The 57671-nt window shown below is 42.2% G+C and carries 55 protein-coding genes (2 of these 55 running past the window's edge); 45 read left to right on the top strand and 10 right to left on the bottom strand.

All coding sequences use genetic code 11. The features are described 5' to 3' along the window. The 9 genes from IGJ44_RS04105 to IGJ44_RS04145 all read left to right on the top strand — a co-directional run. Window positions 1-30: the 3' portion of a DegV family protein gene (locus IGJ44_RS04105; protein ID WP_005225280.1), read on the top strand. The gene continues 831 nt to the left of window position 1, outside the view; 30 of the gene's 861 nt are visible here — the last part of the coding sequence; its start codon lies off the left edge, out of view; its stop codon occupies window positions 28-30. Between the two features lie 132 nt (window positions 31-162). Then, entirely contained in the window at window positions 163-867 is a 705-nt protein-coding gene (yycF, locus tag IGJ44_RS04110; RefSeq protein ID WP_430606163.1) for a response regulator YycF, read from the top strand. Window positions 868-870: 3 nt separating this feature from the next. After that, entirely contained in the window at window positions 871-2712 is a 1842-nt protein-coding gene (gene walK / locus IGJ44_RS04115; RefSeq protein ID WP_005225283.1) for a cell wall metabolism sensor histidine kinase WalK, read from the top strand. After that, on the top strand, window positions 2709-4019 hold the full coding sequence (locus IGJ44_RS04120) for a YycH family regulatory protein (RefSeq protein WP_167827196.1): 1311 nt from the start codon (window positions 2709-2711) through the stop codon (window positions 4017-4019). The genes walK and IGJ44_RS04120 overlap by 4 nt, the downstream gene beginning before the upstream one ends. Further along, window positions 4020-4874, top strand: a complete 855-nt coding sequence (locus IGJ44_RS04125) for a two-component system regulatory protein YycI (protein WP_167827195.1) — start codon at window positions 4020-4022, stop codon at window positions 4872-4874. Between the two features lie 55 nt (window positions 4875-4929). Further along, window positions 4930-5736, top strand: a complete 807-nt coding sequence (locus IGJ44_RS04130) for an MBL fold metallo-hydrolase (RefSeq protein ID WP_167827194.1) — start codon at window positions 4930-4932, stop codon at window positions 5734-5736. 42 nt (window positions 5737-5778) lie between these two features. Further along, window positions 5779-6516: a MurR/RpiR family transcriptional regulator gene (locus tag IGJ44_RS04135; protein ID WP_010747610.1), complete on the top strand. Its 738-nt coding sequence runs from the start codon at window positions 5779-5781 to the stop codon at window positions 6514-6516. Between the two features lie 155 nt (window positions 6517-6671). Next, the gene (locus IGJ44_RS04140; RefSeq protein ID WP_074536546.1) at window positions 6672-7964 is read left to right on the top strand and encodes a PTS sugar transporter subunit IIC; all 1293 of its coding nucleotides are present in this window, start codon (window positions 6672-6674) and stop codon (window positions 7962-7964) included. Between the two features lie 25 nt (window positions 7965-7989). Further along, window positions 7990-9420: a 6-phospho-beta-glucosidase gene (locus IGJ44_RS04145; RefSeq protein WP_074536545.1), complete on the top strand. Its 1431-nt coding sequence runs from the start codon at window positions 7990-7992 to the stop codon at window positions 9418-9420. Window positions 9421-9462: 42 nt separating this feature from the next. Here the strand turns inward: IGJ44_RS04145 and IGJ44_RS04150 are convergent, their stop codons facing one another. Next, window positions 9463-10107 (bottom strand): CPBP family intramembrane glutamic endopeptidase, encoded by a 645-nt coding sequence (locus IGJ44_RS04150; protein ID WP_074536544.1) that lies wholly within the window; start codon window positions 10105-10107, stop codon window positions 9463-9465. Window positions 10108-10324: 217 nt separating this feature from the next. On the opposite strand from IGJ44_RS04150, the gene groES reads away from it, so the two are divergent. Both groES and groL read left to right on the top strand, forming a co-directional pair. Further along, a complete protein-coding gene (gene groES / locus IGJ44_RS04155; protein ID WP_005225291.1) occupies window positions 10325-10609 on the top strand; it encodes a co-chaperone GroES in 285 nt (94 codons plus the stop codon). 32 nt (window positions 10610-10641) lie between these two features. Then, on the top strand, window positions 10642-12270 hold the full coding sequence (gene groL / locus IGJ44_RS04160; RefSeq protein WP_005237384.1) for a chaperonin GroEL: 1629 nt from the start codon (window positions 10642-10644) through the stop codon (window positions 12268-12270). A 206-nt stretch (window positions 12271-12476) separates the two neighbouring features. On the opposite strand, the gene IGJ44_RS04165 is transcribed toward groL, so the two are convergent. Beyond that, window positions 12477-12674 (bottom strand): hypothetical protein, encoded by a 198-nt coding sequence (locus IGJ44_RS04165; protein ID WP_074536543.1) that lies wholly within the window; start codon window positions 12672-12674, stop codon window positions 12477-12479. Between the two features lie 399 nt (window positions 12675-13073). Between IGJ44_RS04165 and IGJ44_RS04170 the strand changes: the two genes are divergently transcribed. From IGJ44_RS04170 to IGJ44_RS04180, 3 genes are all read left to right on the top strand, one after another. Next, window positions 13074-13820: a YcjF family protein gene (locus tag IGJ44_RS04170; RefSeq protein WP_016610552.1), complete on the top strand. Its 747-nt coding sequence runs from the start codon at window positions 13074-13076 to the stop codon at window positions 13818-13820. Between the two features lie 98 nt (window positions 13821-13918). After that, entirely contained in the window at window positions 13919-14425 is a 507-nt protein-coding gene (locus IGJ44_RS04175) for a hypothetical protein (RefSeq protein WP_074536542.1), read from the top strand. After that, the gene (locus IGJ44_RS04180; protein WP_015509139.1) at window positions 14425-15744 is read left to right on the top strand and encodes a glycosyltransferase family 2 protein; all 1320 of its coding nucleotides are present in this window, start codon (window positions 14425-14427) and stop codon (window positions 15742-15744) included. The genes IGJ44_RS04175 and IGJ44_RS04180 overlap by 1 nt, the downstream gene beginning before the upstream one ends. Window positions 15745-15808: 64 nt before the next feature. Here IGJ44_RS04180 and IGJ44_RS04185 read toward each other — a convergent pair whose 3' ends face one another. After that, window positions 15809-16507, bottom strand: a complete 699-nt coding sequence (locus IGJ44_RS04185) for a GntR family transcriptional regulator (protein ID WP_034858220.1) — start codon at window positions 16505-16507, stop codon at window positions 15809-15811. 199 nt (window positions 16508-16706) lie between these two features. Here IGJ44_RS04185 and IGJ44_RS04190 point away from each other — a divergent pair, with 199 nt between their 5' ends. The 4 genes from IGJ44_RS04190 (at window position 16707) to IGJ44_RS04205 (ending at window position 20393) form a co-directional block, all read left to right on the top strand. After that, window positions 16707-18086 (top strand): glycoside hydrolase family 1 protein, encoded by a 1380-nt coding sequence (locus IGJ44_RS04190; RefSeq protein ID WP_074536541.1) that lies wholly within the window; start codon window positions 16707-16709, stop codon window positions 18084-18086. An 11-nt stretch (window positions 18087-18097) separates the two neighbouring features. Then, entirely contained in the window at window positions 18098-19411 is a 1314-nt protein-coding gene (locus IGJ44_RS04195; RefSeq protein WP_430606170.1) for a PTS sugar transporter subunit IIC, read from the top strand. A 151-nt stretch (window positions 19412-19562) separates the two neighbouring features. Next, window positions 19563-19862: a MazG-like family protein gene (locus IGJ44_RS04200; RefSeq protein ID WP_074536540.1), complete on the top strand. Its 300-nt coding sequence runs from the start codon at window positions 19563-19565 to the stop codon at window positions 19860-19862. A 72-nt stretch (window positions 19863-19934) separates the two neighbouring features. Next, window positions 19935-20393 carry a GNAT family N-acetyltransferase gene (locus tag IGJ44_RS04205; protein WP_074536539.1) on the top strand — a complete coding sequence of 153 codons (459 nt, stop codon included), beginning with the start codon at window positions 19935-19937 and terminating at the stop codon, window positions 20391-20393. A gap of 255 nt (window positions 20394-20648) precedes the next feature. Here IGJ44_RS04205 and IGJ44_RS04210 read toward each other — a convergent pair whose 3' ends face one another. Then, entirely contained in the window at window positions 20649-21488 is an 840-nt protein-coding gene (locus tag IGJ44_RS04210) for an AraC family transcriptional regulator (protein WP_074536538.1), read from the bottom strand. A gap of 114 nt (window positions 21489-21602) precedes the next feature. Between IGJ44_RS04210 and IGJ44_RS04215 the strand changes: the two genes are divergently transcribed. Beyond that, window positions 21603-22481: a DMT family transporter gene (locus IGJ44_RS04215; RefSeq protein WP_074536537.1), complete on the top strand. Its 879-nt coding sequence runs from the start codon at window positions 21603-21605 to the stop codon at window positions 22479-22481. 74 nt (window positions 22482-22555) lie between these two features. Here IGJ44_RS04215 and IGJ44_RS04220 read toward each other — a convergent pair whose 3' ends face one another. Further along, entirely contained in the window at window positions 22556-22696 is a 141-nt protein-coding gene (locus IGJ44_RS04220) for a hypothetical protein (RefSeq protein WP_005237363.1), read from the bottom strand. A 612-nt stretch (window positions 22697-23308) separates the two neighbouring features. Here IGJ44_RS04220 and IGJ44_RS04225 point away from each other — a divergent pair. Both IGJ44_RS04225 and IGJ44_RS04230 read left to right on the top strand, forming a co-directional pair. Next, window positions 23309-24952 (top strand): SH3 domain-containing protein, encoded by a 1644-nt coding sequence (locus IGJ44_RS04225; RefSeq protein ID WP_430606174.1) that lies wholly within the window; start codon window positions 23309-23311, stop codon window positions 24950-24952. A gap of 244 nt (window positions 24953-25196) precedes the next feature. Continuing rightward, complete coding sequence (locus IGJ44_RS04230; RefSeq protein WP_074536535.1) at window positions 25197-26969, top strand: oleate hydratase; 1773 nt, start codon at window positions 25197-25199, stop codon at window positions 26967-26969. An 87-nt stretch (window positions 26970-27056) separates the two neighbouring features. Here the strand turns inward: IGJ44_RS04230 and IGJ44_RS04235 are convergent, their stop codons facing one another. Further along, complete coding sequence (locus IGJ44_RS04235) at window positions 27057-27845, bottom strand: MerR family transcriptional regulator (protein ID WP_074536534.1); 789 nt, start codon at window positions 27843-27845, stop codon at window positions 27057-27059. Window positions 27846-27918: 73 nt separating this feature from the next. Here IGJ44_RS04235 and IGJ44_RS04240 point away from each other — a divergent pair, with 73 nt between their 5' ends. The 4 genes from IGJ44_RS04240 (at window position 27919) to IGJ44_RS04255 (ending at window position 32486) form a co-directional block, all read left to right on the top strand. Next, window positions 27919-28542 (top strand): GNAT family N-acetyltransferase, encoded by a 624-nt coding sequence (locus IGJ44_RS04240; RefSeq protein WP_167827146.1) that lies wholly within the window; start codon window positions 27919-27921, stop codon window positions 28540-28542. A 155-nt stretch (window positions 28543-28697) separates the two neighbouring features. After that, on the top strand, window positions 28698-29537 hold the full coding sequence (locus IGJ44_RS04245; RefSeq protein ID WP_167827236.1) for a Cof-type HAD-IIB family hydrolase: 840 nt from the start codon (window positions 28698-28700) through the stop codon (window positions 29535-29537). A 108-nt stretch (window positions 29538-29645) separates the two neighbouring features. Beyond that, entirely contained in the window at window positions 29646-30593 is a 948-nt protein-coding gene (locus IGJ44_RS04250; RefSeq protein WP_167827145.1) for a hypothetical protein, read from the top strand. Window positions 30594-30821: 228 nt separating this feature from the next. Beyond that, window positions 30822-32486 carry a peptide ABC transporter substrate-binding protein gene (locus tag IGJ44_RS04255; protein WP_167827144.1) on the top strand — a complete coding sequence of 555 codons (1665 nt, stop codon included), beginning with the start codon at window positions 30822-30824 and terminating at the stop codon, window positions 32484-32486. A 192-nt stretch (window positions 32487-32678) separates the two neighbouring features. Here the strand turns inward: IGJ44_RS04255 and IGJ44_RS04260 are convergent, their stop codons facing one another. Both IGJ44_RS04260 and IGJ44_RS04265 read right to left on the bottom strand, forming a co-directional pair. Further along, on the bottom strand, window positions 32679-33263 hold the full coding sequence (locus tag IGJ44_RS04260; RefSeq protein ID WP_010747631.1) for a polymer-forming cytoskeletal protein: 585 nt from the start codon (window positions 33261-33263) through the stop codon (window positions 32679-32681). A gap of 245 nt (window positions 33264-33508) precedes the next feature. Continuing rightward, window positions 33509-34318, bottom strand: coding sequence for a MurR/RpiR family transcriptional regulator (locus IGJ44_RS04265; RefSeq protein ID WP_167827143.1), 810 nt, complete (start codon window positions 34316-34318; stop codon window positions 33509-33511). A 107-nt stretch (window positions 34319-34425) separates the two neighbouring features. On the opposite strand from IGJ44_RS04265, the gene IGJ44_RS04270 reads away from it, so the two are divergent. The 5 genes from IGJ44_RS04270 (at window position 34426) to IGJ44_RS04290 (ending at window position 40557) form a co-directional block, all read left to right on the top strand. Next, window positions 34426-36297, top strand: coding sequence for a beta-glucoside-specific PTS transporter subunit IIABC (locus tag IGJ44_RS04270; protein WP_005225328.1), 1872 nt, complete (start codon window positions 34426-34428; stop codon window positions 36295-36297). Further along, a complete protein-coding gene (locus tag IGJ44_RS04275; RefSeq protein ID WP_167827142.1) occupies window positions 36294-37736 on the top strand; it encodes a glycoside hydrolase family 1 protein in 1443 nt (480 codons plus the stop codon). Before IGJ44_RS04270 ends, IGJ44_RS04275 begins: the two co-directional genes overlap by 4 nt. 1 nt (window position 37737) lies before the next feature. Further along, window positions 37738-39198 (top strand): glycoside hydrolase family 1 protein, encoded by a 1461-nt coding sequence (locus IGJ44_RS04280; protein WP_159161272.1) that lies wholly within the window; start codon window positions 37738-37740, stop codon window positions 39196-39198. Between the two features lie 247 nt (window positions 39199-39445). Next, the gene (locus tag IGJ44_RS04285) at window positions 39446-39646 is read left to right on the top strand and encodes a cold-shock protein (protein WP_005225331.1); all 201 of its coding nucleotides are present in this window, start codon (window positions 39446-39448) and stop codon (window positions 39644-39646) included. A gap of 557 nt (window positions 39647-40203) precedes the next feature. Then, on the top strand, window positions 40204-40557 hold the full coding sequence (locus tag IGJ44_RS04290; protein WP_167827141.1) for a nuclear transport factor 2 family protein: 354 nt from the start codon (window positions 40204-40206) through the stop codon (window positions 40555-40557). Window positions 40558-41009: 452 nt separating this feature from the next. On the opposite strand, the gene IGJ44_RS04295 is transcribed toward IGJ44_RS04290, so the two are convergent. After that, complete coding sequence (locus tag IGJ44_RS04295) at window positions 41010-42410, bottom strand: metallophosphoesterase (protein ID WP_167827140.1); 1401 nt, start codon at window positions 42408-42410, stop codon at window positions 41010-41012. A 391-nt stretch (window positions 42411-42801) separates the two neighbouring features. Between IGJ44_RS04295 and IGJ44_RS04300 the strand changes: the two genes are divergently transcribed. Next, window positions 42802-44178: a CHAP domain-containing protein gene (locus tag IGJ44_RS04300; protein WP_060792881.1), complete on the top strand. Its 1377-nt coding sequence runs from the start codon at window positions 42802-42804 to the stop codon at window positions 44176-44178. A 160-nt stretch (window positions 44179-44338) separates the two neighbouring features. Here the strand turns inward: IGJ44_RS04300 and IGJ44_RS04305 are convergent, their stop codons facing one another. Continuing rightward, window positions 44339-46480 carry a HelD family protein gene (locus tag IGJ44_RS04305; protein ID WP_167827138.1) on the bottom strand — a complete coding sequence of 714 codons (2142 nt, stop codon included), beginning with the start codon at window positions 46478-46480 and terminating at the stop codon, window positions 44339-44341. Between the two features lie 263 nt (window positions 46481-46743). Here IGJ44_RS04305 and IGJ44_RS04310 point away from each other — a divergent pair, with 263 nt between their 5' ends. The 14 genes from IGJ44_RS04310 to IGJ44_RS04375 all read left to right on the top strand — a co-directional run. Next, a complete protein-coding gene (locus IGJ44_RS04310) occupies window positions 46744-47781 on the top strand; it encodes an NADH:flavin oxidoreductase/NADH oxidase (protein WP_167827137.1) in 1038 nt (345 codons plus the stop codon). Window positions 47782-47935: 154 nt separating this feature from the next. Next, window positions 47936-48253 (top strand): helix-turn-helix transcriptional regulator, encoded by a 318-nt coding sequence (locus tag IGJ44_RS04315; protein WP_167827136.1) that lies wholly within the window; start codon window positions 47936-47938, stop codon window positions 48251-48253. A 6-nt stretch (window positions 48254-48259) separates the two neighbouring features. Beyond that, window positions 48260-49093 carry a hypothetical protein gene (locus tag IGJ44_RS04320; RefSeq protein WP_167827135.1) on the top strand — a complete coding sequence of 278 codons (834 nt, stop codon included), beginning with the start codon at window positions 48260-48262 and terminating at the stop codon, window positions 49091-49093. A 118-nt stretch (window positions 49094-49211) separates the two neighbouring features. Beyond that, window positions 49212-50156: a tocopherol cyclase family protein gene (locus tag IGJ44_RS04325; protein ID WP_128488067.1), complete on the top strand. Its 945-nt coding sequence runs from the start codon at window positions 49212-49214 to the stop codon at window positions 50154-50156. A gap of 89 nt (window positions 50157-50245) precedes the next feature. Continuing rightward, window positions 50246-52225 carry a prolyl oligopeptidase family serine peptidase gene (locus tag IGJ44_RS04330; protein WP_430606180.1) on the top strand — a complete coding sequence of 660 codons (1980 nt, stop codon included), beginning with the start codon at window positions 50246-50248 and terminating at the stop codon, window positions 52223-52225. A 300-nt stretch (window positions 52226-52525) separates the two neighbouring features. Continuing rightward, on the top strand, window positions 52526-52678 hold the full coding sequence (gene rpmG, locus IGJ44_RS04335) for a 50S ribosomal protein L33 (RefSeq protein WP_005225339.1): 153 nt from the start codon (window positions 52526-52528) through the stop codon (window positions 52676-52678). A gap of 16 nt (window positions 52679-52694) precedes the next feature. Next, window positions 52695-52964, top strand: a complete 270-nt coding sequence (gene rpsN, locus IGJ44_RS04340) for a 30S ribosomal protein S14 (RefSeq protein ID WP_005225340.1) — start codon at window positions 52695-52697, stop codon at window positions 52962-52964. Window positions 52965-52979: 15 nt separating this feature from the next. After that, the gene (locus IGJ44_RS04345; protein WP_005237325.1) at window positions 52980-53114 is read left to right on the top strand and encodes a putative metal homeostasis protein; all 135 of its coding nucleotides are present in this window, start codon (window positions 52980-52982) and stop codon (window positions 53112-53114) included. 29 nt (window positions 53115-53143) lie between these two features. Then, the gene (rpmF, locus tag IGJ44_RS04350; RefSeq protein WP_005225341.1) at window positions 53144-53314 is read left to right on the top strand and encodes a 50S ribosomal protein L32; all 171 of its coding nucleotides are present in this window, start codon (window positions 53144-53146) and stop codon (window positions 53312-53314) included. A gap of 37 nt (window positions 53315-53351) precedes the next feature. Further along, a complete protein-coding gene (locus IGJ44_RS04355; protein WP_005225342.1) occupies window positions 53352-53747 on the top strand; it encodes a hypothetical protein in 396 nt (131 codons plus the stop codon). 25 nt (window positions 53748-53772) lie between these two features. Further along, window positions 53773-54180 (top strand): NusG domain II-containing protein, encoded by a 408-nt coding sequence (locus tag IGJ44_RS04360; RefSeq protein ID WP_167827133.1) that lies wholly within the window; start codon window positions 53773-53775, stop codon window positions 54178-54180. A 375-nt stretch (window positions 54181-54555) separates the two neighbouring features. Further along, window positions 54556-55263 carry an EAL domain-containing protein gene (locus tag IGJ44_RS04365; RefSeq protein WP_430606183.1) on the top strand — a complete coding sequence of 236 codons (708 nt, stop codon included), beginning with the start codon at window positions 54556-54558 and terminating at the stop codon, window positions 55261-55263. 4 nt (window positions 55264-55267) lie between these two features. Then, window positions 55268-56377, top strand: coding sequence for a GGDEF domain-containing protein (locus IGJ44_RS04370; RefSeq protein ID WP_167827131.1), 1110 nt, complete (start codon window positions 55268-55270; stop codon window positions 56375-56377). A gap of 332 nt (window positions 56378-56709) precedes the next feature. Continuing rightward, window positions 56710-57671, top strand: partial view of a GGDEF domain-containing protein gene (locus IGJ44_RS04375; protein ID WP_005225346.1) — the 5' portion only. Its footprint extends 91 nt past the window's final position; only the first 962 of its 1053 coding nucleotides appear in the window; the start codon lies at window positions 56710-56712; the stop codon falls past the right edge of the window.

The following is a 57671-nucleotide window of genomic DNA, read 5'->3' on the forward strand; positions in this document are numbered from 1 at the left end:
GGGATCGGTATCCAGCTTTTAGAAGAGTAAAAAAGAAAGGCCCCGTGCCTTTCTTTTTTTGTGCTTTCCTTAAGAATGAGGCTGCGGTTTTTGGGAAAGATGAAAAGCCCGTTTAAATAATGTATAATAAGTAAGAAACCAAAAAAAATTGAGGTGACATTTTTGAAAAAGATCCTAGTCGTGGACGATGAGAAACCAATTTCTGATATCGTCAAATTTAATTTAACCAAAGAAGGATATGAAGTATATACCGCCTATGATGGAGAAGAGGCATTAGAAAAAGTAGTCGAGGTCGATCCTGATCTGATTTTGCTTGATTTGATGCTGCCAAAAATGGATGGGTTGGAAGTTGCACGGGAAGTGCGCAAAACCCATGACATGCCGATCATCATGGTCACAGCCAAAGATTCTGAAATCGATAAAGTACTAGGCCTCGAGCTTGGTGCGGACGATTATGTAACCAAACCATTTTCAAACCGGGAATTGGTGGCCCGCGTCAAAGCCAATCTGCGTCGCGGCTCGGCAGCTGCGAAGGAAGCAGACGATAACGCTAACAGCGAATTAACGATTGGTGATTTAACCATTCATCCTGATGCGTACATGGTCACTAAAAATGGTGCAGCCATCGAATTGACGCACCGAGAGTTTGAATTGATGCACTACTTGGCAAAACATCTTGGTCAAGTGATGACCCGAGAGCATTTATTGCAAACGGTTTGGGGCTATGACTACTTTGGTGATGTTCGGACCGTTGACGTGACGGTGCGTCGTTTACGTGAAAAAATCGAAGACAGCCCGAGCCATCCAAATTATTTGGTTACTCGTCGCGGAGTGGGCTATTACTTGCGGAACCCAGAACAGGAATAAGCTATGAAAAATAAAGTTCGCTTTTTTCAATCGGTGAACTTCAAAATCGCCCTGACTTTTATCTTGATCTTATTGATTGCGATCCAGATTATCGGGGCGTATTTTATTCGCGAATTGGAAAGAACAACGGTCGATGCCTTCAAACGCGACATGGAGGCACGTGCCAGCACGTTAGTGGTAACGTTAGGCTCTGAATTGAGTCGAATGGATAATGATGACGGTTTAGATTGGGATTCCATGAATGCTTCCTTGAATCGAATCTTAACGAGTACCAACTCATCGGAAATTTTGGAGATGCGGGTGGTGGATGAGCAAGGGATCATTCGTGCAACCACCAATATCAATGATCGTGGCTCGGTGGGAGAAAAAAATGATTACCGTGATTACGATACGAACCGCAGTGAAGTCCTCTATGATGAATCCAGCGGCCAGCGGGTGTTCAATATCGTGCAGTCGATCCAATCACCGACAGGGGATACCGTTTTAGGAACCCTTTATTTACGGAGCAATCTTGAGTCAAAATACAATGAAGTCAGTACGACTGCGGTCATTTTTGTGACAGCCTCGCTGATTGCGGCAGTGATTTCGATCATTGTGGCACTATTGGTCTCTCGTTCCATCACCCAACCGATCGGAGAGATGCGCGAACAAGCGATTCGCATCGCCAAAGGAGATTATAGCCGCAAGGTCGCGATTCATGGAAAAGATGAATTGGGGCAACTGGCGGAGACCTTTAATCAACTAGGAGAACGAATCGAAGAGACTCAAGAGGCGATGGAATCTGAGCGAAACCGCTTGGACAGCGTCTTGTCTCACATGACAGACGGCGTTGTTGCCACCGACCGACGAGGCAAAGTCATTACCATCAATGAGATGGCGATGTCCTTGTTAAATGTCAGCAACGAAGAAGCGATCGGGCAGTCGATTTTGACGTTATTGGAAATCGATGAAGAATACACGTTACGAAAGCTTTTGGAAAATCCTGAAGACATGCTGTTGGAGCGTCCTAGCAATGATTTGACGGGAACAAATATGATTTTGCGCATCGATTTCTCCATGATTCGTCGGGAGTCTGGCTTTATTTCTGGGTTAGTTGCGGTGATGCACGATGTTACAGAGCAAGAAAAAAATGAACAGGAACGGCGAGAGTTCGTTTCCAACGTTTCTCATGAGTTACGGACACCATTAACGAGTATGCGCAGCTACATCGAAGCGTTGAGTGAGGGTGCTTGGAAAGACCCAGAAATTGCGCCGAACTTTTTGAAAGTGACCTTGGATGAAACGGATCGAATGATTCGGATGATCAATGACTTGTTGAGTCTGTCGCGGATGGATAGCGGCAATTCGCAACTGCAGTTGGAATACATCAACTTCAATGAAATGGTCAATTTCGTGTTGGATCGTTTTGACATGATGGTGACGAATGAAAGCAAAAAATACTTGATTCGTCGGGAGTTCACTAAACGAGAATTATGGGTGGAAGTCGATACCGATAAAATGATCCAAGTGATCGATAACATCATGAATAATGCCATCAAATATTCGCCAGATGGCGGGATCATTACGGTGAAATTGATGGAGACCCATAACAACATCGTACTTAGCATCAATGACCAAGGACTAGGGATTCCGAAAAAAGATCTCACGAAGATCTTTGATCGTTTTTACCGAGTCGACAAAGCTCGTGCCCGTCAGCAAGGAGGTACTGGCTTAGGATTGGCGATCTCACGAGAAGTCATCAAAGCTCATGGCGGTGCGATTTGGGCGGAAAGTCGAGAAAATCGCGGGTCAACATTTTACATCATGTTGCCGTATGAACCGTATGAGGAGGATTGGTGGGTATGAGAATCTCAGAAAAAATCATTCGAGCAGGTTTGATCGTGATGATCGCCTTGAGTTTTTATTTCTCCTATATGATTTGGCTAAATCCGACCGGGTTCAACAATGCCAGCACCGAAACAGATACTGGCGTCAATCCTTCGGTTCAAACGTACAAACAAAAAAGCGATTTGTTTTTGCCCCTATATCTAACATGGAATGATGAAGAGGATATCAAAGAAACCAACTCTGAAGCGGTGATTCGAGAGATCCAAGAGGTGATCAACGAGGCAACGATCAGTGATTTGACCCTGCGAACCTATGGTGAAGAACAGGCTTTTTCGAAAGCCCAAGAGGTCGATCAAGGAATATCCTTAAACTACTATACGACATTTTACTTGAAAGATTACGAGAAAACCTTTGATAAAGAACTGTCCTTAGAGGACGAAAGTGAAACAGAGGATTTTCCGTTTTCTCGCATCCAGTTTGATCTTGAAGAAAACACGATCCAATTTGTTGATTTTACCCATCAACGAGTGGTGCGAGGCAAAATCGACTGGGACAAAAGCCAAGTAAAACACTTACTAGCAGACAACCCTCGGGAATGGACGACAATGGTGGCAGATGAAGAACGATCCAGCAAGCAATATTATACGCAGGATTCGATCAAGCTGAAAAAATACAGCTACTATTCTTCGACCCAATCTCAGAGCTTATTTCGAGAAGCTTTTTTCAGCAATCCTAAAAACGTCAAGATCAATGATGAAAGTGTCGATACCTACTATTATGAAGGTGGGCAAAACATGACGGTCTTGCAAGATCAGCAGCAAGTCAAGTTTGAAACTACCACAGACAGTTCCGATGAAACGGATCTGGCGATGTTGAGTGCGGATTATATTATTCGTTTAGGCAACAATTTTGGGACGATCCGCTATTTTGATCAACAAGACAAGCACTTGGATTATCGGGTTTTCGTTGAAGGCTATCCAGTCTTTAGTACTGGTGGTCAAGGGGTGATCAGTGTGGCTTTTTCAGAAAGTGGTCAGACCGGCAGTCGGGAAATGACGATTTCTGCCAGTTTGAACGCGATTCAAGTGCCGATTCCTTCTGAAACCGAGATTGAATTGCCCTCTAGTTTGTCAGTCAAAAATGAGCTGATTGCGGCAGGGGCTGATCCTGAATTATTACAACAGATCATCGTTGGCTATCAATGGGGGGAGATCAAAGATGCACCACTCGTTGATTTGACGCCTGCTTGGTATGTCAATTATGACTCGTCTTGGATCAGTTATGATGCATTAATGACAAAATTAGCAGAAACGGAGGAGAATTAATTGGATTTTAAACGAATCGAATGGATTTTTTTCCTCGCTTTTCTTGGTCTGAACGTCTTTTTATTCAATGTTTACAGTGAGGCTCGCAGCGAGCATCAGATGGTTTCACAATCAAACCAAACGATTCCTATCGAACAACGTCTCGAGTCTGAGGACATTCGGTATTCTGGCGAATTATCAGCTGAGGTCTTGAGTGGCTATTATTTGAGCGGTGAACAGACGGATTTTGATGTGGAGCTACGAAATCCGCAACTCAATACGCAGTTCAAAAGAGGGTCGACGGTCAAAGGGCAGCAGTTGATCCATGTCTCAACCAATGGCTTTTACATCAGTGATGATTCCCAAACGGAAGAAACCGTCAATGGTTTTTTGCAACGAAAAGATCAAGTCCTGTTTGGGGATGAATATGACTATTTGGAAAACCTCTCTGTCTTGAACGCCAATCATCCGACCGTGGTGGCGGTTCAATCCTATGAAGGCATTCCTTTCAATGACAGCTCAAGTCGAATCGATATCACCTTAGAACAAACGGATGATCTATTGCAGATTGCTCGTTACACGCAAACACATATCTCCAATATTACGCCTCTAAGGGAAAAGATGACGGTCTATTCAGAAAAAGAAGCAGTAAATACGCTTTATCTAAACAACAAGCTGCCGAGTCACTCGAAAATTCTCTGGACGGAATTAGCCTATACGATGATTTTGAAGGTTAGGGAAAAAAATGTGTACATTCCTGCATGGTTTATTGCGTTCCAATTAGATGGCGATGACACCATCCAAATCGAAACGGTCAATGCCTTTAGCAATCGGATCATCACGAATAATGCCGTTCAAAAGGTAGAAAATCCATAAAAAAGCGGGTATAATGGAACTCGTTGAAACAACCAGAGAGGACGTCACGTAAACCATGATGAAGGAAAATGCCTTTCAAGTAAGTATTCTAGCCAGCGGAAGCTCAGGAAATTCGCTCTATATCGAAAGCAATAAAAAGCGGATCTTAGTGGATGCCGGTTTGAGCGGCAAGAAGATCACTTCATTATTGGATGAAGTAGGGCGTAAACCAGAAGATTTGGACGCCATTCTTGTGACCCACGAACATCGAGATCATATCCACGGTGTCGGAGTAATGGCGCGAAAATACAAACTTGATGTCTATGCGAATACAAAAACATGGCAAGCGATGGATCCAATGATCGGTAACGTCGCTGTCGAACAAAAACATATCTTTGAAATGGGAAAAGTGCTGACCTTGGGTGACTTGGACATTGAGAGCTTTGGCGTCTCTCACGATGCTGCAGCGCCGCAATTTTATCGTTTCCATAAAGACGGCAAATCATTCGTGATGTTGACGGACACCGGTTATTGCAGCGATCATGTGCGAGGCATTATCAAAGGCGCCGATGCGTACCTTGTGGAAAGCAACCATGACCTAGAAATGCTGCGAATGGGCCCTTACCCATGGAGCCTCAAACAGCGAATTCTTGGAGATCGTGGTCACTTATCGAATGAAGATGGCGCTCTGGTCATGACGGATATCTTGACCGACAATACCAAACGGGTCTATCTTGGTCATTTAAGTAAAGAAAACAACTTGAAAGAGTTGGCGCACTTAACGATGGTCAACACCATGAAAGAACATGATCTAGGTGTTGGAGAAACATTTGAAGTCTATGATACCGATCCTGACAAAGCGACGGAGTTATTTGCAATCTAATCGATCAACAAAGGATAAAATTGTCGGGTGGAGGCAGCAGGTATGTTTGATGAAGAAAAAATCAAGCGTCTGAACGAGCTTGAAATGGCTGTTTATAAGTACATTGTCCAGCATTTTGAAGAGATCGATCAACTGACGATCCGCGAATTGTCAGCTGCATGCCATGTCTCGACCTCGACGATTTTACGATGTATCACGAAATTAGGCTATCGCGGGTATTCAGAGTTAAAGTATGCGATCTGTCAAAAAAAGGAACAAGATGCACGAGCGTTTGATCTTTTCTATGATGCAACGATCCAAGTCAATACATTCTTAAAAAAAGTCAATAATGAAGATTACCGTAAGTTTATCCAGCCAGCGGTAGAACTGATTCTTTCCGCACGCCATGTGGCGTTTTCAGGTATCGGCACAAGTGGCATTCTTGGCACCTATGGCAGCCGCTATTTTGCTAATTTAGGCATCAATGCCTATAGCATCGTCGATCCCTTTTTGCCAGTACCGCCTCGTGGGATGGAAAATACGTTAGCGATCATTTTATCAGTTTCGGGGGAAACCATTCAAATGATCAAGCAAACGGAGGACTTCAAACGGTATGGGGCAAAAGTACTCAGCATCACCAATGATGAAAAATCGACGATCGCCCAAATGGCAGATTACAATATTTCCTACTATATGCCCGTCGTCAGTGGGGGAAAAGAAGTCGATTTGAACCTGACGACGCAAGTCCCAGTGATTACACTGATCGAACTTTTAGCCCATCAAGTCTACAAGCAAATCTAAGTGATCGTAAAAAAACAGCTTCGGCTGTTTTTTTTGTTGGAACATGTTTCATAACTTAGAAAAGCTATAGGCAAGGGGAATATTATCCATTAAGATTTATTTGTAAGCGAATTCACTGGCCAGTGGATGGAATTTTATTTTAGGAGTGATGTGAGATGAACGAATGGATCAATGAGAAATTATTACCTCCAATATTAAAATTTGTCAATACGAAAGCAATCACTGCATTAAGAAACGGTATGCTCTATACGATGCCCTTTTCAATCGTAGGATCGATTTTCCTGCTATTAGCAAACTTTCCCGTCCAGTCGATTGCGGATTGGGTAACGAATAGCGGCTTAGGTGAATACTTCAACCAAGCCTATGGCGCCTCTTTTGCAATTATGGCCTTTTTCGCCGTAATGGGCATCGCCTATTCATATGTAAAAGCAGAAGGTTACGAAGGACTCCCTGCAGGAATGATTGGTTTAGTTATTTTCTTATTAACTATGGAGTCAAGTGTGACGGATGCTGAAGCAAATGTGACCATCGCAAATGTCATTGATAAGACGTGGACCGGTGGACAAGGAATGATCAGTGCCATCTTAGTGGGACTTTTTGTGGGTTGGGGCTATACATGGTTCTTGAAACGCGACATCCGAATCAAACTGCCAGAGCAAGTACCCACCAATGTCGCAAACTCATTTACAGCATTGATTCCAGCCGCTGTTTTGACGACCATCGCATTAGGCATTTATATTTTCTTTGATAAAGTTTTTCAAACAACCGTGGTCGAATGGATCTACACCGTGATTCAAAGTCCAATGCAAGGGGTGACGGATTCCCTTGGTGGTGCAATGATGCTAGGCTTCTTAGTGCCATTCTTGTGGTTCTTTGGGGTTCACGGTTCGACGATCGTGGGCGGGATCATGGGACCAATTTTACAAGCCAATTCACTAGCCAATACGGCTATTCTTGAATCTGGTAAAGCATTGACATTAGAAAATGGCGGACACATCGTGACCCAGCAGTTTTTGGATCAATTTATGACGGTAACTGGCGCAGGAATGACGATTGGGATCGTGCTATACATGGTGGCTTTTGCCCGTTCGGCGCAGTTCAAACAATTAGGACGTCTTTCCTTGATCCCGGCATTCTTTAATATCAATGAACCAATTATTTTTGCGACACCGATCGTCATGAACCCAATCATGTTATTACCATTTATTTTGACACCGATGGTTTCAGGCGTGATCACGTATTTTGCACTTTATACCGGTATCGTACCGCTATTTACTGCTGTGCAAGTTCCCTGGACGACTCCGCCGATCATTTCAGGTTTTCTAGTAGGTGGCATTCGGACTGCTATCTTACAATTTGTTGTTTTAGCAATCGGCTTCTTTATTTACTATCCTTTCATTCGTAAGGTCGATAGTTTGAACTATAAACAAGAAACAGAGATCGTTTAATACCAAGGAAGCAGGTTGAATAGAAATGAATAAACTAAGAAGCGATTTTTTATGGGGTGGCGCAGTCGCTGCTCACCAATTGGAAGGCGGCTATCGTGCGGGTGGAAAAGGCGTGAGTGTCGCTGATGTCATGACTGTCGGAGGCAACGGAATTCCTCGCCGAATCACGGAAGGGATCCAACCGGGCGAAAGCTATCCCAATCATGAAGCGATCGATTTTTATCATCGGTATCCTGAAGACATCAAGCTTTTTGCCGAATTAGGGTTGAAGTGCTTCCGAACATCGATTGCCTGGACCCGTATTTTTCCAAAGGGGGATGAGCGCGAGCTGAATGAGGAAGGCCTGGCCTTTTATGATCAATTATTCGATGAGTGTTTACGCTATGGCATTGAGCCAGTCATTACCCTGTCTCACTTTGAAATGCCTTATCATTTAGTGACCGAATACGGAGGTTGGCGTAACCGTAAGTTGATCGATTTGTTTGTCCGCTTTGCAGAAGTTTGTTTTACGCGCTATCAAAAGAAAGTGAAGTATTGGATGACCTTCAATGAAATCAATAATCAAGCAAACTATAAAGAAGATTTTGCGCCATTTACCAATTCTGGTCTGTTCTTTACGGAAGGAGAAGACCGAGAAAAAGTCATGTACCAAGCAGCTCATTACGAGCTCGTTGCCAGTGCAAAAGCGGTGGCGCTAGGACATGCAATCAATCCTGCGTTTCAAATCGGATCGATGATCGCGATGTGCCCAATCTATCCGTATTCTTGCGATCCCAAAGACATGATGGCAGCTACGGTGGCCATGCAACGGCGCTATTGGTTTTCAGATGTTCATGCCCGTGGGCACTATCCGAGTTATATGCGCAGCTATTTTGAAAGAAAACAATTTGACTTAGATATCACCCCTGAAGATGAAGCAGCTTTGGCAAAAGGTTGTGTTGACTACATTGGTTTTAGCTACTATATGTCTTTTGCGATCAAAGGCAAGGAGAATGATCCAACCTATGACTATGATGAGAGCCAAGATCTGGTGGACAATCCTTATGTCGATGCTTCTGAATGGGGCTGGCAGATTGATCCCGTAGGCTTGCGCTATGCCCTGAACTGGTTTAACGAACGCTACGAATTGCCGCTTTTCATTGTAGAAAATGGCTTTGGTGCGGTGGATACGGTGGAAGAGGATGGACAGATCCACGATGACTACCGTATTGACTACCTAAAAGCCCATATCGAAATGATGAAAGAAGCAGTAGCTTATGATGGCGTTGACTTATTAGGTTATACACCGTGGGGCATCATTGACTTGGTTTCTGCGGGGACAGGGGAAATGAAGAAACGCTATGGTGTGATCTATGTGGACAAAGACAATGAAGGAAATGGAACCCTTGCTCGTCAGAAGAAAGATTCATTTGCATGGTATCAGCAAGTGATTGCGTCCAATGGCACGAAGGTCTAAAGAAAAAAACGTTACGCAAAATTTCTGCGTAGCGTTTTTTCTTTAGGGCATTTGGATATAGCCGTAATGAAGCAATAACTGAATAATAATAACTAAAGTGTTCATTCCCACATGGGTGATCATGGAAGTCCAAATACTGCCGGTCAAAGCATAAAGCCCAGAAAAGAACAGTCCTAAGAAAATATAGACTAAGAGATGATTGTCATTGTGGGCAAAGGCAAAGGCTACGGCGCTGACAACTACACCAACCCAAACATTGCTGTATTTCCCAATGATGCCAACTAAGGCTCTGCGGAAGACAAATTCCTCCATAATTGGCCCACCGACCATTGCTGCGAGAGCAAAGAGTGGGTTTTGCACCACGATGGCAATGATGTTTTCGGTATTTTGCGAAGCGCTGACTTCTCCGAAAAAGGATTCGATAAAGATGGCTAGATTTTGCAACAAAATCGCTGCGACAATGCCGGTTAGCCCGTAAATAAGAATCGCTGAGACTTTGGTTTTTTTGTGTTCAAACGATAGCGGTTCTGTTTGTCTGAAATACAAGAAAAACATGATCGCTGCACCAGCTAAGTAACCGATCGTTGTTGCTGCTACTTGATGTCCGCTAGGGACGAAGGCGATCGGTAGAAAAAAGACGATGCCGTAAGTAAGAATCGTGGACAAAGAATATTTTGATAAAGACATAGTTGTTTCCTCACACTCCTTTGCTTCATTATAGACTAGGTTGCTTCTAGAAACAAAAAATCCTACTATATTTATCAATCAATTAGAAATGCAAAAAAAATTTAGCAAAAGGCTTGCAAAAATTTGGGAAAATGAGTAATATTGAAACTGTAAGTTAGCACTCGATACAAGAGAGTGCTAATGCTAAATTCTATAACATTCATTGGAGGGATTTATCGTGTTAAGACCATTAGGTGATCGTGTGATTATCGAAGTCGCAAAAGAAGAAGAAAAAACTGTAGGCGGAATCGTGCTTGCATCAGCAGCAAAAGAAAAACCACAAACGGGTACCGTTATTGCAGTCGGCGAAGGACGCACGCTCGAAAACGGTGAAAAAGCTCCTGTTGCTGTCAACGTTGGCGAACAAGTAATGTTCGAAAAATACGCTGGCACAGAAGTGAAATATGAAGGAACAGAATATTTGATCGTTGCTGCAAAAGATATCATTGCAGTAGTAGAATAAGAAAAATAAAAAATACTTGAGGTGATGAAATCATGGCAAAAGAAATCAAATTTGCAGAAGACGCACGCGCAGCAATGCTTCGTGGGGTAGATAAATTAGCAGATACAGTAAAAGTAACCTTAGGCCCTAAAGGTCGTAACGTGGTTTTAGAAAAATCTTACGGTTCACCATTGATCACAAATGACGGTGTAACGATCGCTAAAGAAATCGAATTAGAAGATCATTTTGAAAACATGGGCGCAAAACTTGTTTCTGAAGTCGCTTCAAAAACAAACGATATCGCTGGTGACGGAACAACGACTGCTACGTTATTGACACAAGCAATCGTTCGTGAAGGATTGAAAAATGTCACCGCTGGTGCGAACCCATTAGGTATTCGTCGTGGGATCGAAATGGCAACAAAAGTGGCTGTAGAAGAGCTACACAACATTTCATCAATCGTTGATTCAAAAGAAGCAATCGCACAAGTTGGTGCTGTTTCTTCTGGTAGTGAAAAAGTTGGTCAATACATCGCTGATGCAATGGAAAAAGTCGGCAATGACGGTGTTATCACTATTGAAGAATCAAAAGGGATCGAAACAGAATTAGATGTTGTGGAAGGAATGCAATTTGATCGTGGTTACTTATCACAATACATGGTAACTGACAACGATAAAATGGAAGCAGCGTTAGAAAATCCATACATCTTGATCACTGACAAAAAAATCTCTAACATCCAAGATATCTTGCCATTGTTAGAACAAATCTTACAACAATCAAAACCATTATTGATCATCGCTGATGACGTTGATGGCGAAGCATTACCAACACTTGTATTGAACAAAATCCGTGGAACATTCAATGTTGTTGCAGTGAAAGCACCAGGATTTGGTGACCGTCGTAAAGCAATGCTAGAAGACATTGCGATCTTAACTGGTGGTACAGTGATCACTGAAGACTTAGGTCTTGAGCTGAAAGATGCAACCATCGATAACTTAGGTCAAGCAAGCAAAGTGGTTGTGGATAAAGACAACACAACAATCGTTGAAGGTGCTGGTGAAAAAGAAGCAATTGACGCACGCGTTCAATTGATCAAAAACCAAATCGCTGATACAACTTCTGACTTTGACCGTGAAAAACTACAAGAACGCTTAGCAAAACTTGCTGGTGGGGTTGCTGTGATCAAAGTTGGGGCACCAACTGAAACTGAATTGAAAGAATTGAAATTACGTATTGAAGATGCATTGAATGCAACACGTGCCGCTGTTGAAGAAGGCATGGTCTCAGGTGGGGGAACTGCCTTAGTGAATGTCATCAACAAAGTTGCAGAAATCGAAACAGATGGCGATGCAGCAACAGGTGTCAAAATCGTTTTACGTGCCTTAGAAGAACCAGTTCGTCAAATTGCTGAAAATGCAGGCTACGAAGGTTCAGTCATCATCGACAAATTGAAAAACGCTGACTTAGGCGTTGGTTTCAATGCAGCAACTGGCGAATGGGTAAACATGCTAGAAGCTGGGATCGTTGACCCAACAAAAGTGACGCGTTCTGCATTACAAAACGCAGCTTCTGTTGCCGCATTATTGTTAACAACTGAAGCAGTCGTTGCCGACAAACCAGAACCAGCAGCGCCAGCAGCTCCTGCAATGGACCCATCAATGGGTATGGGCGGCATGATGTAAGCAAGCCTTGAGAACTCCTCTTTTGAGGGGTTCTTTTTTTGTGCGATCTAAAAATACTTCAACACAGAAAAAGACAAAAAACCTTTCTTCTTAGTATTCTAAGCACCAAAGAATTGGTTCATTGCTTGAATAAAAGGAGAAAGGATTGGTAGATATAAGCTATCTATTTGTCTTGTAAAGGCAGCGAGTTTTGTAAGGAACGTCAATTACAACCGTTCCCAAAATCCCTGTGCAAAACCAGTAATAAATTCGTAGAGAGCCGGCAGTATCACCGAAATACATAAAACGACAAAGACCATTTTCTGAACAGCGGTTAATTGTTTGAGGAAATGTTTTTTTGTGAACAATAAATACGCGATACAGATAACGGCAAGCAGCTGCAATAGATCAAATAAAATGGACAAGAAAATCACCTTTTCTGATTAGATTGAATGGACGATAGAATGATGGATTCTCTCAACATAGAGCAAAGAGTTGAATGATATGGTTCTGAGAAAATGTGAAGATCAACGTTTATAAAGAAACGGTATTTCGACGCCAAAGAATGCGAAGATCCCGCTTAAAAGAAAGTAAGTCAATAAGCCTAGATAAAAAAGGACTTTCCAATTCAATTTCTTTTTCATTCGATCCACTCCTTTTGTGTATCATAGCATAAAAAAACGATAATATAAATAAATAATCTAAAGATGCAAATTTGCATTTTTCAGCAAGTGTAAGCTCTCTCAAGCTACATTTTCGCTATCTTGAAAAACCTGAGCTAAAATAGAAAGAGGAACAAAATCATGGCTCACTTTGATTTTTAAATGAACAACGAGTCGAAAGAAGGAGACATTTCTTTGAAAAAACCATGGATAAAACGCAAAAAGAAGCAAAACGAAAATGAATTATTAACGGAACAGTCCGTTCAAGTCGAGCAAAGTCAAACGAGAGAAGAGCTGCAAGAAGAAGCGGAGTTTACTTCTTTTTTTGCGGATGTCATGAAGCGAATGCCGAAAAAATCGGCTTCCCTGGTGATGAAAGGCTATGACGGATCAAAAGCCCAGGCGGAAAAAGTGTTAGCGAAAAGCAAGGATCAATTTGATCAGGTGTTTGAGGAGTTTTTGGTTGGCGTAGATGATGAAACGCGGAAAAAAGCCCACCGCACGATCCATGCGGCTTCTTTGACGGCGGCGATCATCGGCTGTTCACCGATTCCCTTTTCAGATGCAGTGTTACTTGTGCCAGTTCAGATGACAATGATGGCCCGTTTGTATCGTATTTTTGGGCGAACATGGCGTGAAGGGTTAGCGAAAAGTATTTCGAAAGAGCTAGTCGTTGTGAGTTTTGGTCGCAGTGCCGTTGGCAATATCTTGAAATTTGTCCCAGCAGTCGGCACCGTTGCTGGAGCTGCAATCAATGCCAGTGTGGCTAGTGGTATCACCGAAGCATTAGGCTGGGTGACTGTCAAGATGCTGAATGATGGGGAAGATGTGTTTGAGCAAGTGATGTCCTTTAAAGGCCAATTTCACACGCTGTTCAATGCGTTGAAAGTTGGCAAGAAATCCAAGTGAGACAAACAGAAGAAGAACGAAGCAGGTCCAGAGGACTTGCTTTTGTTGCTTCTTTTTCTTCACAGCAAATAAATAGTTATTTTAAAGGAGTGAGTAAAATGAAACAACGAGTGACACGGGAAGAAGTCAAAGAACGGTTGGTCACCGATGCGTATTTTCAAAAAGGTCGTTCTGCTTTGAAGACCCGCCAAACGATTTTGACGATTCTTGCTTGGCTGATGGTCTTGGTTCCCTTTGTCTGGCTGGCCATCCCGCTGACTTTACCGAATCTGGCGGATCGGATTGCCTTTCGGACATATCTGGAAGAAGCAGTGACTTTTGATTTTTTGGCGTTGTTCTTAGGAATTTCTTTTTTGGTCTTGGTTCTGACGTTTACTTTGTTGACCTTGAGGAACAACCGCCGCTTCAAACGATTGCTGCAAAAGCAGTCGATGCATGATGAAGCTGCCTTGGAAAAGCGCAAAGAGTTGCTAGAAGCATTTTATGAAGAACGCTTCGGGACGAAAGAAGAACGCCATGGGGCAAAATACTATGCGGTTGCACCGGAGCAAAACATCGGAGAAACGGAGATCCAAGAACTTTTCCGTAGAAATGGGGTGGGCTGATGGTTGTCAATTTTGATACTGGGTTCCCATGGTTGGATACATTTTTAACAGTCGTTTTAATGATTCTCTTTACGTATCCGATTTTAGGCGGCTTTGCTTGGTTCATCGGGGTGATCTGCAATCGTTTTTTGTTCCGTTATCGTCAATTAGAGTGGATACCGATCCCCGAAGAGATCGAGCCGATGATCACGATTATGGTACCAGCTCACAATGAAGAAATCGTTATTGAAGACACGATTCATTATTTAATGAACAATCTGAACTACAGCAATTATGAGGTGTTGGTGACTGATGATGGCTCAACGGATCAAACCCCTGTGATATTAGACCGATTGATGGAACAGTACCCAAATCTAAGAGTGTTGCGCATCGAAAAAAACCAAGGAAAGGCCCATGCCTTTAATATTGGGGTAGGGTTTGCCAAAGGGGAATTGATCTTGAGCAACGACGCAGATACGGTTCCTGAACCTGATGCGTTATGGAAATATGTCAATTATTTCATCCGCCAAGACTCCATCAATATCTCTGCCATTACGGCGAATATGGACGTTCAAAACCGCACAACGATCGTAGGAAAATCACAAACTGTTGAGTTTTCAAGTATCGTAGGAATTATCAAACGGACACAGCAAGCCGTTTTCGGCGTCATCTATGCCTATAGCGGTGCCAATACGATGTATCGCCGCGCGGCATTGATGGACGTGGGTCTGTTTCGACAAAATCGAGCCACAGAAGACATCAGTATTGCCTGGGACCACCAATTCCGAGGTTGGCTGTCTTTATTTGCTTCACGAGTGATGTTTTTCATGGAGGTGCCAGAAACACTCAAGATGCTCTACCGACAACGGAAACGCTGGGCGAAGGGCGGTACAGAAGTATGGCTGACCAACTTTAAAAAGGTCTTTTTGCATCCTTTTGAAAACATTGGTCGAACCGCTATGTTTGTCGATCAAACATTAAGTATCATCTGGTCATTCTTTTTCTGGCTTTCATCTGCCTTGTTTGTCTTCTATCTGATCTATTATGGTGCAACTGGGAATTACGAACGGATCTATCATATGTTTACGATGGCCTTTCTCTTCGTTTGTTTCGAGATGATTGCGGGGGTCATGCAGCTATTTACCAGCCTCTTGGCGGATGATAACCGCAGCAAGCTGAAGTATTTCCGCTTTGCCCCTTTTTACATGCTGTTTTACTGGATGATTAATGCCATAACGATCGTCACTACCTTTATTCCAGCCGTCAAGACCATACTTGGCTACGGCAGCGGCGTTTGGGTCAGCCCTGAGCGAACGGCGAAAAAAACCGAAGAATCTTAACGAATTCACCTTCCCTGGACAATAAAAACAAGTCTGAGTTTTCTTCAGACTTGTTTTTTTGCCATTATGGTTCAGAAAGATAGTAAATCTCACGATTTTGGTAAGGATAACGAGTTTGCGAAAATTCGAAGGGTCGTCCGTCGGAGAGACGAGCAACTTGTTCTAATTCTAAGATCGGATCATTGGGATCGACTTCTAAATATTTGATATCATAGGAATCCGCTTTGTCGGCACGGATTTTACGTATGGCGGGACCTATTTTGAGATGTAAGGAATCAGTGATATATCGATAGATCGAGTGTTCAAGGATCGCCATATCAATATCGGGAATGGTTTTGATGGGCATGATCGTGTACTCCAATTCAAATGGTTCGTTATCAACATAGCGCAGTCGTACGATATCATAAACCGGTTCGTTTTCTCGCAAAGACAAGTAATCCATTTCGTTGGCTTCTGGAAAACGTACATTGAAACTAATGATTTTACTTTGCACTTTATGCCGTCCGCCATATCGGTTGACTAAACCGATATACTCATTGATCTGTCCTTGGTAGGTCGCTGAATTGACATAGGTGCCATGACCTCTTTTGGTAGAAATCAGGCCTTCTTGCTTCAATTGATTTAGCGCTTTTTGGATCGTCATTCGCGAGGTTTGAAATCGTTTGGCTAACGCCGTTTGTTCCGGTAGTTTTGATAAAGCAGGAAAAACTCCTTCATAAATATCCGTCCGCAACTGATCAACGATCTCTTTGTATTTTGTCATAGTCATCACTCCTTATGTAAAGAAATTCATGGACTTGAGTTTTGTTTGAAGGGGATAAAAACAAGGTCTATCACTAAAGAATCCGCTGAAATTCACATGTATAGAAAAAGCTTTACATATGTTTTTGAAAAATTTACATGCCAGTTTCACCTAATTATAATAGGTTTTGTAAGCGAATACAAATAATGGAGGAATCAATATGAAAAAATTTTACTGGGGAAACAGTGTCAGCAGTATGCAGACAGAAGGTGGTTGGAATGAAGGCGGTAAAAGCTTATCCGTTTATGATATACGGGAAGCTTCGGAACAGGCTAGCGATTGGCATGTAGCAAATGATAACTATCATGCGTATACAGAAGATTTTGATTATATGCAAGATTTGGGGATGAACATGTATCGTTTCCAAATTTCTTGGTCAAGGGTCGTTCACGATGGAGATGGTGCCTTTAATGAAGAAGGGATCGCCTATTACGATCGTTTTATTGATGATCTGTTAGCTCGAGGGATCGAACCTATGATTTGTTTGTACCATTTTGATATGCCCCTGCATCTAGCGAAAACCTATAACGGTTTCATCAGTAAAGAAGTGAAGGACGCATTCATTCGCTTTGGAAAAGAAATGGTGGATCGTTTTGCGGATAAAGTCCATTATTGGTTAACCTTTAACGAACAAAATCTTTTCCACCAAGACCATGGTTTTAAGATCAGCGGCTATTTAGAAGGGGAAGAAACAACAGAAGAATTGTATCAAATTTTCCACAATGTCATGGTTTGCCATGCAGAGATCTGTAACTATCTTCATGAAACAACAAATGCGAAGATTGGCGGCATGCTGGCGTATTCTGAAGTGTATCCAGCGACTTGTCGTCCACAAGACATCAAAGCAGCAAGAGAGTTTGATGAATTTGCGAATTTTACTTTATTAGATTGCTATGCGCACGGCAAGTATTCGGCAGCACAAGACCGATACGTGAAAAATCATCAACTCAATATGAATATTTTACCTGGGGAATTAGAAGCGATCGCAGCGCAGAAAAATGATTACATTGCCTTTAGCTATTATGCTTCTTCTACCTTGAACGCTGAAAAAATCCCTGAAGGAACGCCGCCAAATCGGTACATGACTTTTGGAAAACAAGACAATCCGTATATTGAAACGACGGAATGGAATTGGCAAATTGATCCGCTCGGCTTCCGTGATGTCTTAAATAAAGTCTATCAGCGGTACCGGTTGCCAGTGTTTCCGATTGAAAACGGAATTGGTGTCAGAGAGCATTGGAATGGCAACGAACCGATTCAAGATGATTACCGGATTGCCTACCATCAAGAGCATATTCGAGCGATGTTTGCAGCGATGGTGGAAGATGGAGTGGTCTGTCTTGGGTATCTTGGCTGGGGACTGATCGACATTTTGAGCTCTCAAGGTGATATGGAGAAACGATACGGACTTGTGTATGTCAATCGTGGCAATCATGAGTTGCGAGATATGAAACGTGTGCCAAAAAAATCGTATGAATGGTTCAAAGAAGTGATCAAAACGAATGGTAGTACGATCTATACAAACCCATATGCAGAATAGGAGGAACAAAAATGGCAGCAGAAAAGCGCACGTTTTTAGATAAATTTACAGAGTTTTCGGTCCGTCTCGGCAATCAGGTTCATCTCAAAAGTCTTCGTGATGCGTTTGCGACCTTAATGCCTGCCTTTATTGTCGCAGGGATCGCTGTGTTGTTTAATAATGTCTTCTTTCCATGGTTTTTAGAAGGGGCTGCCTTGGCGCGAATGCAAGTGTTTGGCAATTCCATCACCAATGGAACATTGAATATCGCCGGTCTGCTGATCGCCCCGATGATCGCTTATTTTCTTTGCCGCAACAAAAACAATCCGAGCGCCATCAATGCAACCTTTGTGGCAACGACTTGCTTAGTGGTCATGTTGGCGATGGCTCATGCCGTGATGCCAGAAGGCGCTCAAGCAGAAGTGACCATCAGTGGTGTGATGCTATTTGACGATGTCGGGACCAAAGGGATGTTTTCTGGAATCATTTGTGGGTTAGTTGCCACGGAATTATTTATTCGACTGTCAGAAAACAAGCACTTAAAAATCAATTTAGGGGATCAAGTTCCTCCTGCCGTCAGCAAATCCTTCAGCACGTTGATCCCTGCTATTTTGGTGATTTCCTTCTTTGCCGTAGTTGCGACCGTGCTAGCAGCCTTTGATACCGACCTGATTCAAATCATTTCAACAGTGATCCAAGAACCACTGCGTTTATTGAACACATCGATTTTTGGGTTCTTGATCATCTATTCAACGGGCAATTTTCTGTTTACTTTAGGCATTCACCAAACCGTCATCAATGGCACCTTGTTAGATCCATTGCTGTTAGTCAATATGAATGAAAACATGCAAGCCGTGCAAGAAGGCGCTACGCCACCCAATATCTTAAATTCAGCATTCGTGACGGTTTTCGCACAACTAGGCGGGACTGGATTTACGATCAGCTTGATCATTGCAGTGCTCTTATTCGTCCGCAATTACCAACCTTTTCGGGATGTCGTCAATCTATCCCTAGCTCCGGGTATTTTTAATATCAACGAGCCAATCATCTTTGGTTTACCGATCGTCTTCAATTTACCCATGATCATTCCCTTCGTTGCAAGTCCAATTGTTGCAACGTTGATTGGCTACTTTGCTACCGCAGTAGGATTCATTGAACCGCTTTCTGTGATGGTTCCTTGGACGACACCACCAATTCTTAGTGCATTGTTGGCATCAAAAGGGGATTTCAAAGTTGTTTTGGTTCAAGTGATCATCATCGTCGTCTGTGTAGCAATCTATTTTCCATTTCTAAAAATCGCTCAACGGGTTGCAATCAAATCTGCTGAATTGGAGCGTGCAGAATAAACAAAACAGGATGAATCCTATACTAGAGTGACCTACAAAAGTTAGAACAAAATTCTAACGTTTTGGGGGTCACTATTTTTTGAGGTGATTTTTTACTAAGTTTCTATTTTGAATTTTAATTAAATGGTATACTATCCCAAAAGGAGCGACTATGAAACTTTCAGAAATGCAAAAAGCGATTTATCAAAACAAAATCGATCACCAATTCAATGTCACAAATATTGAAAAAGAGTTTTTGGCTTTATATGGTGAAGTAGGGGAAGCCTTTGACGCGTATCGGAAGCAACAAGAGGTAGGAGAAGAATTGGCGGATGTGGCGATTTATCTTCTTGGGTTAGCAGAAATCCTTTCCATCGATCTTGAAGCTGAGATTCATAAAAAAATGGCCGTCAACCAAAAGCGTCGTTATACGAGTTATGGCAATGGCTATGCCAAACGAATCGATAGTTGATACACGCACAAAAACTAGTGGATTCCTCGAGTATAGGCCCTTACCGAAATAGAAATGGAAGCAGGAGATAGGATGGAAAAGAACGTAAGCATGCGTGAATTGACCACGGCAGATTTAGCAGAAGTCGTGGACCACTATATTGCCGTATTTTCAGCAGAACCATGGAATGACCAATTGACAGTGCCGCAAATCACCGACTATGTATCATCAATGATGGCAATGAATACTTTTAATGGTTATCGACTAACAGACCGAACATCGAATGAATTGATTGGTCTTTCATTAGGCTTTATCAAGCCCTGGTATCAAGGAAAAGAGTATGTGATCGATACCTTTTTAATTACTGGCACGCACCAAGGAAAAGGCCTGGGTTCCACTTTTTTAGAAAGGATCAAAGAGGATCTGCTCAAGAAAGAGATTCCAACGATTTTGTTAGATACCGAAGAAAGTATGCCAGCAGCGGATTTTTACAAAAAGAATGGCTTTAAACCGCTACCAGATAATGTAAGCTATTATTTATCTCTAGAATAATAATAACTTGTCAATAAATAAAAAAGTCTGCGAAAAAATCGCAGGCTTTTTAGTTATGCACAGTTTCAACAGGTTTATCCACAATATGTTGTAGGAACATGTTTTCGCCTACTAAATATTGGGTGTGTGGTTTTTAGAAAAGGATTTCAAAGAGACTCTTATGGACCAATGAGCGTAAAAGTGAAAAAAGTACTGAAACGCTTATAGAATATAGCAAAATTTATCTAGATGAGAGGCTCTGTTGGTACCGATCAGCTAATTTCTATCATCTTCGCGATAGGTCTTGCGATACTGTAGCGGCGTTAAACCAAATTTACGCTGAAATCTTTTGCTAAAGTAGCTCAAGTGATTGAAGCCAACGTGGTAGCAGATGGTTGAGATCGGCTCATCCGTTTCGATCAATAGGTTTTTGGCTTGAGACAATCGATAATCAATCAGATAGTTGATTGGGGTCAATGTCGTGTATTGCCGAAAAAGGGCGGTACAAGTACGTGTATTGATGGCAGCAGCTTTAGCGATCGCAGGAACCGTTAATGGTTCTTGATAATGCTCATGGACAAATGCCAGCATTAAGTAGATAGTTTCTTTCTTTGGTGAAGCAGGTCTTGCAGCCATTAGCTGTGAAAGGGCAGCTAAAAACAATTCATAGAGAGTAAATCGTTGTTCAATAAGCAGAGGCAGACGCACGGTTTGAACAAATGCTTGATGTTGGGCGGTTAAGGTTAAGCGCCGATAGCTGCGGGTGCGATCGTGGACTAATTGTTCAATCGCTTCTTTAAAAGCAGGGTCAGCAATAAAGCCTGAAGAAAAATCAAAGCAGCAATATCGGACGTTTTCTGAAGCTAAAACAGCACCATGGAGTACACGGCTATTAATAATGATCGCCTCATTCTTGCTTAGCAAAATTTGCTCGTCGTCTATCGTATACACGAAGCTACCTTCTTCGACCCATACAATTTGCAGCTCGTCGTGCCAATGCAGAGGCAATTGGTCGCCACGCTTTTGTTGCAAGCAACGTTGATAAATTGCGAAGGAGCGATTTGTAGTTGTATGTTTGGTCGTTTCTTCGTTTTCTTCTGTGCGTTCAAAGTACATACCGCACCACCTTTTTACAGAATAGTGTTAAAAACAATCAGGATATTGACAAAAGTTCTCTATCTGATTCGGTATAATACTAACAAAGTAAAGTGAAAGACAAAAGGTGTTTTTATGAAAAAAACAGTTGGGATTGTTTATGCTTGTTCAGCAGCAGCTTTGTGGGCAGTTTCTGGCATCGCTGGACAAATTTTATTTACGAAATATAGTATTTCAGCAAATTGGCTCGTTTCAACACGATTGGTTCTTTCAGGGTGTTTGTTGCTAAGCATTGGGTTAAAGGATCGCGCTCGATTGATTTCCCCATTTCGGGAGAAAAAGGACTTCATTCAGCTGCTCTTGTTTTCTTTCTTAGGCATGTTTCTCGTTCAATTTACCTACTTTAAAACGATTGAGCAAAGCAATGCTTCGTTTGCAACGATTATTCAATATACAGGACCTTTCTTTGTTTTACTCTATGCCGCGATAGCCAAAAGGCAGCTCCCCTCTTTAAAGACATGTTTCTGGTTATTGGTAACCTTACTTGGTGTGACGGCTGTGACATCAAAAGGACAGATTGAGCAATTAGCGACTTCCCAATCTGCACTAGGCTGGGGGTTAGCATCAGCGATATCACTAGCTTTTTATTCTATACAGCCGCGTAAACTCTTGCAAAAATATGGGAGTTTACCAATTGTCGGCTGGGGGATGTTGATTGGTGGAGGCTTGGGGAATGTGGTTCATCCAATGTGGCAGATCGATAGTCAACTGAACGTTCAAGTAATTCTTTATTTGCTGGTGGTCATTTTATTTGGAACAGCACTAGCGTACTTGATTTTTTTAACAAGTTTACGCTATTTATCCTCAACACTTGCAACAGTTTTAACAGCAGTTGAGCCACTGCTGGCTGCTTTCTTATCGATCATTGTTTTTCATGATCACTTCACAGTGGTGGAGCTAGTAGGATTTATGGCAGTTATAGGGAGCATCATGTGTTTACAAAAAAAATTGTGAAAAAGACGAGATTCGCCAAAATCGGTGAAGTCTCGTCTTTTTTATAAATCACCAGAAAAAGAAAACGCAGGAGTCTACGCTTTCTTTTTCTGTTCTTCTTTTTTCTTGTCTGTGGTCGGTACGGAATCTAGGGCTTTTTTGAAAATCTCTTCTTTTTTCGTTTTATAGTTATGTTGTCGTTCAGCATACACTTTTTCTTTCGTTTTTGTTTTCATACTCGGTCACCTCTTCCTTTTTTTTAAGTATAGCATGATTTCACAAACTTATGCAAATTCTTGGTTTTCTCCTTGGTGTTATAATCTTTCTTGTAAAATACATTGTGAAAATATTTCTTTTGGCAGAGATGAGGGACTTCTCTATCAAGAAATTCGCATCCGGTTGGAAGCGATGTAACAGGATTTCATCTAAGCGTCGATCACACAGGTGAAAGCAGCGTTCTTTTTGAAACAATTTTTTCACAGAATCCCTCGTGTAAAAAAGGAATGATAAATGGGTGGTTTTAGTATCGATTTTTGAAAAAGGGGATCAGGAAAGAAATGTTATTCAAATAACAGTCTTGTTTTTCAAAAAGTGGGTTTGTTTGCAAAAAAAATCCTGTTTTTATTCGCGAATTAAAATAACGTTGAATGAAATAGTGTTTTTCTGTAGTTTATAGAAATCTTTGTAAATAGAGTGCCATTGAGCAACACCAAAGAGAAAGTGATCAAAAAGAATAACGCAGGAAAATAAATGACACGTTTTATTAAACGTAAATTAAAAAAATACAAAACGAAAACAATATCAAAAAATATTAATTTTTGTTAAAATGGGGTACAGGGGGTGTTTTATTGGAATCTCGGAAAATCAAACGTAAGCGTTTAGTGAAACAAAAACGGTCCCTTTTCGTACAAAAAGGATTGGGTATCACAGCAGCGTTAGCATCGACTTCAGGTGTCTTTACGTCTCTTGCTCATGCGACCGAAACGACGAACGCTTCGTCATCAACCAACACAACTGCTACTCTTGCCAGATCGTCAGCTGAAACGGCGATCAATCGACAATTTAAAACAACAGCTTCACTGAATGTTCGTTCAAATGCTTCAACGAGTGCCTCTATCGTAAGTGGTGTAGGAGCAAATACAACAATCACTGCGGTGGCTCAAAAGAACGGTACCTCAGTGAATGGCAATACAACATGGTATAAGCTATCAACAGGCGGATGGATCTCAGGGGCTTATGTGAAAAGCACCTCAGGCTCTTCTTCTGCCAATACAGGCTCGTCCAATTCGTCGTCTTCTTCATCGGAAAAAACGATTTCGAAATCAGTGAAAACGACTACTGCATTGAACGTCCGTTCAAATGCAACGACCAGTTCTAGTGTCGTACGCGGTTTGAGCAGTAATGCGACAGTACAAGTCGTTGCACAAAAGAGTGGAACATCGGTGAATGGCACGACCACTTGGTACAAATTGTCCACAGGCGGTTGGATCACGGCAGCCTATGTCAAAGATGTTTCCAGTAGCTCGACAGGCAATAGTTCTTCTGGCGGCAACACAAGTGTTTCTGCAGAGACGGCTATCAGCAAGAACGTGAAAACAACAGCGGCATTGAATGTTCGTTCGAGTGCCTCAACAAGCGGCAGTGTCGTTGGCAGCCTAAGCAGCAGCACGACGGTGAAGGTCGTTGCCCAGAAAAATGGCACATCCGTTGGCGGCACCAATGTATGGTACAAAGTATCGACTGGTGGCTGGATCACAGCGGCATATGTGCGTGACGTCACGTCTAGTTCTGGAAATACAAGTAATAACAATAATTCAAACACAGGTTCAAGCAACACTGGTTCATCAAACGGCTCAAGCAATGCGAGTGAGCAAGCCATCAATAAGACGTTCCAAACAACCACTGGGATGAATGTGCGCTCAAATGCATCGACTTCTGCAAGTGTGGTCAGCAGTTTGGGCAGTAATGCGACCTTCAAAGCAGTGGCTCAAAAACAAGGCGCGTCAGTCAATGGCAATACCACTTGGTATAAGTTATCAACTGGTGGCTGGGTATCTGCAGCATATGTCAAAGAAGTCAGTGCGACGACTCCTGGCAACAATAACAACGCAGGCAATACCAATGTTCCAATGAGCGTGAACGGAGCAGCGATCGTTGCAGAAGCTAGAAAACATATCGGCACTCCTTATCAATGGGGAGGCAAAGGACCAGATGTCTTCGACTGTTCTGGGTTTACACGCTACGTCTTCTTAAAAGTGACGGGCAAAAACATCGGTGATTGGACAGTCCCACAAGAAAGCGCAGGGACGATCATTCCTGTCTCGCAAGCACAAGCTGGCGACTTGCTGTTCTGGGGTCAAAAAGGGAATACCTACCACGTAGCGATCGCTACCAGTAATACAAGCTATATCCATGCGCCAAGCAAGGGTTATACAGTCACCGAAGCACAATCAGGCTTTTCGACTGCTAGCTTCGCTCTACGCGTGAAATAAATATTTTATTGAAAAGGCAAAGGGTTTGTCCTTTGTTAGAAACGCCCCTAAGAAAGCTGCCATCAGTTTTCTTAGGGGCGCTTTTTGGGTTGGGCGCAGATCTTTTTAAAAGGTGGGGCTTTGCCCTGTTTTTTTGACAAAAAGGCCGATTTGTCAAAATCACTTGTTTTTACTAGTACAAATTTTTGTCAAAAAAAATAGTTACTGATACCATAAAAACGTACCAATATTAGGAGGGATCTACATGAGATATACGAACGGAAATTACGAAGCTTTTGCAAGAAGCAGAAAACCGAAAGATGTCGAAAAGAAAGAAGCCTATATTGTTGGTGGGGGATTAGCAGGACTTGCTGCGGCAGTCTTCTTGATCCGTGACGGCCATATGGCGGGTGAGAAAATCCACGTCCTTGAAGAACTTTCTTTATCAGGCGGTTCATTGGACGGAAAATTCATTCCCCATGATGGATTTGTGACCCGCGGCGGTCGAGAAATGGAAAATCATTTTGAATGTCTGTGGGATCTATTTCGCTCGATTCCATCTTTGGAGGTGGAAGATGCTTCGGTGTTAGATGAGTTTTACTGGTTGGACCACGATGATCCAAATTCGTCTAACTGTCGGATCATTCACAATCGCGGCCAACGAGCAGCAGATGATGGAGAATTTACCTTGTCTGCGACAGCACAAAAAGAATTAACCCAATTATTTATGACTTCAGAAGATCAATTGATCGGGAAAAAAATCGAAGATGTTTTTGGCGATGAATTCTTTGAATCCAATTTTTGGCTATACTGGTGTACGATGTTCGCCTTTGAAAAATGGCATTCGGCGATTGAAATGCGCCGCTATGTGTTGCGTTTTGTGCACCATATCGATGGCTTGCCTGATTTTACTGCGTTAAAATTTACCCGTTACAACCAATATGAGTCATTGGTCAAACCACTACTTGCTTATTTGGAAGAACAAGGAGTTGACTTCCAATATGAATGCACCGTCAGCAATATTGATGTTCGGATCGTGGGCGAGGAAAAAGTTGCTCAAAAACTTGTGCTAGAAAAAGCGGGGGCAATCGAAGAAATTCCTTTATCAGAAGATGACTTGGTCTTTGTTACCAACGGATCGATCACTGAAAGTTCCACGCAAGGGGACCATTATACTCCAGCGCCTATCTCAAAAGCACCTGGTGGCAGTTGGCGTTTATGGAAAAACTTGGCGGCGCAATCGCCTGAGTTTGGTCATCCAGAAGTCTTTTATGAAAACTTACCTGAAGAAAGCTGGTTTGTTTCGGCAACCGTGACTTGGCAGAATTTTGATGTGGAACCTTATTTAGAAAAATTGACCCATCGCAAGTTACGAACAGGCAGAATCGTCACTGGCGGGATCATCACCATCAAAGATTCCAATTGGATGATGAGCTTTGCGACCCATCGCCAACCGCACTTTAAAGAACAAAAAGACCAACAAACGATCACATGGGTGTATGGCTTGTTGTCAAATACACCAGGAAACTACATCAAAAAACCAATTGAACAATGTTCTGGACAAGAAATCGTGCAAGAACTGCTTTACCATTTAGGCGTGCCAGAAGCAGAAATCCAACGCATTTCAAAAGAATCAAGTGTGGCAGTTCCAGTCTACATGCCGTTTATCACTTCTTACTTCATGCTGCGTGAACCAGGGGATCGGCCATTGGTTATTCCAAATGGCTCCAAAAACTTAGCTTTTATCGGTAATTTCGCAGAGACTGAACGAGACACTGTTTTTACAACAGAATATTCCGTTCGGACTGCAATGGAGGCTGTTTATCAGCTATTAGCTGTGGAACGTGGGGTACCAGAAGTGTTTGCTTCCGCTTATGATCTACGTACTTTGGCCAAAGCTGTCTATTATCTGACCGATAAGAAAAAAATTACGGAAATGGAGCTGCCATTTATCGAACGGAAACTATTGGAAGGCTTCGTTAAGAAAACCGAACATACCTACATTGGCGATCTGTTGAAAGAAAACCATTTGATTTAAATCAAACGCAACGACAACGAGGCGATAGAAACTGCTCGTTGTCGTTGCGTCTTTTATTTATGTGTCCAACGCTGTTTGAAGGAATCCTTATTCCTCAGATAAAATCCGAACTTGGATCTCTGTCAAATAAGCTTGCTCGTTGCTAAGGGTCGTTTCGTGAATCGATCGTTCATAGAAGTAGTCATCGATTTGCCATTGGTGCGCTGCAATCAGCTGCTTGAGTTTTTGATAGAACTGCTTCAATCCTTCGTCATCCCCCTGATAAATGGTGGTTAAATAGCAACCTGCCGGTTTCACAAAGGAAGCTCGTTGTGGTTCTTCTTGCCGCACATAAACGTAGTCGATGTCCTGCGTATTGTCTTTGTTCGTCCGAATCATAAAACCGTACTCGTTATTCGAGAAAAGATAAGGCTGTGCCATCAAAAGATCGTAGGCTTGGGTGATCATCTCTGGGATGGAGCTGCCGTTTAATCTAGGACTGAGGGAGAAATATTCCTCTGGCTGTTCCTTCAAGGTGAAGGGGGAAGTTTTTTCTGCAGCCAGGCGCAAATCCGCCGCTTTTCGTTCGATGATTTTTTTGATGTTGGTCAACTGCTGAATTTTTTCATCGATGGTTTGCCGCTTGGCTTCCAATAAGTTTCTCATGGTCTCGGCATCCCCCTGCAGCGCTGTTTGGATCTCTTTTAAGGGCATCGATAATTCTTTCAATGACAGGATCAATCCGAGATCCAAAAGTTGATCAAGGGAATAATACCGATACCCGTTCTCGTCTTTACTGTTTGGTTGAAATAGCCCAATCTCGTCATAATAGTGGAGTGTCCGAGGATTGATCCGCGCTAAGCGTGCCATTTCCGATACTTTTAATTTGGTTTTCATGGGGCTCCTCCTTGACTTTACAGTTACTGTAAACTTTATATTAAAGATAGTCAACTACTGGGAGGAAGATAGAATGAATAAACAAGTAACATATCGACCATTTAAACGAGAAGATCTGCCTGCGCTTGTGCAAGTAATTATTGATAGCTGGAACTACGACAAGCAATTTGACAAGAAGACCGCCAAGCACTTTGCTCATGTCTTTTTGTGTTATGAACTTGCCCGTGCGACCTATTCGCGGGTGGCTCTTTTAAATGGTGAAGCTGTCGGCATCTTATTAGCAGACAGTAAAAGAGGGCAGAAGCTTCATCCAATGCGCTATTGGGGGAAAACGATGTGGCATGCTGGCTGCTTACTGCTTACGAAAGAAGGGAGAAATACGCTGCTGCATTATGCCAAAGAGGTGGCTGAGTTAAATCAAGCGATGTTGAAAGACTTACAAACTCCTTTTCAGACCGAAGTTGGTTTGTTTGCCGTTAGTCCTAAAACACAAGGATTGGGTGTAGGCAAGCAGCTCTTTACTTCCTTTTTAGCGATGGTCCAGCAGGAAAAAACGGCTCCGTTTTTCCTTTATACCGATACCACTTGTAATTACGGTTTTTATGAGCATATGGGCTTGAAGCGGGCAGCTGCTGTGAAACGCTGGATCAAAAAACCGATTAAGAAGGAAATCGAGTTTTATATCTATACTTCCTAAGAGTGCAGCGATGCACTCTTTTTTCATGGGCTAGTATGGTAAACTGGAAGCAAAGAAGGTCAAGGAAGCTGTTTTTTTTTATGGAAACGGCGCTTATTTTGGTCGAAAGCGATGGCCCAATCCGCTTTCGTAAAAAGGATGGGGAATGGGAAAGGATGGTTTATTTGGAAAAAAAGCAGATAGGGTTTATTTTAAGTGATATTGATGGGACGATCTTGGATCATAAGCATCAAATCGATCTGGATTTGATTGAAGAAATCAAACGATTGAAGCAGCAAGCGATTCCTTTTATTTTGGCTTCCGCTCGCTCCCCGAAAGGAATGCTACCGATAGCTCAAGAATTAGGGATAGAAGACTGGCCCTTGGCTTGTTACAACGGTGCCCTGATTGGAGGGTACGATCAAAAGGGCACACTGGTACCGATTTTCAGTCATGAGGTCGAAAAAGCAGAAGCAAAAACTTTGGTTGCGCGCATCAAAGCTGATTTTCCTGGTGTTTCCATCAATGTCTACTCTGGTGATCAGTGGTATTGCGAAAGAGTGGACCAATGGGCACGAGCAGAAGCGGCGATCACCAAAGAGACTCCTGTAGAAACTTCATTAGAACAACTGTTGGCACAAGAAGCTTTTGAGGTTCATAAGTTTCTTTTGATCGGCACAACGGCAGAAATCCAAGCGCTTCATGCTGCCTGCCAGAACGCTGGATTTTTAGAAAGCGCCTTTTACTTATCCAAAGAGAATTATTTGGAAGTCACTCATCAAGCTGTGGGAAAAGATAAGGCGCTAAATGAATTGGCGGCCTATTTTCAAGTGCCGCTGGCGCAAACCTTAGCGATCGGCGATAATTTTAACGACCTGCCAATGATTGCTTCAGCTGGTATTGGTGTTGCGATGGAGAATGCGCCCGAATTGGTCAAAGCAAAAGCTGATTTTGTGACGACTAGCAATACAGACCATGGGGTTGCTGATGCGTTGCGGCGATTTGTCACAGAATAGATAAAAAAACTAGGTTTTTTGAACAAATTGATTGACTTTCATTTCTACTCTCCTTAAACTTTTAGCTATACCTAAAAAGGTAAGTGTTTGTTGGAAAGAAGGAGAAAAATGAATAAGAAGATCGAGAAGACATTGACCAAATTTGCCGAGCCGTTGGGGCTCTCCGTTGATACTTCCACTGGGGTGATTTATGGAACGTATCATAGTTATAAACTTTTTTTAGTTCAAGAGAATAACAATAGTTATTCTCTAGTGGCTCATTTTTCACTTAGCAAAGATGGCGAACTTCCCAACCAAGAAGAAGTCAAAGAAGTTTTAAGTGAGTCAAAAGAGATCACCGACTGTGTGATCCAAGGATATCAAGTTGCCTATACATTACGCGGAGCGATGACTGCAGGGAAAACTGTGGACAAGATCCGTACTGCGTTGGACCAATTGACGAATTTCTTGAAGACGAAAGGTTACCAAAATGCTTGTACCTTCTGCGGAACAATCACTGAGCCGGTTTCGCTGTATGCTATTAGCGGCACTCCCGTCATTGCGTGTGAAGCTTGCTTTAAGAAACAACAAGAAGCGGTCCTTGCACAAGAACGGGAAAAAGGGCAGAAAAAAGAAAATTGGCTAGCTGGAACAGTGGGCGCGTTTCTTGGTTCACTGATTGGTGCCGGCGCAATTATTTTATTAGGACAACTGGGATATGTAGCTGCATTGTCTGGAATCGCAATGGCGATCTGTGCCATCAAAGGGTATGAATTATTAGGTGGAAAACTCAGTACAAAAGGTATTATTAGTAGTATCATCGTCATGATCATTATGGTCTATGTCGGGAATCGTATCGACTGGTCGATCAGTGTAGCGAATTATTACACAGACGTTGATGTCTTCTATGCCTTCCGTATTTTACCTGATTTGATTCGTGAAGGATATTTGGAAGCGAGTCAATATTACGGGAACTTAGGTCTGGTCTATCTCTTTACGGCGATTGGGGCTGTGCCAACTATTATCGCTACGGTACGAGAGGGGAAAGTGACGCGTCAAAGCTATAAAATGGAGTAATCCACGTTTCTATCCAAAGATAAAAAAACGCAAAGCGCGATCTCTTTCGCTTTGTGTTTTTTGTTTTTGTGTCATAAATAATAACATGCAGTGTTAACATAAAAAATAAATAATAATAAAATGAGAAAAATAGCTTGCTTTTATAATTAATATTTATTAAAATCTTATTTACATTCAGAGTTTTGTAATAATTCTGAAAATTTTGGATTTTCATAAGGGGTAGGTAAGATGAAGAAAAAATGGGGATATGGTGTCATCGCTGTTTGTGGAATCGTATTAGCAGGTTGCTCAACAGGAGGGACATCAAGTACAGGTGAAAGTTCAAGTGGTAGTGGGACAGCAGCTGCCGAACAAATTTTTAATGTTGTGGTTCAACAAGAAATGCCTAGTGCCGATCTATCCTTAGCCACCGATACGATCAGTTTCAGTGCTTTAAATAATGTGTATGAAGGGTTGTACCGCTTAGATGCTGATAGTAAGCCCGAACCAGCAGGTGCCGCCGAATTAGCGGAAGTCAGTGAAGATGGTCTGACCTATAAATTGAAATTACGTGAAGATGCCAAATGGTCAAATGGAGAACCAGTAACAGCAGCGGATTATGTCTTTGGCTGGCAACGCACCGTAAGTGCGGAAACAGGTTCTGAATATGCGTACTTATTTGCGCCCGTAACCAATGCCGAAGCGATAACAGCAGGTGAAAAAGATGCCTCAGAATTGGGGATCAAAGCAGTCAGCGACTATGAATTAGAAATCACGCTGACGACACCTACGCCATACTTCCAATACTTATTGGCATTTCCATCCTTCTTCCCACAAAGCCAAGCAGTCGTAGAAGACAACGGCGATCAATATGCTTCAACAAGCGACAATGCCGTTTACAATGGACCCTTTGTGTTAGCTGGCTTTGATGGTCCAGGAACCGATACAGAATGGTCATATGAAAAGAACGACCAATATTGGGATAAAGATACGGTGAAACTTGATACGATCAATGTCAGTGTCGTAAAAGAATCATCGACCTCCTTGAATCTATTCCAGGATGGGCAAGCGGACGACGTCATCTTAACAGGAGAATTGGCGCAGCAAATGGCCAATGATGAAGCGTTTGTGTCAGAACCATTAGCCCGTACTTCCTATATCGAGTTGAATCAGCGAGAAGAAGATTCGCCATTTCGCAATGAGGATCTGCGTAAAGCAATCTCTTATGCCATCGATCGTGATGCATTAGTGACATCGATTTTAGGTGATGGTTCATTGGCTTCCACAGGATTGATACCAAAAGGAATGACCTTTAACCCAACTGATAATACTGATTTTGTCGATGAAGCGGAAAGTGTCATTGAATACGATCAAGAAAAAGCCAAAGAACATTGGGAAAAAGCCAAAGAGGCTTTGGGAATCGATTCTTTAAGTTTTGAAATTTTGGCCTCTGACACAGACTCAACCAAAAAAGCCATTGAATATATTCAAAGTGCGATTCAAGATACGCTTGATGGGGTGAAAGTTAGCCTAAGTCCAGTACCTTTCTCCGTTCGCCTTGATCGTTCAAACTCAGGTGATTTTGATGTCGTTATGGGTGGCTGGGGTGCTGACTATGCGGATGCCAGCAGTTTTACAGATCTATTTGTAACCGATAATTCATACAACCGAGGTCGTTGGACAAGTGAGGAGTACGATGCAGCAGTGAAATCATCTGCCACGACAAATGCTGGCAATCCAGATGCCCGCTGGCAAGATTTGTTGGATGCAGAGAAAATCATTATGGATCAACAAGGGGTTATCCCTGTGTACCAAAACGTTGAAGCTCATTTACGTGCACCAAAAGTAAAAGGGGTCGTATCACACGGTGCTGGTGCGCAATATGACTACAAGTGGGCAGTTATTGAAGAATAAGCGCCTAAAGAAGAAACTGGTTTGCGTAAGCAAGCCAGTTTTTTTCTTGGGCTTTGTTCTTACTTACACAATGTTAGTAATGAGAGCGGATGCAATTGTTTATAAAAAAACAAAAAAAGTTGGCAAGGGATCAACGATCGACTTGCCAACCTCGTTTTTTGTTCATCTATTTCACAGAAATCCAGTGAAAGATTATTCGCTAACCGTTACGTCACCTGTTACAGAAGCGCCATCTTCGTCAAGTGTTGCTGAATCTTGGAATTCTTTTGAAGTGAATGTTACGTTACCTTCAACTTTTGCACCGTTCAATACAAAGCCGTTAGCATTCACTTCAACGTCACCTTTGATTACACCGTGAACGATGTTGAAGTTTTCTGAGTTAACGATCAATTTAGGAACAGTTACTGTGTATTCAGCTGTTACGTTGCGGTCTTCATCTTGTGAGTACAATGCAAATTTACGGTAGATATCAGCAGAGTCGTCACCTTTGTCGTGGAATTCGCCATCAACGGTTACATCGTTATCAAATGTCATGTCGCCAGTTACAGCAACGATCCAGTTACCATCTGCGCTCAATGCTTTTTCGATCACTGAAGTTTGGTCACTGATAGAAGCAGTTGAAACAACGTCATCTGATGATTCAGTTGATGCAGCAGTTGAAGCTGCTGTTGATGATGATGAGCTTGCAGCTGTATCGTTATCTGAACTACATGCAGCTAAAAGAGTGCCTCCCATAAGCAATGATGCAGCGATTAAAGTGATTTTAGTTTTTTTCATGTTTCCTTCTCCTTTGTATTCCCATAGTTTTCTTAAAAACAAAATGATTATACCATACCGAAGTGAAGTTTGTGAAACAAAAAACATAAATGAGGAGAAATTTAATAAATAGCAGCCTAGGATTAAAAAAATTTCAAAGAAACTAGGAATAAATGCGTGACGCTTACGAATGAATGAGACATCTCATTCACAAAGAACCCTCCATTATGGAAGAAATGCCCTTCTTCTATAATGGAGGGTCATTACTACATGCGCTTTCGATCCGTCAACTGCTTGAACTTCGATACGATCAAATCCATGATGAACTGATACATAAAAGCATGGGTTTGAAAATGGGTTTGATGAGGGAAGATGATTGCTTCTTGGACAAAGGGCAGTTCCGAGATCTGTGGATTAGCGGTGATCACGATGATTTTGGCTTTACTCCGATCGAAGAAATCTTTCCGGGGTTGTCCAATTCGAATTTGCTGTTTCGTTAAGTAGTCACCGGAGTTGGTAAAAATGATAAACAGCGATTCTTCATCAGCGGTCTTGATGATTTCTTCCTGTACGAGATCGTCTTGGAAGGTCCGAATGAACTTGCCGTTGTAAGCTAGTTTGATCTGGAAATCAATAGCAGCCGATTCTGAGAATAAAATTCCAAAAGCAAAGACATTTTTATGCGAAACAATTGCTTGTGCGACCCGTTCGATGGCTGGCAGATCAAGATGATGCCGCAGATAATCGATGTCTTGTACAACTGCGTCAAAATAGGAGTCTACGCCTTCTTGCTCCAAAGCAGACAAAATATTCGAGCGATAATTTAGCGGATTGTTGAAGCGGTTCTCGATGAAAGCTGCGTTGTCTTTTAAATCACCATAGTCATCAAAGCCTAAGGTACGGGCGAATTTTGAAACGGTTGACTTTGACACATGGCAAAGAGCAGCGAATTCACCAATGCTTAGAGTTTGGATCTGATCGTAATGATTGATCATGGTCAAACCGATATAGTAGTTGGTGGAATCAGTGGGTGCATTATTTAAAAGATTCAATAAACGAATGATTAAGAGGCCCATTTTCTTTCCTTTCTTGTAAGCAGTTTCCAAATTGCGAACTTTCGCAGGTGAGAGAAAAAAATCTGCTATAGTAACGCCATAAAGCGCTTTATAAATCAAACACGGGAGTGAGTCATTTGGCAAAAGATTATTCAAAACTTGCTAGTGAAATTATAGCACAGGTCGGTGGGGAACAAAATATCGTTAGCCTGTATCATTGCATCACTAGATTGCGTTTTAAGTTGAAAGATGTCGAGTTGGCACGAAAAAATAAGGATAAGATTCAGCAGCTTGATGGGGTATTGTCTGTCATTGAAGGAAATGGCCAGTTTCAAGTCGTGATCGGTAATCATGTAGCGGATGTTTTTCAAACGATCATGAGTAAGTATTCGATCCAAAATGCTTTGGAAAGTGATGGGGATGCCGAAGAATCAACAGAAAAACAAGGCAATGTATTTATCCGATTCTTCAATGTATTGTCTGCGATCTTTAATCCAATCATTGTTGCTCTTGCAGGGGCAGGGATGTTGAAAGCTTTGCTAGTTGTTTTTACAACCTATCATTTGATGGATGCGGAAGGAAGCACCTATAAAATATTAGCTGCTGCTGGCAATAGTGTCTTTTATTTCTTGCCTTTATTTTTAGCGATCAGTGCAGCGCGGATTTTCAAAGTCAATATGTTTATTGCTTTAGCAATCGTTGGGGCGTTGCTGGAGCCGAATTTTACAGCAATGGTGACGGAAAACGGTGTGACGGTCGATTTCTTTGGCATCCCAGCTGTGTTGATGGGGTATTCGGGTACCGTGATTCCAGCGATCGTTTCGATCTATATCTACTCGCACTTGGAACGACTACTCAAACGGATCATTCCTAAGAGTATCGAGATTTTTGCTCTATCACTAGTAGCTCTTTTGATCATGGTGCCTTTGACCGTTTTGATCATTGGACCGGTCGGTGTAATGCTTGGGGACGGTTTAGGCAATGCCATGAACTTTATCAGCGACAAGAGCGGGCTGTTGGCTGGCTTGTTGATCGGTGGCGGTTGGACATTCTTAGTAATGATCGGGATCCATTGGGGAGTTGTACCGATTATGGTCAATAACCTAGCGGTATATGGCTATGATACGCTGCGCCCGATGATCGCAGCAGCAACATTTGCGAGTGCTGGGGTTGCTTTAGGTGTGTTTTTACGCTCTCGCAGAAAAGAAACCAAAGGCCTGGCGCTATCTTCTTTGCTTCCAGCATTGCTTGGAGGAATTACAGAGCCAATCGTCTATGGACTTTCGGTAAAATTTAAAAAGCCGTTGATTGCTCAAACCATCGTTGGTGCCCTTGCTGGTGCGTTTATGGGAATGATGCAAACCAAGGCCATCGTCTATGTTTTCCCAGCATTGACGACATTGCCAGCTTTCTTTGGGGACACCTTTGTGTACTATTTGATCGGCATTGCCTTTGCGTTCTTCGGTACTGCTATTTTGACCTATGTATTAGGATTTGAAGAAACGGTAGAACCTGTTTTAGAAGAAGGTGCAGGGCTGCAAGTGATGACACCAGTTGCTGGTGAAGCGATCACGCTTGATGATGTCAAAGATGAAGTATTTTCTTCTCGAGCAATGGGGGATGGATTAGCCGTTTATCCATCAGCCGGCGATATTTATGCGCCACTTACTGGTACGGTTGTGACAGTTTTTCCAACTGGACATGCTTTTGGGATCCAATCAGCTGCTGGGACGGAAGTGTTGGTTCATATCGGCTTAGACACGGTTGATTTAGCAAAAGGCGTGTTTGAGATTTCGGTGAAACAAGGGGATCAAGTCGTGAAGGGGCAAAAAATTGGCACCTTTGACTTAGCAAAAATTATTGAAAAAGGATATGATCCGACAACCATGTTGGTCTTTACCAGTGTGATCAAAGAAGATGCATTGACAGTTGTGGATCAAGCGAAAAAAGACGTTACCGCTTTGGTAGCAAATGATTTATTAAAAGGAGCGATTTCATGAGTGTATTTCCAAAAAATTTCCTATGGGGTGGCGCGATCGCCGCAAATCAAGCCGAAGGAGCTTATTTGGAAGGAGGAAAAGGATTAAGTGTAGCAGATATTTTACCAGTTGGTGAAAAACGTATTGAGCAAGTTTCACTGCAGCTTGAAGAGGACAACTTTTATCCGAGCCATGAAGCCATCGACTTTTATCATCGGTACCCAGAAGACATTGAATTGTTTGCGGAAATGGGCTTGAAGTGTTTGCGTACCTCAATTGCTTGGAGTCGCATTTTTCCGAATGGGGATGAGACGGAACCCAATGAAGCAGGTTTACAATTTTATGATGATTTATTTGATGCCTTGAATGAAAAAGGGATCCAACCAGTTGTTACATTAGCTCATTTTGAGACGCCACTGCATTTGGTGACGAAATATGGTGGTTGGCAAAATCGTGCACTGATCGATTTTTTTGATCGGTATACAAAAGTGGTTTTTGCACGCTACAAAGGGAAAGTGAAATATTGGATGACTTTCAATGAAATCAACCATACCCATACGATCCCGTTACTCGCAGCAGGTATCGATGTGTTTTCTTTCGAGACTGAAGAAGAAAAATTACAGGCACTTTATCAAGCGAGTCATAATATGTTTGTTGCAAGTGCCAAAGCAGTTTTGAATGGGAAGGCAGTAGATGAAAACAATCAGATTGGCTGTATGCTGTCACTGAGTCCGATTTACCCGGCAACGTGCAACCCGCAAGATGTTTTTGAATCGTATCAACTGCGCCGTCGTTCCTTGTTCTATAGTGATGTGCAATTGCGAGGAGCCTATCCGGAATACTTCGACCGCATCGTGAAGGATAATCATCTGTTGCTGGACATTACAGAAGAAGATCTAGCGATCATTAAAGCGGGGACCTGCGATTATTTAGGCTTTAGTTTTTACCGCAGCTCATTGCATGAAGCAGGCATGAAAATTTTAGGCAATACTGGCGGATTACTAGGGAAAAAGAATCCTTACCTAAAAGAAACTGCTTGGGGATGGCCGATCGATCCGCTGGCATTACGCTATGTTTGCAGCGAATTGACTGATCGCTATCAAAAACCATTATTTATCGTTGAAAATGGAATTGGTTTAAAGGATGTTGTCAATGAAGATGGATCGATCGTCGATGAAGAACGGATGGCCTATTTGAAAGACCATGTAGAAGCAATGGCGGAATCGATCAAAGATGGCGCAACGATTCTAGGCTATACATGGTGGGGACCGATCGATATCGTTTCTGCGGGGACAGGAGAGATGGAAAAACGATACGGCTTTATCTATGTCGATAAGCAAAATGATGGTAGCGGAGATCTTTCCCGCCAGAAAAAAGCTAGTTTTGCGTATTATAAGCAAGTGATCGCCACGAATGGGGAAGCGTTGGCGTACGAATCATTTTTGAAAGGCGGCAAGTAAAATGAAAAGTTATTTTCCAAAAGATTTCCTCTGGGGGGGAGCAACAGCTGCCAACCAAGTTGAAGGAGGTTCTGGAATCGATGGAAAAGGCTTGTCGGTTTCTGATGTCTATCTATTCGATTCCTCAATGCCGAAAGAACGATGGACGGACCAATGGCATATGATGACTCATCAGCAAGTTGCAGAAGCACAGGATCCAAACAGCACGAAATACTATCCGAAAAGACAGGGAATCGATTTTTATCATCACTTTAAAGAAGATATTCGTTTATTTGCTGAGATGGGCTTCAAAGCCTATCGGATGTCAATTGCCTGGACACGGATCTTTCCAAAGGGGGATGAGGTAGAGCCAAACGAAGCTGGATTGGCATTTTACGACGCAGTCTTTGATGAGTGTTTGAAGTATGGGATCGAACCAGTGGTATCACTTTCCCATTATGAGATGCCTTTGTATTTAGTGACTGAGTATGGAGGATGGCCAAACCGGCAAGTGATCGACTTTTATGTCCGTTTTGCCAAGACGGTGATTGAGCGATACCAAAAGAAAGTCAAATACTGGGTAACTTTTAATGAAATCAACTGTGTTAAACACCATCCATATGTTAGTGTCGGGATCATTGAAGAAGGTCATCCTAATATTGAACAAGACAAGTACCAAGGGGCGCACCATCAATTTGTCGCCAGCGCAATCGTGACTGACTATTGCCATCGATTGATTCCCGATGCCAAGGTCGGCTGTATGATCAGCTATCAATTATTAACGCCGTACAGCTGTGATCCGGACGATGTCCAAAAAACAGTCGAAAGTCAACGAACCTCACTCTTTTTCAGTGATGTGCAGGCAAGAGGCTATTATCCAGCATATGCCAACCGCATGTTTGAAGAAAAAGGAGTGGAATTGGTGATCGAACCAGGAGACTTAGAAGTCATCCGAGAAAACCCGGTTGATTTTGTTTCCTTTAGTTACTATATGTCCAGTGCAGTCAGCGCGCATCCAGAACGCTTGGAAAGTGCTGTCGGGAATCTGATCACTGGTGGGATTAAAAATCCTTATTTGCCAAGCAGTAAATGGGGCTGGCAGATCGATCCCAAAGGGTTGCGAACAGCATTGAATCAACTCTATGACCGCTACCAAAAACCTTTGTTTATTGCCGAAAACGGTTTGGGAGCAGAAGATGTCGTAAACGAAGATGGTACCATCGATGATTTTTATCGAATCGACTATCTGCGTCAGCATATTGAACAAATCAATGAAGCGTTGCATGATGGCGTCGACGTCTTTGGCTATACGGCATGGGGCTGTATCGATATCATTAGTGCCTCAACCTCACAAATGTCGAAACGTTATGGCTTTATCTATGTTGACCAAGACGATGAAGGCAATGGCACAAAGAAACGCATCAAGAAAGCGTCATTTGATTGGTACAAAAAAGTAATTGCTTCAAACGGCGCAACTCTTTGATTTTTGATTCTTCCAGATAAAGCAATTGCTAGGCTTAATCATAAGGTTTCTTAACAATTTACTTTTTTATCAAGAAAAAAAGCCAACTTTATTTGCTATTTTATTTTAACCATGCTATGATGAATAGGTAAAGTTCTGATATGTTAATACTTGTTTATCTTTTCTATTGATACACACTTCAATTACACATCATTTTCTATTACAAACAAATAAACACAGTCGATGTGTAATATGGAGGTATACGTTTATGAATAACGGTACAGTAAAATGGTTTAATGCAGATAAAGGTTTTGGATTTATTACAGGTGAAGACGGCAATGATGTATTTGCTCACTTCTCAGCTATCCAAGGCGACGGCTTCAAAACTTTAGAAGAAGGTCAAGCAGTGACTTTCGACGTTGAAGAAGGCCAACGTGGCTTACAAGCAACAAACATCGTTAAAGGTTAATTGACGTTAACAAGCGAGAATCCATTGGGTTCTCGCTTTTTTTGTTTTATTTTATATAAATATTGAAATGGATCGGGTGTTGATGATCTGCTACAAGAGAATAGTTGCAGGTTTTGAGGACCTGACATGGTAAATAGTACATCTTTGATTTCACTATTCAACTAGCCCTAAGCGTCGCGGTTTACTTACCTATGATTTCTCATTCGATGATAAGCGTATAAAAAGAAAGAGGGGCTGTATACCGTATTCAATAAATTAATAAAGTGGTTGAATAGGTTTAGTGGCGTTGCTACCATTAAAAGCAATGATTACTAGTGATTCAAATGGCATGACTCATGTGAATGGAATAAAGAAACAGGTAAAGCAAAACATGCTACGATTCAATATATGGTACCCCGTACTTATACAAGAGTAATCGATGTGAAAGATCGATATTTCTTATTCGTTTCATCGATATTGTCTTGAATGAATTGTAAAAGTAGAATATATTGGTACAAATTAGCTACTTTTTTTATTGCGATTGGAACACAGATGATTACATTTCGAGGGGGATTTATATGGAGCCAAAAGAAATACTTTGCCAATGGGTTGATGCGTTTAATCAGGCAGATGTTGAAATTATTTCAGAATTATATGATGAGAATGCAATAAACCACCAGGTTGCCAATGAGCCAGTTGTTGGGAAACAAGCGATCAAGCAGATGTTTGAGCAAGATTTTTCTAACGCAAAAATGGTTTGTATCGTTGAGAACATTTTCGAAGATGGACAATGGGCAATTTTAGAGTGGCGTGACCCCTTAGGTTTGAGAGGTTGCGGTTTTTTTCAAATAGTAAATGATAAAATTTTATTTCAAAGAGGCTACTGGGACAAATTATCTTTCTTAAAACAGCACGACTTGCCTATTGAATAAAAGGAATTCCCTTATAGGAATGGTTAGCAGATATGCATGACTGGAAGGTTGATCGCTTCACGTAGAATTCTTAAAGGAGCAACACTGTTTGAAAACAATACCTTTTGTTTTAAGTAATGATTAAGAATAAGCTACTTTACTTCCGTCGGCGCCTAGTTGCGTGGTATAGTTATTGATAAGCGACAAATATTTTTGTACCACACGTTACTTGTTTTGAAGAAATTTATTCAAACCTGGCGTAACTTCAGAGTTACAAGGATACAATAGAGGTTAGGGATTGTATCGTTTAAATGAGAAATAAATAATAGTAGTAATAGTATGCTGCACTTTCAAAGAATAAATATTGACTCGTCAGATAGCCTTCTCGTTTACCCAAACGAGAGGGCTATCGTTCATTAGAAAAGAAAAAAGTGTCTTTTTCCTAAAAGAAAGGAAGAAGACACTTTTTAGCTTTATTCTGTTGTGAGGGGGATCGTCAGCTTGCGATCATCGGTTTGATCGTCCAGCATTGAATCGATATATTGCTTCAAAAAGTAAGAATAGGTCGCTAACCACTGATACTCCTCGGAGTCTTTGATAGCAGCTTTTTCTTCGGCTGAGTAAGTATCATTGCCAGTAAAAAGGGCAGTGTTCAACTTCGTGACAAACGTGCAAAGTTTTGTCATCTGGGCATCTGACAGTTCAGACACTGCGGACAATTGGTCACGGACCAGTTGGTCGGTGTCTTTTTCAAAAATACTTTTCTGGTAGTTTTGATAGTTCAGCAACTGTTCATCAGTTTGCTTCGTTTCAGCCGCCCAAGCATCGAGATCAATCTGCCGAGCTTCATAGTTGATTTCCTTGTCAGAAAGAGAAAGGACGCCGTAGCCTAATTCTGCCGTTGAATAAGACCCAGTGACTGCTTCATAAAGCGAATCATTCCCTTCGTTAATGTCTTGGATGTGGATATGACCAGAGAAAACGGCTGGCACGTTGAAGCGTTCCAACAAAGCGACAGTCTCAGAGGCGTTGTCGAGAACATAACCGTCTTGTAAGAGCTCATTATGACCAAACAAGTTATGGTGCAAAAAGACCAGTGGTACTTGCTCCGCTTCTTTCGTCAGGGTTAATTGCTCCTCCAACCAAGTTAGAGTAGCCGGTTTCAACTCACCATTCGTAGTAGGATCATCCCAATTAACCTCAGAATCGTAGATACATGAATCTAGTAGAAAGAGGCGATACTTGTCATTTAACTGAATGCTGTAGCTAAGGGAAGACTTGTCGATACTGTTGGCTTTTTCGTAACCTTCAGCAAAAATCGTTTGGAAATCCTCAGGACTGATTTGATCTGCGTAGTATTCCTTTTCACCTTTGAATGCTCGCGCCCAACCATTGTAAATCTCGTGATTGCCAGGTAATGCTAAAACCATGATGTCAGCTTCTTGCAATGGTTCAAGCAATCTTGCCAACTCTTGAGCACTTGCTTTCTCGCCATTGAGCGTCATATCACCGGTCAAAATAATTCCCGTGGGTTTCTCTTTTAAGGCTTGAGCGGTGAAGGCCTCGATCGATTGTTCTTGATACGTCATCTCTTTGCCAGCAGCTCCCTTTGTGAAGGTCTGAAAGGCTGCGCCGTTATCATGGAGCGTGGAGGAAAGAAAATGAATATCACTTAAGAGCCAAAACTCACTGTTGCTCGCCTGTTGCAATGGAGTATCGGCTTCATGCACCTTACGAAATTGAAAGAATAACAGGAAACAGGTGACAAAAAGTGTAAGTAGTGCCAATGGCCAAAACCATTTTTTGTGTGTACGAATCGCGATTCCCTCCTCGCTTGTTTTATTTATTATAGAAAGGAATAGGGATCTTGTCACATAAATGGTCTTTTTTTGAATGAATTCTTGTTTTCATAGTTTTTCTTATTAAAATAAGTGTGATCAAGTTATAAACCTTGAAGAATTAGCCTTACTTTCGATAAAGATAACATGAATTGATTTTATTTTAGATGATGAAAATGAAAAGAAAACGCGGTAATTTATTCAGAAACGTTGATTTAACGGTCTTTAATTGTCTTGTTATTTATCGTTGAGATAAAGGGAGTGTTAGATTGAAACATTTTTGTAACATTTCCTTTATCTGTGTGTCATATCATTATGGTAGAATTCATTTGTCGTTAAATCGAACATTAAACTTTCTTAGACAAAATTAAGTTTTTATAAAGGCAGTTCATCTGTCAAATCAACCAGCTAGTCGGAGGAAAAACGAGTGAAGAATAGTTTGTTATCAGCATTAATGGTGTGTTCACTAACATTAACAGCAGTTGCAGCACCTGCATTAGCATTTGCAGATTCCATTGATGATCAAATCGAGCAGCAAGACCAAAAAATCAATTCTCTTAAAGGTCAGCAAGCTGACGCCCAATCACAGATCGATTCTCTAGAAGCAGAAATTGAAACAGTGAGTGCAAAAGTTGCTTCATTAGAAGCGAAACAAGTTGAGTTAGGTCAAGAAGCTGAGAAATTGCAAGACAAAATCGCAACATTGAAATTGCGTATTGCCAAACGTGAAGAAGCAATCCAAAAGCAAGCCCGTGATGTACAAGTTAACGGTCAAAGCACCAATTTCATTGATGCTGTTTTAGAAGCAGATTCTTTAACGGATGTTATCGGTCGCGTACAAGCGATGACAACGATCGTCAATGCAAACAATGATTTAGTTGAACAACAAAAACAAGACAAACAAGATGTTGAAGACAAAGTCAAAGAAAATGAAAGCAAAATCCAAGAAGTTGCTGCGAACCAAGCAGAACTTAGCCAACAAAGAGATGCCATTGCAGCAAAACAAGCTGATTTAAATGTCTTGAAAGCAAACTTAGCAGCAGAACAAGCGACTGCTGAAAAAGACAAAGATGCTTTGAACAAGAAAAAACAAGAAGCGGAAGCTGAAAAAGCCCGTATCTTGAAAGAACAACAAGAAGCTGCTGCTGCTCAAAAAGCAGAAGAAGAAAGACAAGCTGCTGCTTTGAAAGAAGCACAACAAGAAGCTGCTGCTCAATCAACTGAAAGCACGACAGAGAATACAACAGCTTCTACTGAAACAGCAACAAGTAGTTCTTCAAGCAACACAAGCTCAAGCAATACCAGCAGTTCTAACAGCTCAAGTTCATCGAACGCAGGCTCTTCAAACACTGGTTCAAGCAATTCAAGCTCAAGTAACTCAGATTCAAACTCTTCATCAAACAATAATTCTACCGGAAGTATTTCTACTGGCGGCGGAAAAGATCATTCAAGCTCAGGTAACATGTATGCTTGGGGTCAATGTACTTGGTACGTGAAAAACCGCGCTCCTTGGGTAGGTACTTACTGGGGTAATGGTGCACAATGGGGTGCGTCAGCTGCAGCTGATGGATACACTGTCAATGGTACACCTGCAGCCGGTGCCGTTGTAGTCTTTGCCGCTGGTCAATCAGTTGGTGGCGAATGGACTGCTGATCCAACTTATGGACACGTAGCCTATGTTGAATCATACAACCCATCAAACAATACCATCACAATCTCTCAAGGCGGAATGGGCTTTGACAGTCCTGGTGGACCAAACACTGCAACAATGAGCGCATCTGGATATACTTACATCCATCGCTAATCAAATCAAAAGCAAAGCATCAACGCAATCGCGTTGATGCTTTTTTATTTGATCGATAGCTTTCTAAATCAGTCAGATAAGAGAACTATCTAGAGAAGCAAGACAGGATTCTTTCAAATCTTATCAAGATTCTATAGAAAATAGGAGGTTTCTCGTTCTACTAGCAAGGAGTGAGAAATGGCGAAAAGGTTCCTTTTGAAGTTACCACCAGTTCTTCCATTGCACGAGAAATCGCCGTATAGAGAATCCGCCGATCTTGATCGGTATGATAATTTTCTTCTGAGACATCATATAAAAGAACCTGCTTAAATTCCAATCCTTTGGCAAGATGAATCGGTAATACCGTTCCATGAAATGACACGGCCTGTTTATCGAAGAACTGTTTGAGCTCCTCACTGGATCGACTATCTTTTGTGATGATCGTTACTGGTTGCTTAAGTTCCTTTACTATGTCTACTAACGCAACGTCAGGCAGATTGGCATAAAACTGTGGCAACTTTCCTTCTGGTCGAACGGCAGAGATGTTTAAATTGGTTTTTTTTGGTAGCATTTGGGCAAATAACCGCGTGATTGCACCGCTAGAACGATAACTCGTAGTCAGCTGATACGTTTCGAGGAATTTCGCCTGTTGTTGAAATAACGTTTGGATTTCTGATACGGTGATGGCACTTGTAAAGATCGCCTGTTGCTGATCCCCCACGAGGGTAAAAGCGGTCATAGGAAAAAGACATAATAGAAACTGAATTTGTGCTGGCGTATAATCTTGGACTTCATCGATAAACAGATAGCGTAACGCAGGGACAGGTTGTTTTTCGGCGAGCAAATGACGAATCAGCAATAGACAAACGGTATAATCCAAACTATCTGTTGTTTGCGTCAAAGTGATCTGTCCTTGAGTAAAATAGTCGGCACTGTCTGCTAACAATCGTTTCGTATCAAACCAAGTAAGGTCGTTGATTTGTTTGGAAACCGTTGCGTATTTTTTCTTCAGGAGGCGAATGGCTGCTTTCTGAATTGTTTTTTCTGAATCATCCTTTAAAACTGTCCCTAATAGGGAGCGCTGTTCGTCTTCAGTCAAAGAACGAACTTGGTCGTGAACATTTGTTGCTAAGGCATTTTTTTGCAGTCGTTCCTCCCAAGCGTAAGCCAATTTCTTTTTGACTGCTTGGATGCGATCGCGCAAAGATGCCTGTTTCGGTGTCTCTTGGAAGAAAGTATCGATCGTTTCTTCAGAAAAAAGGACGACGTTTTTTCTTTTGATTGGTTTAAACTGAAGCACAAGTTCTTCTGGCAGCTGTTTGCTCAAGGATTGAAGAAAGTGGCTGAAGTCCGCACTGCGCAAAAGGTCGATTGCTTCATTGGGTGTTTGCTGGATGCGGTCAAAATACGCCGCTTCCGATTCTAAGTCAACGCTAGGAAATGCTTGGCAAAACTGCCGCATGGTCAGCGTCAATGGATTTTTTTCACCGAGGGAAGGCAGCACTTGCGAAATATAATCAATAAACCGAGAGTTCGGGGATAGGATCAAGACATTCTCAGCGGTCATCTCTTCACGAAAATGGTACAGCAAAAAGGCGATCCGCTGCATGACAGCAGACGTTTTTCCGCTTCCAGCAACACCGTTGACCAGTAGGTTTTTATGCGCTAAGTCACGGATGATGATGTTTTGTTCGTGTTGGATCGAAGCAGTGATATCTTGCATTTTTTGGCTATTATTGGCCTCAAGGGCGGCCAGTAACACTTCATCTTGAATCGCGACTGAGGTATCAAAGGCTTGCTTCAAGTGATCTTTTTCGATAATAAATTGTCGGCGATGTTCAAGAGCGGCAGAAATCGTCTGATTGTTCACTTGATAAGAGACCGGGCCCAAGCGTTTGGCATAGAACAATTCGGCAATAGGGGAGCGCCAATCATAGATCAGCCCTTCCTTATTTTCATTAACAAAACCATTGATCCCAATGTAAAAATCTTCTATTGTTTCCTCATCTTCAAACTGTAGGGAGATTTTACCAAAGTAGGGACTATCCAGTAGACGGTCGATGGCAGCTAATTCACGTTCAGCAGATTGAAGAGCGGCGTTCATTTGGTCGATCTCACGGTTCTTACTTTCGATGGCAGCAAAAGTATCTAAACGGTCAGCAAAATTATCAAAGTTTAAGCGAATCTCTTCGCCGATGCTTTGCATCGCAAGGCGATCTTTTTTTCTGCCTTCAGTCAAGAAACTGTTCAGCCCTGTCTTTCGCGTCAGCAATTGCTGGTACGTGTCTGCGAGATGCTTCTTTTCAGCCTTTAGGTCGTTCATTCAGACTCACATCCATTCTCCAAAGTATCTCAATTATACGAGCATCCACCAAAAATACTAGTCTATTTTTTTGACTCTGGATGCGGTATAATAATAGTGGGAAGAGGCAGCTGATTGTTCCAATGTCATGGGAGCAAGCAGAATGCGTCTATTTTTTTGTTTTAAAAATGGGAAAAAGGGTCATTGCTTGTGTTTTTGAAGGGGCTGTTTATACTGAATATAGAGAAAAATACAAAGCGAAAAATCGTTGAGGGAGTGTCAGCATGTCCAAATTATTGTCACCAGTGAAGCTAGCGAGTTTAGCATTGGCCAACCGCGTCGTTATGTCGCCGATGTGTATGTATGAAGTAAAAAAAGAAGACGGTGTTGCGGAACCCTTTCATTTTGTTCACTACGGGGCACGAGCATTAAGCAAAGTCGGCTTGATCATTATTGAAGCGACTGCCGTTGAACCAGACGGACGAATCACAAACAATGATCTAGGGTTATGGAATGAAGAGCAGCAAACAGAGCTGACGAAATTGGTGGAACTGCTGCATGGGTTCGATGCGCAAGTAGGCATCCAACTAAGCCATGCAGGACGAAAAGCAGTTGATGCCACCAATCCTTTGGCACCAAGTACCGTTGCCTTTAACGAACGCTACCCGTTACCCTCAGAAATGACCCTGTCGGAAATCAAACGGGTGCAAGATAGTTTTGTTCAGGCTGCCCAACGAGCAGCCAAAGCGGGTGTCACGATGATCGAACTTCATGGGGCTCATGGCTACTTGATGGATCAATTTCTTTCGCCTCTCGTCAATCAACGCACCGACCTGTATGGTGGTTCCTTAGAGAATCGGTATCGCTTTGTAAAAGAAACGGTACAAGCAGTTCGAGCAGTCTTTTCTGGGTCATTGTGGATGCGCTTGTCACTGACAGACTATGAAGAACCAGGACGCCAAAATTCGTTGGAAGATTGGCAGCAAGTAGCCCAATGGCTTCAAGCAGATGGCATTGATTGTCTTGACTGTTCCACAGGCGGTGTGGTGGATAAAAAGCCTAATATTCCGATCTATGATGGCTACCAAGTGCCCTTTGCTGCAGCTATCAAGCAAGTGGTCGATATTCCCGTAGCAGCAGTCGGTTTATTGGATAATCCTGATCTTTGCGAATATCTTTTGCAAACCAATCAAGTGGATTTGGTTTTACAAGGCCGCGCATTGATCAGAAATGTCAACTGGTTGGCAGATGCAGCGGCGAAACTTCACGATAAGTCCTTTCAAGCGTACAATGATTCCTATCAACGCGGGGTGAAGCGTTGATTCATTTGAAAAAAAATTCTCCTAGAAGAAAATTCTTCTTAGGAGATTTTTTTATTCTACTAGTATGCTTTACAAACTAGTGACGAACACGTATACTAGGTACAACACTAGTTTGTATAACAAATTAGATAAAGGGAACCAAAGGAGGGAAATCGTGAAAGAGACGCAATTGCTAAAAGGGGTTTTGGAAGGGTGTGTTTTGCAAGTGATTGCTCAAAAAGAGATTTATGGTTATGAACTGGTACAGGAACTGAAGCAAAGAGGCTTTGAAACGATCGTTGGCGGCACGATCTATCCTTTGCTGCAGAAGTTGGAAAAACAAGAACTTATTACCTCTGAGATGAAAAAATCACCTGAAGGACCTGATCGCAAGTATTTCTCGATCACCCTGAAAGGCATAGACTATTTGGCACAATTTAGAGAACAATGGACGAACCTAATGAAGAAAGTCGAAGGATTATTTAAGGAGTGAGGAAACATGGCAAATAAACAAGAGACGAACTATTGGCGAGAGCAGACCAATCTGATCGAGCAACAATTCAATGAGAAAAATCGCCAATTTTTTGATGATTTTCGAAGCTACCTCTTACTTTCCAGCCTTTTTTACGATGAGCATAAAGTCACAGAGCAGGTATACGCGATTGCAATGGATTTATTAGAAGCACAAACTCATGGGGAAGAGGCGCAACACTATTTTGGCAATGATCCGAAAGGGGTGGCAGATGAACTATTGGCAAACACGCCAAAGAGCAATCTCAAAGAGCGTCTCAAATTGGCATATCTAGCGGTTGGTATCAGTTGGGGCATCAAGTTTATAGCTGATTTTACAAATAAAGGACCACTGGTTCTTAACCTGCTGGATTATCTTTTGACAGGATTGGTAACTGTGGTAGCGGTCATCGGGATTTTTGCGATCATCAGCAAAACTATCTATCAAAAGAAGGGCGCAAGCAAGGTGATTCGTTTCGGCTCCCTTTGGCTCGTTGTGAGTGGCTGGATTGGTCTTTCACTGTTGATCAATCTGATGACCCCAAACTGGTGGCTCCTGACGATCTCATTTCCTTTTGATGTAGTATTGGTTGGCAGTTTGCTGGTAGCGGCGATCGTTTTTGTTGTATCACGCAAAGAAAAAGCTTTTTATCCGATCGTTTTTCTACTGGGGGTATTTGTGTTGCTTGGTTGCCTGCAAAAAGCCATGGCATTTTATCACATTGGGGATCCATCGTGGATGACCGGCGGACTTTTGACACTGCTCGTTGTAGGGTTTCTTATTTTTCTGTGGTGGACCCGTCGAGTGATGAAAAAGCAATAAGCAAAGCCAGAAACAAGTGTGTTGCTTGTTTCTGGCTTTTTTACATGGACAAAGGCATTATCCTGAGGAATCTTTCTGCTTCATGCTACACTTAAAAAAGAAACGGAGGGAAATCAAGATGTTGACAACAGATCGGTTCTTTCACGGCCACAATAAGCAGACCGCTTTTTTTGAAGGCTGGTACCATAAGCACCAAATCGGTGAAGAAGTCTATGCTTTTATTCCAGGTCTTTCGATTCAAGAAGACGGTACCAAAGAAGTGTTCATTCAAGTGATCAATCATGAGGGCGCGCATTACTTCTCCTTTCCAGAAACTGATTTTCAGGTTTCAGAAGAGGAGCGAAAAGTAACTATTGGTGACAATATCTTTAGTGAAGCAGGCATTCAAGTTTCTTTAAAAAATAACGATCTCCAAGTACAAGGAGCAGTAAAATATAACGACCACAAACCGATTCAGCGGACACGTTATGCGCCGAGTATCATGGGGCCTTTTTCGTACCTGTCATTTATGGAGTGCTACCACGGTGTCTTGAGCATGAGTCATACCTTAGAAGGTACGCTGTACTGGAACGAAGAACCAATCGATTTTACGAACGGGATCGGTTATTTGGAAAAAGACTGGGGTACCTCCTTTCCAGCAGCTTATATCTGGGTTCAGTGCAACAGTTTTGATGCACCAGATGTACGGTTCTTTTTCTCCGCAGCCGACATTCCCTTTGCTGGTTTTGCTTTTTTGGGAACGATTTGTGTTCTGCAAGTCGGCAGCCAAGAATATCGTTTTGCTACTTATCATGGTGCAAAGATTCATGATGTCAAACGTACGGAAGACCGTTTAGTGATCCATCTCAAACAAAAACAGTGGCTGCTGACGATCGAAGTGTTGACGAAAGAAGGCCATTCGTTGTTAGCACCTTCTATTGGGCAAATGAATCGGATCATTCGCGAAAGCGCCAGTACGGAAATTGCCTTGACCCTTTTAGAAAATGGGCAGGAGATCTTGCGGCAGACGGGAACGTCGGCTGGTTTTGAAGAAGTAGCGAATCTGCGAGGATTTCACTATTAAAAAAGGCGGGAAAAAAGCAGAAAAATTCGTTTCTTTTGATATACTAGTAGATAGTTACTGCGAAAACACGTATCTTTGGAGGGAAACGGATGGAAAAAATAACGAATGAGACACTGTTTGAACTGAAAACGATTGCGCAGCCTGCAGTGGGGGAAAATCAGGTTTTTTACTTGGAAACGGCAGTCAACCAAAAGACCAATACGTATGATTCAGCGATTTATAGTATTGACCCAAAGACCAACGAACGGCGTGAGTGGGGCACCGAAGCGACTACCCACAACAACCTAAAGGTCTCGCCAGATGAGCAAAGGCTCAGTTTTGTGACGACCGATCCAAAGAAAGGTGAAAGTACGTTATGGACGATGCCAGTGTCCGGCGGCAAGCCCCAAGCACTTGTCACTGAGAAGGGGCTGGGGGACTATTTTTGGAAGCAAGACGCAACGGCGGTTTATTATAAGCTGGCACAAGAAGAGACGATCTCAGAGAATCAAGACGACACAGAAAAGACGGACAAGCAAAAGGAATTTCCAGAAGTAAAAGCTACTACGAAAGTCAATTATTTGGCGGATGGCGTAGGCTTTTTAAAAGAAAAAAAACATTCGATCATCAAAAAAACGATCGCGACACAAGAAACGGAACTGATTTTTGAGCATGATTCTCCCTTTGTTTTTTCTGGCATCGCGGATGATCAGAAGACGTTGTTCATCACCTTTGACAAAGAGGAAGAAGATGAATGGGACTATGGCTCGAAGGTTTGTCTCCTTGATAGCCAGACGAAAAAGACAGAAAGTTTAGAAAACATTCTGCCAGAAGGAACGTATACATTTGCTGCTGCGCGCAATGATCAGCTGTTACTATTAGGCAATGATCTCTCTTACGGATTTGTGACCTTGGATGATTTGTTTTTGATCGACTTAAAAACGAAAGCAGTCAAAAATCTTTCCAAGGAGTTAGATGTTGCCTTTGGCAATGCGATCATCAGTGATTTTCAACAAAAAAATCGTGGCGTAGCGATCACCTGGTTGACGGATGACACATTCCTTGTACCCGTAACAGAACATGGCAAGCTACAATTGTACCGTGCCACGACCCAAGGAGAATGGACCAAACTACTTGATGAAAAAATGGATATCCTCGATGCGGCGATCTATTCAGAAGCCAAACTTGCTGTTGCTTATGCGACGCCAACGATCCCTAGTCGCTTAGCGTTGATTGACTTAACAAATGGCGAAGTAACCGATCTCTATGATCCTAACCAAGCAGTTATGTCACAATTAACGATCAGTAAACCCGAAGCGTTTTGGTACGAAGGAGCAGATGGCTGGCAAATTCAAGGCTGGTATTTGCCTCCGACCGAAACAAAGGAGAATCATCCAGCGATTTTGTACATTCATGGCGGTCCGCAGGTCTGTTATGGGGAAACATTTTTCCATGAGATGCAAGTCCATGCCGCTAATGGCTATGGGGTCATCTTGTTGAACCCTCGTGGCGGGCAAGGATACGGTCAAACATTTGTCAAATCGATTTTAGGTGATTATGGCAATAAAGATTATCAAGACTTGCTGTTGGGGGTGGATGCCGTGGTGGCAAACCATCCAGAAATCGATACGAACACCATCCATGTGGCTGGCGGCAGTTATGGTGGCTTTATGACCAACTGGATCGTTGGCCATACCGATCGTTTTTGTGCGGCCGTTACGCAACGCTCGATCTCAAATTGGATCAGCTTTTATGGGACGAGTGACATTGGACCTGCCTTTGTCAAATTCCAATTGTTGCGGGAACTTGATCAGACCGAAGGACTTTGGAAGATGTCGCCTTTGGCCTATGCCAGCCAAGTCAAGACGCCTACGCTAGTCCTCCATGGAGAAAATGATTTGCGATGTCCGCAAGAACAAGGACAGCAGTTTTACATGGCATTGCAACGTCAAGGCGTCGATACGAAGCTGATGCTGTTTCCTCAATCCTCTCATGGTTTATCACGCAATGGCTTGCCGAACCTTCGGATAGAACGCTTGCAGGCGATTAGTGAATGGCTTGCGTCACATGAGAACCAATCAGTAAATTAACCGAATGAAATCACCTGACAAAGAATCACGACTTGGGCTGCTTGAAAAGCCCAACCAGTGATTTCTTAAAGATCAGGTGATTTTTTTGCGGGATCAAAAGCTATAGGTTCCTGATATCTTGCCGCCAATGACAGCGACGGTTGAAAACAAATTCATATGACGTTTTCTTCACGTGTTAAATAACAAAAAGAAGAAATAGTTTTGCTTGCTTCCTGTGTTTTAGTGTGATATGATACAAAACGTAATCATTACACTTTGAGTGTTCTTTTGGTGTGACGCAAGAGAAAGGAGCTGGTTATTATGAGAAACAATATTATTTTGGCATGTGTGGAGACAGGGGAAAGACTTTATTTGACCAATAAGAACCAGCGCAATACGCCGGAACGTTTAGAATTAAAAAAATATTCACCAAAGTTGCGGCGCAGAGCGATTTTTCGTGAAATCAAGAAATAGGAAGGAATATAACTGAATGGCAAAAAAATCAAAAATTGCAAAATACAACAAACAAGTACAACTCATCGAACAATACCGAGCAGTACGTCAAGAACTAAAAGCACAAGGAGATACCCAAGCATTGGCCAAACTACCGAAGGATTCGAATCCGACTCGTTTGAAGAAACGGGATATGATCGATGGTCGTCCGCGCGGCTACATGAATAAATTCGGCATGTCACGGATCAATTTCCGTAAGCATGCACATCTCGGAGAAATTCCCGGCGTTACAAAAGCAAGCTGGTAACAGAAAGGAGTCAATATGGAAAAAACGGACTTGTCTAGTGCGTATCGACGTTTAAAGAGCCCGAACATCAAAACAAGGAAACGCGCATTAAAGATCATTCATGAATTTAAGCGAAATAAACGAAAAAATGCATTGCAGCTGCGTGCATAATGAGAAAGTGAAAGAAAGTTGGAAATGACATGGCAGTACCTGCAAGAAAAACATCAAAAGCAAAAAAGAATAAGCGCCGGACCCACTATGGCGTCAAAGCACCAGCGATTTCGTTTGATGGGACAACAGGAACCTTCAAGCGCAGCCACCATGTATCATTAGCAGAATATAAAGCGCAGCACCCGATCGAAAAGAATTAACGCCGTCTTATGACGCCGTCCAGAAAGCAGGGGGAAAATGGAGATCATCTATCCGTCATTGATTGAAGAAGCCTATCGTCACAGTAAAAAATTTCATCCAGAGATCACCAAAGAGGCAATCTATCGCCATTTTTACGAAGCAGGCTTGATCAAAGAAAACGGCGATCCGACGGAAAAAGCCTTGTCAGAAGGGGTCGTTAAAGATTATACTGAGGACTGGGATCTTACCTTTGAAGAATTTTTGATGATCTACCCCGTGTTTCGTTCCTTTGACTCAAAGCATTTCAAGAAGATCGAGCATTTTTGGGAAATGGATTTGGCTTTGCAAGAACAAATACTTGCCCAATGGGAGCAAGAAACCTTCACAGAGGAAGAGATCATCGACCTAACTGCTTTTTTTGAAGAGCGATTACCTTCTAAAAAGGAACAGTGAATGAACCGTGAAAGGCGTACATGTGATGAAAAAGACGATCCAGCCATTTTTTAAACTTCTAAAGCCCTATGATTATCTGCTGTTTATTCTGTTAGTTGTCGGCTCTTTTTTACCGCTTTTTCTATTTGAAGCACAAGCTCAAAGTGATACCGGCGATCGGTATGCAATCGTGCGAATAAATGGAGAAGAGGTTGACCGTTTTAACTTAGAAGAAATCGATGCGATGGAAAAAACCTACTATCCAGCAGAAGGTCAGTACAATATCGTCGAGATCAAAGATGGCGCGATCCGAGTTCGTGAAGACAATAGTCCCGACCAGATTGCTGTCAAAACCAGCTGGATCTATCGCAATGGGCAGACGAGCATTTGCCTGCCTCATAAGCTGGTGATCGAGATCAAGCAAGCCGGTGCTTCTGATTATTTAATTTATTAACAGAAAAAGGAAGCCAGCTGAACAATTACTGTTCAGCTGGCTTTTTTATGAGGATGAGCAGGAGAAGCTGTTAAAAACGCCAATCGACCAACGTGTAAGTCAGCCAGAAACTGCGTTTTTGATACAAGAAAAGCGCAGAATTCCAACCGTCAGAAGAAATGGGAACTATGGGTGGAAATAGCAATCTCTGTCTAATCGTTCACAAAAATTTCTGCTCAATCATCTAAAATAGTTGGGGAACTGCGGCTCTATTTGGTATACTTAGGCAAGTCAGTTCCTTTGAAGCTTCTCTTTCTAAGGACTATGAACGAGCGATGATACGAATATGACCAATTTTCGGAAGTGATAACTTTACTAGATGGGGGCTTAACGAAGATGGGAAATGAAACAATTTGGGAAAACACAGACAATTTTTATCTGTTATGTCAACCAATCATGCAGGTAGAATCGCTAAGTCAGCAAGAGGTGAACGGCTATGAGGTCTTGCTGCGCAGCGAGAAAAACAACCGCTTTCCGCAACAAGAATTCAGCGCAATGATTCAATCTGAAAGTGGCAATCAGCAGTTGATGGGGTGGTATGCCCAGGAGCTGCGACGGTTGTGCCAAAAAAAGCCGAAAACCCGCTTTAGTGTCAATATTCATCCACAACAGCTGCTGTGGCAGTCAACGTGGACCTTTTTTGAGGGGATGACTGCCCACAAAGAGCAGTTGCAGATCGAATTAACAGAGCATCCTGTAAAAGGTCAGCATGATTCTTTTGATTTGTCTACTGCCCTTGCAAAAATCAAAGCCTATGGCTATGTGATCGCTGTCGATGACATCGGCTGTGGTCAAAATACCCTATCATTGGTCTTTGCCAATCTTGAAAATGTGGATTGTTTGAAATTTTCACTACTGCCCTTTATTCATCTCGATGAGGAGGTCGGATTTAGTTTCTTGTCTTGTTGGTTGAAGGTCGCCAAAAAGTATCAGCTTGAGTTGATCGTTGAAGGCATCGAGACCCGCGATAAGATGGCGCAATTGTTTGAGATGGGGGTTCATTTGCAACAAGGATATTTATGGTCTAAAGGAGAGCGATTGTGATGGAATGTTAGAACGAGGCGTGCTTTTGGCGTTTGGTTTGCCGCTGATGATTGCCAGTTTACTGGTGACCGCAGATGTTTTTGTACGAAGTGTGCAAAAAATATCGGTTTCTCGTCCATTTAAGTATTTTATTATTGGTATTCTGACGTTTACGCATTTGTATTTTATTCTTTCTTTCTCAATGAATTCAGTTGGGTTTATCTGTTATCAATACACAACTGCTTTTATTGCGAGTCATTTTTTCTATGGTGATCGTGGCAAGATCTTGATTTTGATAACGCCGTGTATGGTCGTTTTCTATTTACTGTTTGTCGGTTTTTCTGACATTGGCAAAGCCTTTTATTTACCGCTATTAGGTGTCGGTGTCTTTGTCCTTGATTTTCTCTTATCAAAAATCAAGTCACTGCGTCCGCAACAGCAATTTTATATGATGTATTTTTTGTCCTGCCTGCTCTCACCGCGTTTTTCGATGCTAGTCCATCATACGACGACCTATGACTGGGAAGCGATGTTGGCAGTATTTGTTGGTTCTTTCGTGCTGCTAGGAAGTTTTATGTGGTTGCATCGGTTGATTGAGGGGCAAGAATACCAAGTACTGGCAGAGTTGGCGAATAGTAAGATCGATGCGTTGACCGGCTGCTTCAACTATGGGACCTATAACCACGATCTGCTTCAAGCCGTTTCACAGAAAAAGACTGTGACGATCGCCATGATCGATCTCGATCACTTCAAAAAGGTCAACGACCGTTATGGTCATATCGCCGGAAATGAGCTATTGAGAACTTTCGCCTCACGGACGTCCACTTTTTTAGAGGCGCATTTTGCCGAGACCTTTTCCTTTTATCGTTATGGCGGAGAAGAGTTCTGTGTCGTGATCGAAGGGGATGTCAAAGAACAGACCGTAGCTGCGATGACGACACTGTGTCAAACCATTTCTAGTAGTATGTTTCCTGTCGCTAATTTTGAAAAAGGGACGATGTCTTTGTCTTGCGGCGTTGAAGCGAGCACAGTTTGTCATGGGGATATCTTGGCAGCCGTTGAAAGAGCCGATCAAGCACTCTATCTCGCAAAACAAAGTGGTCGAAACCGGGTGTGCACCTTGCCTGAGACGTAAAAAAATAATGGAAAAATAATTTACACAAATTCACAAAGAATTAAATCTTTATGCACAAAAAGTTAGTAATAATAAAGAAATAATGTTATTTATTTACAAAATATACATTTTGATTATTTTATTTATCTTGAGAATCTTCGCATATTAACAAAAAGATTGAAACTATGTATAATTTCTGGTAAATTATTCTAAATCAAGAGTGATAAAAACTGTCAATAATTAATAGTGATTCTTACTTGATGCTTTGTCCGCTTTTCCAATGAAATGTTTCTGGAATTGTCCCGTCGAATCAGCAAGTAAGGGTTCTTTTTTTTAGAAAGGAAGCACAGGAAATGGCAAATACGCTGGTTGTCAATACACTCGCAAATTTAGGCGCAATTATCATCAATATTTATTTGTTATTCAAAATCAGTGACGGATTCGTTGGCCAAGGGACGTTCAAAGCGAAACAGATCGCAGCTGCGATTGCTTGTGAAACCGTGGTGGGGATGCTGATGATGAATTTCTCTTACGTCGTATATGAAACGCGATTTGACCTGCGCTTTTTGCTTTACGCTTTTTCCATGAAATATCTGGGGTGGAAGGTGACCGTACCGACGATGGTCAATCTAGCGTTAGGGCGTTTCTTGTTTGAAGTATCAAAATCGTCTTGGTTGAACTTATATCTTACGTTTTTTTTGATAGTGACACTCACATTTCTGCATGCTTGGGCCAAACGGCGATTTACTGACAAACAAGAGTTATTCCTATCAATTACCTACTTGATCGCTATCTCCTTTCTTTTTGGTTTTTATCTGACGGGCGATATTCAAAAAACGACCCTAATTTATATAGTTTATGGCATTCTCGCCTATACGTTGGCGTTTTTCCTTTACTCGATAGTAAATGATATGCAGCGCATTTTGGCATTGGTCAAAATCGATGATCTTACGCAGTTGAACAACTTCCGTAAATTTCAAGATGACCGCCAACGCCTAGACACGACCGAGGTGGACTTATCGATCGCTTTGATCGATATCGATCATTTCAAAAATTACAATGACCGTTACGGACACCGTGCTGGGGATGTGATTTTGCAAGAAATCGCTCGTATTTTTTCGACCTACTGTACGGCGAGCAACCCGGTCTATCGCATCGGTGGGGAAGAGTTTGCGATCTTGATCCAAGGAGACGCACAGGCTGCTGCTTATCTCCTTGAAAAAATCCAAAAGCGCATCCGTTACCAAGAGATCATCTTGGATGCCGGCGATTCGGTCAGCATCACGTTGTCGATTGGGATCGCACAACGGCAAAA

The organism is Enterococcus sp. DIV1368d (genome assembly GCF_050542975.1).
GTDB lineage: Bacteria > Bacillota > Bacilli > Lactobacillales > Enterococcaceae > Enterococcus_D > Enterococcus_D casseliflavus.

Coding starts and splice junctions, on each gene's coding strand:
- IGJ44_RS04180 (WP_015509139.1), top strand. CDS start 14,425: ATGGTTGTCAATTTTGATACTGGGTTCCCATGGTTGGATACATTTTTA.
- IGJ44_RS04200 (WP_074536540.1), top strand. CDS start 19,563: ATGAAACTTTCAGAAATGCAAAAAGCGATTTATCAAAACAAAATCGAT.
- IGJ44_RS04145 (WP_074536545.1), top strand. CDS start 7,990: ATGAATAAACTAAGAAGCGATTTTTTATGGGGTGGCGCAGTCGCTGCT.
- IGJ44_RS04215 (WP_074536537.1), top strand. CDS start 21,603: ATGAAAAAAACAGTTGGGATTGTTTATGCTTGTTCAGCAGCAGCTTTG.
- IGJ44_RS04190 (WP_074536541.1), top strand. CDS start 16,707: ATGAAAAAATTTTACTGGGGAAACAGTGTCAGCAGTATGCAGACAGAA.
- IGJ44_RS04130 (WP_167827194.1), top strand. CDS start 4,930: ATGATGAAGGAAAATGCCTTTCAAGTAAGTATTCTAGCCAGCGGAAGC.
- rpmF (WP_005225341.1), top strand. CDS start 53,144: ATGGCAGTACCTGCAAGAAAAACATCAAAAGCAAAAAAGAATAAGCGC.
- IGJ44_RS04310 (WP_167827137.1), top strand. CDS start 46,744: ATGTCCAAATTATTGTCACCAGTGAAGCTAGCGAGTTTAGCATTGGCC.
- groL (WP_005237384.1), top strand. CDS start 10,642: ATGGCAAAAGAAATCAAATTTGCAGAAGACGCACGCGCAGCAATGCTT.
- IGJ44_RS04240 (WP_167827146.1), top strand. CDS start 27,919: ATGAATAAACAAGTAACATATCGACCATTTAAACGAGAAGATCTGCCT.
- IGJ44_RS04290 (WP_167827141.1), top strand. CDS start 40,204: ATGGAGCCAAAAGAAATACTTTGCCAATGGGTTGATGCGTTTAATCAG.
- IGJ44_RS04265 (WP_167827143.1), bottom strand. CDS start 34,318: ATGGGCCTCTTAATCATTCGTTTATTGAATCTTTTAAATAATGCACCC.
- IGJ44_RS04230 (WP_074536535.1), top strand. CDS start 25,197: ATGAGATATACGAACGGAAATTACGAAGCTTTTGCAAGAAGCAGAAAA.
- IGJ44_RS04285 (WP_005225331.1), top strand. CDS start 39,446: ATGAATAACGGTACAGTAAAATGGTTTAATGCAGATAAAGGTTTTGGA.
- rpmG (WP_005225339.1), top strand. CDS start 52,526: ATGAGAAACAATATTATTTTGGCATGTGTGGAGACAGGGGAAAGACTT.
- IGJ44_RS04135 (WP_010747610.1), top strand. CDS start 5,779: ATGTTTGATGAAGAAAAAATCAAGCGTCTGAACGAGCTTGAAATGGCT.
- IGJ44_RS04370 (WP_167827131.1), top strand. CDS start 55,268: ATGTTAGAACGAGGCGTGCTTTTGGCGTTTGGTTTGCCGCTGATGATT.
- IGJ44_RS04120 (WP_167827196.1), top strand. CDS start 2,709: ATGAGAATCTCAGAAAAAATCATTCGAGCAGGTTTGATCGTGATGATC.
- IGJ44_RS04175 (WP_074536542.1), top strand. CDS start 13,919: ATGAAACAACGAGTGACACGGGAAGAAGTCAAAGAACGGTTGGTCACC.
- IGJ44_RS04210 (WP_074536538.1), bottom strand. CDS start 21,488: ATGTACTTTGAACGCACAGAAGAAAACGAAGAAACGACCAAACATACA.
- IGJ44_RS04260 (WP_010747631.1), bottom strand. CDS start 33,263: ATGAAAAAAACTAAAATCACTTTAATCGCTGCATCATTGCTTATGGGA.
- IGJ44_RS04250 (WP_167827145.1), top strand. CDS start 29,646: ATGAATAAGAAGATCGAGAAGACATTGACCAAATTTGCCGAGCCGTTG.
- IGJ44_RS04365 (WP_430606183.1), top strand. CDS start 54,556: ATGGGAAATGAAACAATTTGGGAAAACACAGACAATTTTTATCTGTTA.
- IGJ44_RS04245 (WP_167827236.1), top strand. CDS start 28,698: ATGGTTTATTTGGAAAAAAAGCAGATAGGGTTTATTTTAAGTGATATT.
- IGJ44_RS04170 (WP_016610552.1), top strand. CDS start 13,074: ATGAACAACGAGTCGAAAGAAGGAGACATTTCTTTGAAAAAACCATGG.
- IGJ44_RS04205 (WP_074536539.1), top strand. CDS start 19,935: ATGGAAAAGAACGTAAGCATGCGTGAATTGACCACGGCAGATTTAGCA.
- IGJ44_RS04320 (WP_167827135.1), top strand. CDS start 48,260: ATGGCAAATAAACAAGAGACGAACTATTGGCGAGAGCAGACCAATCTG.
- IGJ44_RS04275 (WP_167827142.1), top strand. CDS start 36,294: ATGAGTGTATTTCCAAAAAATTTCCTATGGGGTGGCGCGATCGCCGCA.
- IGJ44_RS04330 (WP_430606180.1), top strand. CDS start 50,246: ATGGAAAAAATAACGAATGAGACACTGTTTGAACTGAAAACGATTGCG.
- IGJ44_RS04220 (WP_005237363.1), bottom strand. CDS start 22,696: ATGAAAACAAAAACGAAAGAAAAAGTGTATGCTGAACGACAACATAAC.
- IGJ44_RS04355 (WP_005225342.1), top strand. CDS start 53,352: ATGGAGATCATCTATCCGTCATTGATTGAAGAAGCCTATCGTCACAGT.
- IGJ44_RS04280 (WP_159161272.1), top strand. CDS start 37,738: ATGAAAAGTTATTTTCCAAAAGATTTCCTCTGGGGGGGAGCAACAGCT.
- IGJ44_RS04235 (WP_074536534.1), bottom strand. CDS start 27,845: ATGAAAACCAAATTAAAAGTATCGGAAATGGCACGCTTAGCGCGGATC.
- walK (WP_005225283.1), top strand. CDS start 871: ATGAAAAATAAAGTTCGCTTTTTTCAATCGGTGAACTTCAAAATCGCC.
- IGJ44_RS04195 (WP_430606170.1), top strand. CDS start 18,098: ATGGCAGCAGAAAAGCGCACGTTTTTAGATAAATTTACAGAGTTTTCG.
- rpsN (WP_005225340.1), top strand. CDS start 52,695: ATGGCAAAAAAATCAAAAATTGCAAAATACAACAAACAAGTACAACTC.
- IGJ44_RS04185 (WP_034858220.1), bottom strand. CDS start 16,507: ATGACAAAATACAAAGAGATCGTTGATCAGTTGCGGACGGATATTTAT.
- IGJ44_RS04305 (WP_167827138.1), bottom strand. CDS start 46,480: ATGAACGACCTAAAGGCTGAAAAGAAGCATCTCGCAGACACGTACCAG.
- IGJ44_RS04255 (WP_167827144.1), top strand. CDS start 30,822: ATGAAGAAAAAATGGGGATATGGTGTCATCGCTGTTTGTGGAATCGTA.
- IGJ44_RS04325 (WP_128488067.1), top strand. CDS start 49,212: ATGTTGACAACAGATCGGTTCTTTCACGGCCACAATAAGCAGACCGCT.
- IGJ44_RS04345 (WP_005237325.1), top strand. CDS start 52,980: ATGGAAAAAACGGACTTGTCTAGTGCGTATCGACGTTTAAAGAGCCCG.
- IGJ44_RS04150 (WP_074536544.1), bottom strand. CDS start 10,107: ATGTCTTTATCAAAATATTCTTTGTCCACGATTCTTACTTACGGCATC.
- IGJ44_RS04360 (WP_167827133.1), top strand. CDS start 53,773: ATGAAAAAGACGATCCAGCCATTTTTTAAACTTCTAAAGCCCTATGAT.
- IGJ44_RS04140 (WP_074536546.1), top strand. CDS start 6,672: ATGAACGAATGGATCAATGAGAAATTATTACCTCCAATATTAAAATTT.